Annotated in this window: 45 protein-coding genes (2 of these 45 cut by a window edge); 17 read left to right on the top strand and 28 right to left on the bottom strand. The window is 39.1% G+C overall.

The window, feature by feature from the left end:
- On the top strand, positions 1–1381 hold the 3' portion of the coding sequence (locus ACUR5C_RS07875; RefSeq protein ID WP_454467808.1) for an endonuclease. It extends 923 nt beyond the left edge of the window; only the last 1381 of its 2304 coding nucleotides appear in the window; its start codon lies off the left edge, out of view; its stop codon occupies positions 1379–1381.
- Between the two features lie 756 nt (positions 1382–2137).
- Complete coding sequence (locus tag ACUR5C_RS07870; RefSeq protein ID WP_454467807.1) at positions 2138–4447, top strand: endonuclease; 2310 nt, start codon at positions 2138–2140, stop codon at positions 4445–4447.
- A 192-nt stretch (positions 4448–4639) separates the two neighbouring features.
- Here the strand turns inward: ACUR5C_RS07870 and ACUR5C_RS07865 are convergent, their stop codons facing one another.
- The 3 genes from ACUR5C_RS07865 to ACUR5C_RS07855 all read right to left on the bottom strand — a co-directional run bounded on the left by ACUR5C_RS07865 (position 4640) and on the right by ACUR5C_RS07855 (position 7764).
- Complete coding sequence (locus tag ACUR5C_RS07865; protein ID WP_454467806.1) at positions 4640–5299, bottom strand: thymidine kinase; 660 nt, start codon at positions 5297–5299, stop codon at positions 4640–4642.
- Positions 5300–5407: 108 nt separating this feature from the next.
- The gene (locus tag ACUR5C_RS07860; protein WP_454467805.1) at positions 5408–5917 is read right to left on the bottom strand and encodes a nuclear transport factor 2 family protein; all 510 of its coding nucleotides are present in this window, start codon (positions 5915–5917) and stop codon (positions 5408–5410) included.
- 512 nt (positions 5918–6429) lie between these two features.
- Positions 6430–7764: an MFS transporter gene (locus tag ACUR5C_RS07855; protein ID WP_454467804.1), complete on the bottom strand. Its 1335-nt coding sequence runs from the start codon at positions 7762–7764 to the stop codon at positions 6430–6432.
- Positions 7765–8099: 335 nt separating this feature from the next.
- Between ACUR5C_RS07855 and ACUR5C_RS07850 the strand changes: the two genes are divergently transcribed.
- Positions 8100–8615, top strand: a complete 516-nt coding sequence (locus ACUR5C_RS07850; RefSeq protein ID WP_454467803.1) for a peroxiredoxin — start codon at positions 8100–8102, stop codon at positions 8613–8615.
- A gap of 68 nt (positions 8616–8683) precedes the next feature.
- On the opposite strand, the gene ACUR5C_RS07845 is transcribed toward ACUR5C_RS07850, so the two are convergent.
- Positions 8684–9169, bottom strand: a complete 486-nt coding sequence (locus ACUR5C_RS07845) for a MarR family winged helix-turn-helix transcriptional regulator (protein ID WP_454467802.1) — start codon at positions 9167–9169, stop codon at positions 8684–8686.
- 179 nt (positions 9170–9348) lie between these two features.
- Here ACUR5C_RS07845 and ACUR5C_RS07840 point away from each other — a divergent pair, with 179 nt between their 5' ends.
- On the top strand, positions 9349–10416 hold the full coding sequence (locus ACUR5C_RS07840; protein WP_454467801.1) for a S41 family peptidase: 1068 nt from the start codon (positions 9349–9351) through the stop codon (positions 10414–10416).
- Positions 10417–10828: 412 nt separating this feature from the next.
- On the opposite strand, the gene ACUR5C_RS07835 is transcribed toward ACUR5C_RS07840, so the two are convergent.
- Complete coding sequence (locus ACUR5C_RS07835; RefSeq protein WP_454467800.1) at positions 10829–11314, bottom strand: YcxB family protein; 486 nt, start codon at positions 11312–11314, stop codon at positions 10829–10831.
- A 447-nt stretch (positions 11315–11761) separates the two neighbouring features.
- On the opposite strand from ACUR5C_RS07835, the gene ACUR5C_RS07830 reads away from it, so the two are divergent.
- The 3 genes from ACUR5C_RS07830 to ACUR5C_RS07820 all read left to right on the top strand — a co-directional run bounded on the left by ACUR5C_RS07830 (position 11762) and on the right by ACUR5C_RS07820 (position 14832).
- A complete protein-coding gene (locus ACUR5C_RS07830) occupies positions 11762–12604 on the top strand; it encodes an AAA family ATPase (RefSeq protein WP_454467799.1) in 843 nt (280 codons plus the stop codon).
- Positions 12605–12697: 93 nt separating this feature from the next.
- On the top strand, positions 12698–13873 hold the full coding sequence (locus ACUR5C_RS07825) for a vWA domain-containing protein (RefSeq protein WP_454467798.1): 1176 nt from the start codon (positions 12698–12700) through the stop codon (positions 13871–13873).
- An 80-nt stretch (positions 13874–13953) separates the two neighbouring features.
- A complete protein-coding gene (locus ACUR5C_RS07820) occupies positions 13954–14832 on the top strand; it encodes an MBL fold metallo-hydrolase (RefSeq protein ID WP_454467797.1) in 879 nt (292 codons plus the stop codon).
- Between the two features lie 67 nt (positions 14833–14899).
- Here ACUR5C_RS07820 and mgtE read toward each other — a convergent pair whose 3' ends face one another.
- Positions 14900–16273 carry a magnesium transporter gene (gene mgtE, locus ACUR5C_RS07815; RefSeq protein ID WP_454467796.1) on the bottom strand — a complete coding sequence of 458 codons (1374 nt, stop codon included), beginning with the start codon at positions 16271–16273 and terminating at the stop codon, positions 14900–14902.
- Between the two features lie 429 nt (positions 16274–16702).
- Between mgtE and ACUR5C_RS07810 the strand changes: the two genes are divergently transcribed.
- The 4 genes from ACUR5C_RS07810 (at position 16703) to ACUR5C_RS07795 (ending at position 23462) form a co-directional block, all read left to right on the top strand.
- Positions 16703–17800, top strand: coding sequence for a membrane-bound lytic murein transglycosylase EmtA (locus tag ACUR5C_RS07810; RefSeq protein WP_454467795.1), 1098 nt, complete (start codon positions 16703–16705; stop codon positions 17798–17800).
- A 242-nt stretch (positions 17801–18042) separates the two neighbouring features.
- On the top strand, positions 18043–18819 hold the full coding sequence (imuA, locus tag ACUR5C_RS07805; protein ID WP_454467794.1) for a translesion DNA synthesis-associated protein ImuA: 777 nt from the start codon (positions 18043–18045) through the stop codon (positions 18817–18819).
- A 9-nt stretch (positions 18820–18828) separates the two neighbouring features.
- On the top strand, positions 18829–20343 hold the full coding sequence (locus ACUR5C_RS07800; RefSeq protein ID WP_454467793.1) for a Y-family DNA polymerase: 1515 nt from the start codon (positions 18829–18831) through the stop codon (positions 20341–20343).
- An 11-nt stretch (positions 20344–20354) separates the two neighbouring features.
- A complete protein-coding gene (locus ACUR5C_RS07795) occupies positions 20355–23462 on the top strand; it encodes an error-prone DNA polymerase (protein WP_454467792.1) in 3108 nt (1035 codons plus the stop codon).
- A gap of 268 nt (positions 23463–23730) precedes the next feature.
- On the opposite strand, the gene ACUR5C_RS07790 is transcribed toward ACUR5C_RS07795, so the two are convergent.
- The 3 genes from ACUR5C_RS07790 to ACUR5C_RS07780 all read right to left on the bottom strand — a co-directional run bounded on the left by ACUR5C_RS07790 (position 23731) and on the right by ACUR5C_RS07780 (position 26606).
- Complete coding sequence (locus ACUR5C_RS07790; RefSeq protein WP_454467791.1) at positions 23731–24681, bottom strand: DUF4382 domain-containing protein; 951 nt, start codon at positions 24679–24681, stop codon at positions 23731–23733.
- 366 nt (positions 24682–25047) lie between these two features.
- The gene (locus ACUR5C_RS07785; RefSeq protein WP_454467790.1) at positions 25048–26313 is read right to left on the bottom strand and encodes a Rossmann-fold NAD(P)-binding domain-containing protein; all 1266 of its coding nucleotides are present in this window, start codon (positions 26311–26313) and stop codon (positions 25048–25050) included.
- A gap of 2 nt (positions 26314–26315) precedes the next feature.
- On the bottom strand, positions 26316–26606 hold the full coding sequence (locus ACUR5C_RS07780) for a DUF1315 family protein (RefSeq protein WP_454467789.1): 291 nt from the start codon (positions 26604–26606) through the stop codon (positions 26316–26318).
- Positions 26607–27461: 855 nt separating this feature from the next.
- Here ACUR5C_RS07780 and rne point away from each other — a divergent pair.
- Entirely contained in the window at positions 27462–30278 is a 2817-nt protein-coding gene (rne, locus tag ACUR5C_RS07775) for a ribonuclease E (protein ID WP_454467788.1), read from the top strand.
- A 93-nt stretch (positions 30279–30371) separates the two neighbouring features.
- On the opposite strand, the gene ACUR5C_RS07770 is transcribed toward rne, so the two are convergent.
- The 8 genes from ACUR5C_RS07770 to ACUR5C_RS07735 form a co-directional block, all read right to left on the bottom strand.
- Complete coding sequence (locus tag ACUR5C_RS07770; RefSeq protein ID WP_454467787.1) at positions 30372–30845, bottom strand: low molecular weight protein-tyrosine-phosphatase; 474 nt, start codon at positions 30843–30845, stop codon at positions 30372–30374.
- Between the two features lie 8 nt (positions 30846–30853).
- Positions 30854–31618 (bottom strand): 3-deoxy-manno-octulosonate cytidylyltransferase, encoded by a 765-nt coding sequence (gene kdsB / locus ACUR5C_RS07765; protein ID WP_454467786.1) that lies wholly within the window; start codon positions 31616–31618, stop codon positions 30854–30856.
- Entirely contained in the window at positions 31611–31802 is a 192-nt protein-coding gene (locus ACUR5C_RS07760) for a Trm112 family protein (protein WP_454467785.1), read from the bottom strand. The genes kdsB and ACUR5C_RS07760 overlap by 8 nt, the downstream gene beginning before the upstream one ends.
- A gap of 82 nt (positions 31803–31884) precedes the next feature.
- Entirely contained in the window at positions 31885–32892 is a 1008-nt protein-coding gene (lpxK, locus tag ACUR5C_RS07755) for a tetraacyldisaccharide 4'-kinase (RefSeq protein ID WP_454467784.1), read from the bottom strand.
- A gap of 5 nt (positions 32893–32897) precedes the next feature.
- Positions 32898–34676, bottom strand: a complete 1779-nt coding sequence (gene msbA, locus ACUR5C_RS07750; RefSeq protein ID WP_454467783.1) for a lipid A export permease/ATP-binding protein MsbA — start codon at positions 34674–34676, stop codon at positions 32898–32900.
- The gene (locus tag ACUR5C_RS07745; protein ID WP_454467782.1) at positions 34673–35086 is read right to left on the bottom strand and encodes an ExbD/TolR family protein; all 414 of its coding nucleotides are present in this window, start codon (positions 35084–35086) and stop codon (positions 34673–34675) included. Before ACUR5C_RS07745 ends, msbA begins: the two co-directional genes overlap by 4 nt.
- Before the next feature lie 4 nt (positions 35087–35090).
- Entirely contained in the window at positions 35091–35711 is a 621-nt protein-coding gene (locus ACUR5C_RS07740) for a MotA/TolQ/ExbB proton channel family protein (RefSeq protein ID WP_454467781.1), read from the bottom strand.
- Between the two features lie 196 nt (positions 35712–35907).
- Entirely contained in the window at positions 35908–38325 is a 2418-nt protein-coding gene (locus ACUR5C_RS07735; protein WP_454467780.1) for a DNA internalization-related competence protein ComEC/Rec2, read from the bottom strand.
- A gap of 94 nt (positions 38326–38419) precedes the next feature.
- Between ACUR5C_RS07735 and ACUR5C_RS07730 the strand changes: the two genes are divergently transcribed.
- Positions 38420–38941 carry a DUF2062 domain-containing protein gene (locus ACUR5C_RS07730; protein ID WP_454467779.1) on the top strand — a complete coding sequence of 174 codons (522 nt, stop codon included), beginning with the start codon at positions 38420–38422 and terminating at the stop codon, positions 38939–38941.
- Positions 38942–39015: 74 nt separating this feature from the next.
- Positions 39016–39588, top strand: coding sequence for a class I SAM-dependent methyltransferase (locus ACUR5C_RS07725; RefSeq protein WP_454467778.1), 573 nt, complete (start codon positions 39016–39018; stop codon positions 39586–39588).
- A 27-nt stretch (positions 39589–39615) separates the two neighbouring features.
- On the opposite strand, the gene sthA is transcribed toward ACUR5C_RS07725, so the two are convergent.
- From sthA to ACUR5C_RS07700, 5 genes are all read right to left on the bottom strand, one after another.
- Positions 39616–41010, bottom strand: coding sequence for a Si-specific NAD(P)(+) transhydrogenase (gene sthA / locus ACUR5C_RS07720; RefSeq protein ID WP_454467777.1), 1395 nt, complete (start codon positions 41008–41010; stop codon positions 39616–39618).
- 147 nt (positions 41011–41157) lie between these two features.
- Positions 41158–42477: a DEAD/DEAH box helicase gene (locus ACUR5C_RS07715; protein WP_454467776.1), complete on the bottom strand. Its 1320-nt coding sequence runs from the start codon at positions 42475–42477 to the stop codon at positions 41158–41160.
- Positions 42478–42552: 75 nt separating this feature from the next.
- Complete coding sequence (locus ACUR5C_RS07710; protein WP_454467775.1) at positions 42553–43464, bottom strand: DMT family transporter; 912 nt, start codon at positions 43462–43464, stop codon at positions 42553–42555.
- A gap of 39 nt (positions 43465–43503) precedes the next feature.
- Positions 43504–44877: a M24 family metallopeptidase gene (locus ACUR5C_RS07705; RefSeq protein WP_454467774.1), complete on the bottom strand. Its 1374-nt coding sequence runs from the start codon at positions 44875–44877 to the stop codon at positions 43504–43506.
- A gap of 136 nt (positions 44878–45013) precedes the next feature.
- Positions 45014–45841 carry an SDR family oxidoreductase gene (locus tag ACUR5C_RS07700; RefSeq protein ID WP_454467773.1) on the bottom strand — a complete coding sequence of 276 codons (828 nt, stop codon included), beginning with the start codon at positions 45839–45841 and terminating at the stop codon, positions 45014–45016.
- Between the two features lie 255 nt (positions 45842–46096).
- On the opposite strand from ACUR5C_RS07700, the gene ACUR5C_RS07695 reads away from it, so the two are divergent.
- On the top strand, positions 46097–46471 hold the full coding sequence (locus tag ACUR5C_RS07695; RefSeq protein ID WP_454467772.1) for a response regulator transcription factor: 375 nt from the start codon (positions 46097–46099) through the stop codon (positions 46469–46471).
- 51 nt (positions 46472–46522) lie between these two features.
- Here ACUR5C_RS07695 and ACUR5C_RS07690 read toward each other — a convergent pair whose 3' ends face one another.
- Positions 46523–48883, bottom strand: a complete 2361-nt coding sequence (locus tag ACUR5C_RS07690; RefSeq protein ID WP_454467771.1) for a DNA polymerase II — start codon at positions 48881–48883, stop codon at positions 46523–46525.
- Between the two features lie 243 nt (positions 48884–49126).
- Between ACUR5C_RS07690 and ACUR5C_RS07685 the strand changes: the two genes are divergently transcribed.
- Positions 49127–51052, top strand: a complete 1926-nt coding sequence (locus ACUR5C_RS07685) for a GGDEF domain-containing protein (RefSeq protein WP_454467770.1) — start codon at positions 49127–49129, stop codon at positions 51050–51052.
- Positions 51053–51184: 132 nt separating this feature from the next.
- Here ACUR5C_RS07685 and ACUR5C_RS07680 read toward each other — a convergent pair whose 3' ends face one another.
- From ACUR5C_RS07680 to ACUR5C_RS07660, 5 genes are all read right to left on the bottom strand, one after another.
- Positions 51185–51547, bottom strand: coding sequence for a DUF1428 domain-containing protein (locus tag ACUR5C_RS07680; RefSeq protein ID WP_454467769.1), 363 nt, complete (start codon positions 51545–51547; stop codon positions 51185–51187).
- Positions 51548–51775: 228 nt separating this feature from the next.
- The gene (locus ACUR5C_RS07675) at positions 51776–52951 is read right to left on the bottom strand and encodes a hypothetical protein (RefSeq protein ID WP_454467768.1); all 1176 of its coding nucleotides are present in this window, start codon (positions 52949–52951) and stop codon (positions 51776–51778) included.
- A gap of 17 nt (positions 52952–52968) precedes the next feature.
- The gene (locus tag ACUR5C_RS07670) at positions 52969–54381 is read right to left on the bottom strand and encodes an MBOAT family O-acyltransferase (RefSeq protein ID WP_454467767.1); all 1413 of its coding nucleotides are present in this window, start codon (positions 54379–54381) and stop codon (positions 52969–52971) included.
- A 118-nt stretch (positions 54382–54499) separates the two neighbouring features.
- Positions 54500–56065, bottom strand: coding sequence for a M56 family metallopeptidase (locus tag ACUR5C_RS07665; protein ID WP_454467766.1), 1566 nt, complete (start codon positions 56063–56065; stop codon positions 54500–54502).
- Positions 56066–56102: 37 nt separating this feature from the next.
- Positions 56103–56483, bottom strand: a complete 381-nt coding sequence (locus ACUR5C_RS07660) for a BlaI/MecI/CopY family transcriptional regulator (RefSeq protein ID WP_454467765.1) — start codon at positions 56481–56483, stop codon at positions 56103–56105.
- 385 nt (positions 56484–56868) lie between these two features.
- Between ACUR5C_RS07660 and ACUR5C_RS07655 the strand changes: the two genes are divergently transcribed.
- Positions 56869–57671 carry the start of a diguanylate cyclase gene (locus tag ACUR5C_RS07655; protein WP_454467764.1) on the top strand. The gene runs 898 nt beyond the window's last position, so 803 of the gene's 1701 nt are visible here — the first part of the coding sequence; it begins with the start codon at positions 56869–56871; its stop codon lies beyond the right edge, outside the window.

Genomic DNA, 57671 nt, shown 5'->3' with positions numbered 1-57671 from the left:
TTCGGCACCGACAGCTTTAGTCGCAACAGGTGGAGTAGCAGAAGTTAGTTTAAATTGGACAGCCAATAATGAAGCTGACTTAGCAGGCTATCATGTCTATAGAAGTGATGCGGGTCAAAACAATTTTATGCGTTTAACGCCTTCAGCAGTCACTGTCACTTCTTACCTAGACACTGGTCTAGAAGCCAATACCAGTTATGACTATCAAATCACCGCGCTAGACACCAGTGCTAATCAGTCTACACCTAGTGATATTGCTTCAGCTACAACGAGTGACGCGCCTTCTGGCGGAGACTTTACTGTCTGGATTAACGAATTTCATTACGACAATGCCAGTAGCGATGTTGGTGAGTTCTTTGAAATAGCTGGCGAAGCAGGCACCGATTTAAGTGGCTGGAGTGTTGTTGGATATAACGGCAATGGCGGCTCAGCATACAAAACGGTAAATTTAGTTGGTGTAATCCCTGACCAGTCGAACGGTTTTGGAACCTTATCTTTTGCCTTTAGCGGAATGCAAAATGGCTCTCCAGATGGACTCGCTTTAGTCGATAACACTGGACTTGCAATTATGTTTATCAGCTACGAAGGCAGCTTTACTGCCAATGGCGGCCCAGCCGATGGGATGACCTCGCAAAATATTGGCGTTTCTGAAGCTTCATCTACACCAGTTGGCTTTTCACTCCAGTTAGGTGGACAAGGCAACCAATATAGCGATTTTACTTGGCAAGCAGCAGCGGCAGAAACCCCTGATGCGGTTAACAACGAACAAGTATTCACAGCGATAATTTCTCAACCAGTCGCAGCCTTTACTAGCTCTTGTGTAGATTTAACCTGTACTTTTGATGCAAGCGAAAGTAGTGCCGAGCCTTCTTCAATTGCGCAATATAATTGGGATTTTGGAGATTCAACAACATCAAACGGCGTTACTAGCAACCATCAATTTGAACAAGCTGGTAGCTATACAGTGACTTTAGAAGTGGTTGCAGAAGATGGCGGTATCGCCACGTTAGCACAAGTTGTGGAAGTGACAGAACCATTGCCGCCAGTAGGATACTTTGAAAACATTGAGCCGCTAGCGATACCCGATAAAAAGAAAGTTTCTAGTATCATTAACGTCGATTATGCTTCCGTAGAAACGACAGCAGTCGTTTCGGTCAATATTAGCCACGAATACCGAGGCGATATTAGTATCAAGCTAATTGCACCAGATGGCTCTAAATATAAACTTAAACGTAAAAACCGACGTGATGATGGTCAAAACATTATTGAAACCTACAGCGTTGACATAAACTGTGACACCGTTGGAGAGTGGAAACTGAAAATAAAAGATCATTTCCGCAAAGACACCGGCACGTTAAATAGTTGGTCCCTGCAACTTTAAGCAGTCAATTGAGTAACTCTTAGTTTCTCCCCTAAGCCACTAGTTTTCGCTAGTGGCTTTTTATTATGCTCGAATAATTTAGTCCAGAAAATTCTTCTATCTAGGCTACGTCTTTAACTATCAATTTAAAATGCAAAGGCTCGCCCAAAATAAACTAGGCGTTATTTTATCGTCTAGATTATTACTAAGTTAACAATATTATTAACAGACTCACCTCAATATGCTGCCTTGCAGCATTGCTAAAAAGATACCCCAAATAGGCAGAATTATTGCTGCCAACATCAATTACACTCAATCCAAAAGAATTAATAGCACAGCGACATCTAGACTCACTTAATGTCGTAATAACAACAAAAATAAAGACTTTGGTTAAAGCTTTAATCTGTGTACTGAAACTAAAACTCAAAATATCTCAATTGTGAGTTTTCACATGATCTTTTTGTAGCAATATCTCTGCTTGGTAATTTATACTGCCTATCACTTAACCGTTTGGTCAACATTTGAGCAGTTAAGGTTTTAGGATTTAAGACCGCACCATATAGGATTGCGCTATTTAGAATTATTTACCATATGCGATTATCTCGCTGAGCTAATCTCATTAAAGTAAACGAGCAACCATAGGTTTTAAATAACGACACCTGGCATAAACCACACAGTATTTGAAATGACGGCTTGTAACCTTGTAACCCAGCTTTTGGACAGCAGAATACAACGAGCAAAGTTTTCAAATAAACAATAAAAATAAAGGAAAACATTATGAACCAAAGTACGAGATTCAATGGATTTATAGTAAGCTTTTTCGCCCTCTTAGCTAGTCTTAGCTTATTGGTTAATGCCGCGCCTCCTGCGGGATATTACAGTACTGTAAACACTTCCAACCCACAGTCATTACGAGCCTCTTTACATGAAATTATTGACGATCATCAACGATTTCCCTACACCTCTAGTGCAACAGATACTTGGGATATATTAGAATCAGCCGATGAAGATCCCAATAACCCCAATAACGTATTAGATATATATAAAAATGCGAGCTACCCTAAACAAGGCGGCGGCAACACTTTCTATAACCGAGAGCACAGCTGGCCAAAGTCCTATGGGTTTCCTTCAGACGGCAGCACTAACTACCCTTACACTGATGCACACCATTTGTTTATTTCAGATAGTAGCTATAACTCAAGCCGTAGCAATAAGCCTTATGATAATTGCGCTAGTGCTTGTTCGGAAAAACCAACCGAATTTAACGATAACCGCGGTGGCACATCATCTCAATCTAACTGGACAACCGGTTCTTTTACTACCGGCAAATGGGAAACTTGGTCTGGACGTCGTGGCGAAGTCGCTCGTGCATTAATGTATTTGGCAGTTCGCTATGAAGGCGGTACTCACGGCATTACCGGCGTTGCAGAACCAGACTTAAAACTAACCGATGACTTAAATTTAATTGAGCAATCTAACGCAGGTAGTAATATTTCAGTCGCTTATATGGGGCTAAAGTCTGTGTTACTCCAGTGGCATTTAGACGACCCAGTAGATGCCATGGAACAACGTCGCAACGATGTTATTTATAGCCACCAAGGTAATAGAAATCCATTTATCGATCACCCCGAATATGCAGCATGTGTTTTTGCCAACGACTGCTCTGGTCTTGGTGGCGGCGGAGACACAGTAGCCCCCTCTGCACCAACTGGTTTAACCGTCACCAGTGGCGACAGCCAATTAACATTAAATTGGAGCCCGAATACTGAAAGCGATCTTGGCGGCTACCATGTTTATCGCAGTGACTTTGGAACCAACACATTTGCACGAATAACTTCTACCAGCATTACAACTAATGCCTATGTAGACTCAGGATTAGCAGCGAACACCAGTTACGACTATCAAGTCACAGCAATTGATACCAGTGCTAATGAGTCTCTCGCAAGCGTTTCTGCAAGTGGAACCACTAACCCAGGCAGTGGCGGTACTAACGAGACGGTTTGGATAAACGAGTTTCATTATGATAACAGCAGCACTGATACTAACGAGATGGTAGAAGTCGCTGGAAATGCAGGTATGAATCTAAGCGGCTGGAGCATTGTTGGTTATAATGGCAATGGTGGGATAACTTACAAAACCATCAACTTAAGTGGTTTAATTCCCGATCAATCGAACGGTTTTGGCACTTTACAATTTGCGTTTAGTGGTATGCAAAATGGCTCACCAGACGGACTCGCTTTAGTAGACTCTAGTGGAAGTGTGGTTCAATTTATAAGTTACGAAGGTAGTTTTTCAGCAACCAATGGCCCCGCAAACGGAATGGTATCGCAAGATATTGGTGTCGCTGAAACAACATCAACACCCGTAGGATATTCCTTACAACTTTCTGGAAGTGGTACTCAATACACTGACTTTACCTGGCAAGCACCTGCTTCAGCAACCGCAGGTAACATTAACAATGGCCAATCATTTACCTCTAGTGGTGGCGGAGTGTCCACTCCTGTCGCTAGCTTTAATGTAAATTGCGACAACCTAAGTTGTGCATTTGATGCCAATGCAAGTACCGCTTCGCCTTCAACAATTTCGCAATATAATTGGAACTTTGGCGATTCAAACACCACCACTGGTGTAACCACAACTCATACATTTAACACAGCCGGAACTTATGCTGTAACACTTGAAATTATCGCAGCAGATGGCGCAACGGATACCACCAGCCAAACAATAACCGTTACCGAAGCAAATGCTCAACCTACCTACTACGAAAACACTCAGGCAATTGCATTGCCAGATAAGACAACCGTTTATAGTGATATCGATGTAGCGATTAATTCAAGCCAAGCAACCGCCAGTGTTTCAGTTAATATTACCCACACTTATCGCGGAGATATTAGTTTAAGACTTTATGCTCCCGATGGCAGTTACTACGATTTAAAATCTAAAAACGGGCGCGATGGTGGCCAAAATATAATTGAAACCTATACCATTAACCTCGCCGGAAATACTAGCGGCATTTGGTCCTTAAGAATACGCGATCACTATAATGGAGACAGCGGAACGTTCAACCAGTGGTCTATTCAGTTTTAGACCTTACAAAAGTTAATACCATTAAAAAAGCCGTTTGAAAACAAACGGCTTTTTGATCTGTAAGTTTTAAATTAATAGCAGGTTTTAAATTAACTGTAGGTTAAATTAAGCTTAGGTTTTAAATAATCTAGAACCTTAATACTCTTAGTGAAACCACTCAAAGCACTCACCTAGTCTTAACCACTAGACTTACTATAAATTAACGCTTAACTCTAATTGATCTTCAGTTTTTTCCTTAAGCTTTACAGTATCTGTTTGCATTGAAGATTGCTCGGTACTAACGGGTTTAGTTAATTCTACATAATGAGAAAAGCACACCGGCTGATAGCTTTCTTCACAACCCAGCTCTACCTGGTTACCTGCTAATGTAGGTATACCGTCGACTAGTTTTAAATTAACTGTCGCTTTTTTGCCACAATGTAAACAAACGGTTTTTATTTCTTCAATTGAGTCGGCCACTTCAAATAAGCGACGTGCCCCTTCAAAAAGTTGAGTTCTAAAGTCTGTTCTCAAGCCATAGCAAATCACCGGTATTTTGTAGGCAATGGTTATTTTACGGAGATGATCGATACATTTGGCCGATAAAAACTGCGCTTCGTCAACTACTACGCAAGATTTGCCTAAAATTTGTTCACCCCACAACTCGTCGATACTATCATCGCATAAAAGAAAGTCGGCTTTTTGCTCTAACCCAGCACGCGACTTTACCGTATCTGCGCCAAACCGGTCGTCTAAGCGAGGTTTCACTAAAATAGCGCTTTGGTTCTTCTGCTCATAATTGTGAACTACAGCGAGCAAGTTTAAAGTTTTTGCTGAACTCACGGCACCGTATCTAAAGTACAGCTTAGCCATCTAGCATCTCCTAAATTGTATCGATTAAACCGCTATAATAACAAAAAATAGCGGTTTAAAGCGAGTTCATTCAAACGATAAAAGAAGTCTCGATGACAATTTCTCTATTTAATCGCTAGCAGGCTTATGGTCAAAGCTTAACACTCGCTTTAGTTTCCAAGCGTTATCACTTAGCACCCACAAATGGGTAAACTTCGCAATACCTGTTTTATAAATTGGCTTGCCCTGCTCCCTTATAAAAAACTCATGTACACCACTTTGAATCATGGCGTACAATTTTCCTTCATTATACATTGGAAAAAGCAGCATTGAGCCGCTAACTAATTGTCGAATCGGCTTATGCTTTAAATTACTACAAATATTTTTCTCAACGGCTTGAATAAACTCTGCTCTATCTTGAAACCCTGCAACATCATGATAAAACTCAAAATCTGTATCAATTAAGTCGTTTAAATGCGCTAGCTCACATTGATTAAAAACGTTTTTAAACAATAGGTCGTCAAACTGAGTAAATTGACTAACTAGTTTTGTGTCTAATTTCTCTACTGCAATGAGTTTACTTGGAAGAAAGCAAACAGCTAAAAGTAAACTAACAATAAAAATTGCTTTGTATTTCATTAAGATAATCCCATTTTTAAAATAGTAAAAGGCTTTAAACAGTTGTAATCTTTAAACAGTTGTAATCTTTATCGAATTTAAACCTGTAAATAATTATCTATTTAAAAGAACAACAGTTGATCACAGCTAAATTGAATACAGAATTCATGCCACATTGTTCACGCGCCTCAACTATCACTTAAAGTGATTTAAATTTTATTAGTCCTAATCAATTTGACCAACTTTTCATGAAATAAACCGCAAATTTAAGTAGTCATTAGTCAAAAATGACAAGTGATGAGCGTAAGTGAATTGAAATACAAATGAAACATTGAAGTTCGCTAAGATAGATCCAAAAATGTTGTAAAGTAGCTGTCCACAAGATTGTCCGCAGGACAAAAACTTGTCCGTTCTACTGTCCGAAAGTGAAATTGTCAGCACACAAAAGCAGGCGATAATTGCAGCATTAGAAAATGCTTAAATTAATTGGGTAACATAACGAGCACTAGGCTAATCATTCTAATATTTAATTTTTAATTTTTATCTTGTACTTCGTCTAATTTCAGCGCTAAACAGCCCGCGACAACGCACATAATAGCAAACAGCGAAATCACTGCGGTAACGCCTAAAGTCTGAGCAAGCCAACCAAAAACTGACCCAACTAACAATAGCAATCCAATAAAAGTATTAGAAACCGCTGTGTAATGGGCTCTATTTTGCGGCGTTCCCATATCCACCAAATGAACCGAACGCCCCAACCTAACGCCTTGATAAGCAATCATTAAGAATAATAATGCACAAGGTAAAGTGATTGGGTGGGCTAGTAAACTTGGAAAATAAATGCTAATAAAACTTAAGCTAGCTAGCGATAATCCAGCCAGTACACCAGCAATACAAAGAACCCTTCTACTAGAGTGATCAGCAAGTTTTCCCCAAACATAACTACTCAACAAACTTGCGGTTGCGCTAGCAATCAACAACAAACCTAACTGGTTGGTATTGGATGTAATATTTGTTGCAAAGTCTAAACTATTAGAAGCCCTCTGTTGACCCAATAAAATTAAAAATGGTGGTGCCAAAGCCGCAGCAGTAAGCAAACCTCTAATGCAAACAAAAAGAATGAATTGACCATCAGAAAAAGCCAGTTTAATGCGTTTAGTTAAATCAGCGATGCCATTTTCGCCGCCTTCTTTGCTACCCACTTTTTCGTTTAAGCGCAAAAGATTTAGCCCTGCCAACAACCATAGGCAGCCTGCAAAAGCTATAATGACGACAATGGCGTTAACCCTTAAGTCGATAAGGCCGCTTCCTAAAAGCACCGCAAACAACAACACACCGACAGCTGCAAGTGAGCTAGCTAGCCCCGTAGCCGTTCCACGAGTCGACTTTGCCAACGTTTTACCTAAAATGTCTTTATAGCTAACAGAGCAAAAGCTTCGAGCAATGGCTAAAATACAAAGACAAACTAATACAACAATAGCGGCCGAATCATTAGCCAATAATAGCACCGATAAAAATATACCAAGCGCAGCAACAGCTTGAACAAAACAACCCAAAGCCCACACTAATTTACGTTTACTTTGACGCCTTACCCACTCAGCAATTAATAGCTGCGGCAACAGAGCACCAGCTTCTCGAATTGGCACTAGCAATCCAATTAAAGTACTACTCGCACCAAGTTGCGCAAGTAACCAGCTAAGTATTAATTTAGGATCAATAAAGCCGTCCGCTAACTTGCTCAAAGAGAGCGAGTTTACATGAATCAAAAAATGTTTAGGTTGATCATTGCATGCTGACTCAGGAATGTCCTTACAAAGGCGCCCTTCGTCTTCTACAACTAATGCATGATATATTTTTTCGCTTACCATCCGTTTTCCGCCACAGATTAATCGCCTGCTGTTATTATTTAGATGATTAAAGTTAAATTTACGCTAATAAAAGCTAAATAGATTAAGTTACTTTCCTTTCTAAAATCTTCTGCTAAAGTAAAAGAGTCTTTTACGAAGTTCATCGATATAAAATATCATGCGTTTTAGATACACAAAAAGCAAAATCAGTGCATTCATTGTGGCTCATGCTAACAACTAGTGAGCAAACAGCAACAATAGACTTAAACTATTAAGACGATTCAACCCATATACTATACATATAAATGGTTATCGCTTATTCTAGCTTCACATTAACCCTTTAAGAGAGAATACTCATGATTCGCAAAGTCCCGCAAGTTACTTTTAAAACAAGAGTTCGAGATGAAAGTATTGATCACGAAAACCCCTTTCGTTGGCAAGATGTTACAAGCGACGATATATTTAAGGGAAAGAAAGTTGTCATTGTTGCGCTACCCGGCGCATTCACTCCAACATGTTCTAGCACTCACCTGCCCGGCTACGAGGCTAAGTACGATGAGTTAAAAGCGAAAGGCATCGACGAAGTATATTGTGTTAGCGTCAACGACGCCTTCAGTATGTTTCAATGGGCGAAACAACTAAAAATCGAGAAAGTAAAAATGCTTCCAGATGGTAATGGTGATTTTACTCGATTAATGGGAATGCTAGTTTGCAAAAACAACTTAGGTTTCGGTAATCGCTCATGGCGCTATAGCATGATGGTTGATGACGGAGAAATTAAGCTCCAATTTGTTGAGCCAGGCATGTCAGACAATTGTCCAGAAGACCCTTTTACGGTCAGCGACGTGGACACTATGCTTAAAGCATTATAAATCCTTGTATTTAAAGCTAGTTAGACATGCAAATTAACTTTATGACTAACTAGCTTTAACTTTTCTGGTTAGGTGTTGATGCTTAATAGCTTTTCAAGTAATCGACCTAAATCTTTTTCTTCGCTTTTTGACAGCCCTTGCGTCATGGTTTTTACTTTTGCAAACCACACGCCTATCGCCTCATCTATAAGTTTTATCCCTTTGTTAGTCAACATAACCAAGCGGCCACGCTTATCTTGAGGGTCAATGCTGCGTTTAATCAACTCACGCTTTTCAAGTCTGTCTAAACAAGCCGTCATAGAACCAGACGTTAACACAACAAATTCTAAAAGCTGCTTAGGAGTTAACTGGTAAGGTTTACCCACTCGCCTCAAACTGGCCAGTACGTTTAGTTCACTAAACCGCAAATCAAACGGCTTTAGCGATTGCGTAGCAGCAGAATCTAAAATTTTACTTAGAAACATAATCCGCCCCATGACTAGCATAGGCCGCACATCAAGGTCTGGACGTTGTTGAGCCCATTCATTATTAAACTGAGTCACTATGTCGTTCATGGGTAAACACCTTTTAGGTAAAATGTTTCAAAGAGTTTCAATCTAAAAATATATCTTGATATAAAGATAATATTTTATTAACCTAACCACAAGTTATCTTTACATAAAGATAATTATTTTGAAAGGCAAACTTATTAAATGTGAGCCAGCTTAGCCGTAAATCAACCTAAGGAATGCGCATGAAGCGATTAGATTATTTAAAGCAGTTAACAAACAAGCTAACATCAGTTCTATTATTAGTCGGTTTTAGTGGTGCCGTTGTCGCTAATTCGCAGCCGATAGACAGTCAAACTAAAATTGACACTGTCAACCGGATCATCGAGAAGCTAGAAAAAAATTATGTTAACCCTGAGTCGGCAAAGCGAGTCAGCGCAAAATTAACTCATTTTATTAAGTCTAACGAACTACAGCAAAGCGACAATATAGACGCTTTTACTAAGCAGCTTAATCAATTGCTTTATAGCGAAACAAAGGATAAACACCTTCATCTTGCCTATGAACCACAAAAAGCAGAGTTAACCCAACAACAAAAAGAACAAGAAGCTCAACACGAATTAGAAATGTGGAAAGCTCACAACTTTGGAGTCACCAAGGTTGAACGGCTCAAGTTTAATATCGGCTATTTAAATATTTCCGGTTTTGCTCCTACCCAAGCTGTTGGTCCCTTTTATGCTTCTGCAATGAACTTACTAGCGAATACCGATAGTCTAATTATTGACCTGCGCGACAACTTTGGCGGTCATGAGCATTCAGTAACTTTACTGGCAAGTTATTTCTTAGATAAGCGAACCCATTTGAATGATATGTATAACCGAACAACTGATAAGACAGAGCAAAACTGGAGTCATAGCTTTGTTTCAGGCTCTCACTATGGTGAATCTAGACCGCTCTATATTTTAGTGAACGAGAATAGTTTTTCAGCTGCTGAAGACTTTAGCTACACCCTTAAACATCTTGGGCGTGCGACTATAATAGGAGAAAATACCGGCGGTGGTGCCAATAGTGGCGACTTTGTAAGATTAAACGATCAGTTTACTATGTTTTTACCTACGGGACGTAGCATCAATCCATTCACTAAAACTAACTGGGAAGGCGTCGGCGTTAAACCACATATTGCGATTGAAAGTGATAAAGCGCTGGTTAAAGCTCAAACCGAAATCTTAAATAAAATAAAGCTCAACGAAAAAAACACTGGTCGTATTAAACGAATAGATGCAAGAATAAACGCTTTAAATTCTAGCATTTAACTTTCCCGCAAAAGATTGCCTAGACTCAATAGGCAATCTTTTTTCTGTTCAGTAATTCACTCTTAGTTTAAGCTTTCAACCCAACAGCTACCTCAAAGGCTTCCTTCATTACAAAGCAGCCGTTTACTGACACATAAGTTTAGATGTTAGTTTTGGTTAAAGTGGACGGTTAAAGTGGACAGCCAAATGCTGTTCATCGACCATAGTTATACAAAAAGTACTGCAGCAGTATTATGAGCAGTGAAGCGCGAGTAAAGTAGAAACTGCTTAAATTTTGCTCTGCCCTGTTTTGGCTTTCAAAAATTAGCGTCTAAAGAAGCTAATATCGGTATAGGCAAGTGTTGATATAGGCTGTCGATGTTGGCTGTCGATATAGGCTAGATACACCTTGATTTTCGCGCTAATGACATGACTAATCTGCCTTCTGCTGAGCTTTTGACACGATAAACTCAAACATTGCTGGACTAAGGTGAGCTTTCGACAAGTAGTTTTTGCCTTTCTTATGCTCTAATAAAAAGCCCTTCTCAGTTTTAATAATTTGACTTACGTCGGCCCACTTAATTTGAGAGTTAACATACTCTGAAGCAGTTTCTACCCCTTCCTCATTGATAGTTAACTCCACTTTGCCAAATGCGGCTTTGCTCATTAACTGGCGCCACACCCACCAGGTTTGTCTAAACTGAATGCTAAAAACTTCCACTATTGCAAGGCAGAATATAAAATAAGGAATATAGTAGTGCTCAGCCTCAATAAACATAAGTGCGACACTAATCACCGCAAAAGCAATAGCCTTACGATAGTCTTTTCGCTCAACCGGAGGCGCAGATTGTTCAAAACATTCTTGGAAATGTTTTTTGTCTAAAATAAAAGAAACTGACTCGCTAAATGTTTGACTCATAAATGACTAACTTAATAAAATTTTTTAATAGTCTAACCACTTTTGCTTAGCAAATCACTGAAAATTCAGTAGAACTCTTAAAATTTATCACTATTGGCTAGCTTAAAATATTAATGATTAAGGCTCGGCATACGCGGAGATATCCGCTTTTTACGCGCGTTGGTTGCTTTCGTATGAGTTTAAATATTAGCTTATCGAGTAGTATAAACTATAGAAAACAGGCTAAAATTGGTGCTAAATATCAGCGCCCTCACAAGCATAAACTAAGCTCGGTCAGCGCGTTTCATGCATTCTGTTTGATAAGCCTTTAGTTAGTTCTATACACTTTAACTCTAACCTCCAGAGATCTGTTTTTATGCTTTATTGTTTACTCTGTCTAGGTAAAGTGCACACGCTGTTAAATGTGTTAAAATATTGCCAGTGAATAACCTAAATATTGAGGATTCTATGAGTTTTACAGGTAGTAAAAACTACATTGCAACTTCCGAACTACAAATGGCGGTTAATGCCGCTAAAACTTTACAACGCCCACTATTGATTAAAGGCGAACCCGGCACGGGGAAAACTATGCTTGCTGAAGAAGTTGCGGCATCATTAGATATGCCGCTTTTTCAATGGCACATAAAGTCAACAACAAAAGCTCACCAAGGCCTTTACGAATATGACGCGGTATCTCGCTTAAGAGACTCTCAGCTGGGAGGAGATAAAGTTCACGACATTAAAAACTACATTAAAAAGGGTAAACTTTGGGAAGCTTTTGAATCAGAAAAGCAAGCGGTACTTTTAATTGATGAAATTGATAAAGCCGACATTGAATTTCCCAACGATCTTTTACAAGAGCTAGATAAAATGGAGTTTTTTGTTTATGAAACAGGAGAAACCATCAGCGCTAAGCAGAGACCGTTAATTATCATTACAAGCAACAACGAGAAAGAACTACCAGACGCTTTTTTACGACGTTGTTTTTTCCATTATATTAACTTCCCAGACAAAGAGACAATGCAAAAAATCATTAATGTGCATTTTCCGCAGTTAAAAGCAGAGCTCCTCAAAGAAGCAATGGAAATATTTTTTCAAGTGCGTGAAGTTAGAGGGTTAAAGAAAAAACCTTCAACCTCTGAGCTTATCGACTGGTTAAAATTATTAGTAGCCGACGACTTGTCTGCGCAGGCGCTAAAAGAACGTGATCCTAGCAAAGCTATACCACCACTTTATGGGGCTCTAATAAAAAACGAACAAGATGTGCATCTATTAGAAAAACTCGCATTTATGCTACGCAGAGAATCTTAACTCTCGTACTTTAAAAATGGCTAGCGTGTTCTTAATTAAGTAGCTGCACGCTAGGCTAATTTATTTATTCGTCATTTAATAGCGTAGGTTTGAATGTTAGTTGATTTTTTCTTTACTCTAAAAAAGCTGGGACTACCGGTTTCTATTAAAGAGCTGCTGCACCTGCTTGAAGCCCTGCAAAAACAGCTAGTGTTTTGCAGCATTGATGATTTCTATACGCTTTCTCGCTTATGTTTAGTTAAAGATGAAAAGCATTATGATCGATTTGACCTTGCATTTGGCACTTATTTTAACGAACTTTCTGATCTTGAATCACTTCTAGATGCCCTTATTCCTGAAGATTGGCTAAGGGCAGAATTTATGAAAAACCTTTCTGAAGAAGAAAAAGCAAAAATTAAAAGTTTAGGTGGATTAGACCAGTTACTTAAAACTTTTAAAGAGCGCTTACAAGAGCAACACTCTCGCCATGCGGGCGGCAACAAGTGGATTGGGACCGGCGGCACATCGCCTTTTGGGCATAGTGGATATCGCCCAGAAGGCATACGTGTCGGCGGTGAAAGTCGCAATAAAAGTGCCGCAAAGGTATGGGAAAAGCGAGAATTTAAAGACTTAGATGATAGCCTAGAACTAGGTACAAGAAACCTAAAGGTAGCCTTAAGAAAATTAAGAAAATTTGCAAGAAGTGGCGCTCAAGAAGAACTCGATTTGGACGAGACCATTAGCCACACCGCCAAAAATGCCGGGCTATTAGATATAAAGATGGTTGCAGAGCGACATAACTCAGTTAAAGTTTTACTTTTTTTAGACGTCGGCGGCTCGATGGATCCTTACGTACAAATTTGCGAAGAGTTATTTTCTGCCTGTAAAACAGAATTCAAGCATTTAGAATACTACTACTTTCACAACTTTATTTATGAAAATGTTTGGCAAAGCAATACAAGACGTTATACCGAAAACACTCCCTTAGACGAAGTTCTTCATACCTATGGAAGTGACTATAAAGTGATTTTTATTGGGGATGCCTCTATGTCTCCGTATGAAATATCACACCCAGGCGGAAGCGTGGAGCATATGAACAACGAAGCGGGTTATGTATGGATGCAACGTATAAAAGCCAAATTTGCTCATGTCGTTTGGCTTAATCCTGTCGAACAAGCCTATTGGCGCTTTACCCAAAGCATTGGTATGACTCAGCAGCTACTTGAAAATGAAATGTATCCGTTAACTCTTGAAGGATTAGAACAAGCAATAAAATCTTTAAGTGATTAATTAAAACTTGATAGCTTAAGTTTTTTTCTGGTATACAATAATGCAAGTGTTAATATTATAATAAGCGGGTCGGTTTGATTATGTCAGCAGTTAGAGTTAAAGAATTTTATCATCAAGAATCCGGCACTTTTTCTTATGTCATTTACGACTTAAACTCTCAAGATGCGGTTATTATTGACCCAGTGTACGACTTTCAGCAAGCGTCTAGCCAAATCACTAGTGAGTCAGTTGAAACAGTTTTAACCTTTATAAGCGACCATCAACTTAAGCTCCACTATACTTTAGAAACCCATGCTCATGCCGATCATATTAGTGCTGCTCATTTTATTAAGCAGCAGTTGGCCACTCCGATTGTAATTGGTCATGGCATCACTCAAGTACAAGCAAACTTTAAAACAGTTTTTAATCTTAAAGATGACTTTTTAACCGACGGCAGCGACTTTGATTTGCTTGTAAAAGAAGGCGACATTATTAATGCGGGCTCACTCAAAATTAAAGTGCTCGCGACTCCAGGCCACACCAACGACAGCGTTACCTATTTAATAGCAGATTGTGCATTTATAGGTGATACACTTTTTCATCCTGACACTGGCACTGCTAGGTGCGACTTTCCGGGCGGCAATGCGAAAGCTTTGTACCAATCGATTCAAAAAATACTTTCATTACCCAGTAATACGCGTTTGTTTTTATGCCACGACTACCCTTCCAACAACCGAAAGCCAACGGCTTGCACCAGCATTCAAGCACAACAGACTGAGAACAAGCATTTAGCAAATATTAGCTCTGTTGACGAATTTGTAAAAATTAGAACAGATCGAGATCGCTCTTTAGACCTACCCCAACTGATTATTCCGTCTATTCAAATTAACATTCGCGCTGGCAAATTGCCTCAAGCAGAGTCAAACCAAGTAAGCTATTTAAAGTATCCAATAAATTTATTGACTAACAAGAAGGACTAGTTAGCTAATTGACATTACCTGTAAAAATCTAAAACCTTCATTACAAAAAATTAATTAGGATTATTAGTTAAATTAATATAGCGGTAGCCAAACCTAAAAATACAAAGAAGCCAACCGCATCGGTAATAGTCGTTAATACAACACCGCCGGCAAGTGCAGGATCAATTCCCATACGCTTTAAAATTAACGGAATAAATACTCCTGATAAAGTACCCGTTAAAATAACAATTAATAGCGCGCCACCAAAAATTAAACCTAATACCCAGTCGCCATACCAAAGCACAGAGATTGCATACACAACCGCCGCCCAAATAATTCCATTAATCCCTGCGGTGCCAATTTCGTGCCACATTAAAGGTCGTAGGTTACTTTTGCCCACTTGCCCTAAAGCAATACCTCGAGTTACTAAAGTGAGCGTTTGAGTTCCTGTTACGCCTCCCATACTTGCAACTACCGGCATTAAAACGGCTAACGCAACGACTTGCTCAATAGAAGCTTCAAACAACCCAATAACCCAAGCGGCTAAGAAAGCGGTTACTAAGTTAATTCCTAACCAAATCGCTCGGGTCATAGAAGCTTTAATAACCGGCGAAAACATATCTGAGTTAGCATCTAAACCGGCTTTACTTAAGATTTCTTTTTCTGATTCGTCTCGCATTAATTCGACAATATCGTCAACAGTAATTCGCCCAAGCAAAACGCCTTCTTTATCGACAACTGGTGCAGATAAAAGCTCCCTATCAATGAACAGTTGCGCAACCTCTTTAGACGGTGTTAACGGCGTAATACTTGGTTTGTCTGTTTGCATTACATCGGCAGTTGTCATGCTAGTATCATGTGAAACTAAAGCACTTAGCGGTAGCGTTCCTAGTACTTTATTTTTTCTATCAACAATAACTAAACTGTCTAAATGCTCAGGTAAACTACCCTCTTTATTTCGTAAAAAGCGCATATAGCGAAGTACCGCTTTTAATGAAACATCAGAACGCACAGCGGTAGCGTCGGCATCCATTAACCCACCAGCGGTGTCATCTGGATATATTTTTACCGTGTCATAGCGCTGCCTACGCTGAGCATCCATTGCTTCTACCATTGCTGTAAGAATTGATATAGGTAGGTCATCATCAATATCAGCAAGTTCGTCCATCTGCATTTCCGAAAGTGAAGCGATAATTTCTTCTTCATCGGTATTCTTAATAATTGAACGACGTGTTTCTTTGTGAAGATCAAGCAAAACTTCCGCTTTGTCTTTCACATCAATTTGCTGCCAAACAACCGCTCGATTAGTTTTAGGCAGTGATTCAATAAGACGAGCAACTTCTGGTGGACTTAACTCGCTGGTATGCGCTGCAACTTTAGCTAACAGTGTATGATTGTCGCGACCACTTTCAGAGTTTAGCTCTGCTATCATTTCGACAATATGCTGATGATTTTTTGGCATTCTTATCTCTCTTAAGGTGAACTTTAAAGCGAACCAACTGGTTACTTTATAAACACTTTTACTTTATTGTTTAACCGACATAAAAATTACTTACGACTCAGTATAGAGTTATTATGGCAATTGAGCTAACTTGCTAGTAGCCATTTTCTCAATACGGCTTTCTAAACGCTTAATTATTCAGGCGGCCCAATACCGATTAATCCGTGTACAAAAATCACGCCTCATCAAACTCAGTTATCCCCATTTTCAGTGGATATACCTGTTAATAACTTTTTCAATATGAACAGGCATGGGTCATGCAGAGTTTTGATCTCTTTTTGTTCAGGTTAAATTTTGACAGCTTAAAAACTATTCAGTTAAATGCTTGCCTATCTTATTTGTGATTTTTAGTATACGCTTTAAACCCATTTTAACTCTTTTTGTGCCTTAATGTTGCGACCGCTTATCTTATTATATTTTAGTTTTTTACTCGCTGTTAGCTCCACGTCAATTAAGCTAAATGCCGAATCGAGCTGGACAGATATTATTCGTAAATTACCTTATGAACATAGTTTGCACCTGCACAGAAATTTAACTGATATTCGCCGCTGGGTTCTATTTCAAAAAAGCTACTGTGAAAATGCTGATAGGCATATTTTGTTTAATAGCCGAGGTCGATTTTTAGGCTATATTAATAACCTAGAAACCAGCCAAGCAACGCAAGCTAAACTTAACCAAACAAGAGAGTCGCTATTTAAACAAAATAAAGTCAAACACTGGGTCGCAGGTGATCAAAACCGCTTTGGCTACCCTTTTGCTTTAAACTGCAACCAACCTCATGTTGATATTAGCCGTGCCACTGCTCGCCTGTTAGGCGAAGACCAAGCCGATAGACTATGGGGAACATGGGATGGGATGCGTGCCGGTACAAGCGAACAACCTATTCCCCTATATCAACTTGTTGAACTGGTTTACAAAACCAAGTCAAAAATAATTGGAGAGCCCGTTATAGCAGACGAATACCGTTTATTTTTGGCACAAATAATTATTGAGAGTGGCGCTAGAAAAGATAGCTTATCAAAAGATAATGCAATTGGATTATTACAACTAAAGCCGAGTGTATTAAAAGACTGCAAGCTAGAGCAAAAATTTTACCGTCATCGCATGGCGCAAGTTGACTGTGCCGTTAGGCTTTATCAACAAAATCAGCGTAATTTACGCCCGGCTTTTGAGTCTATTTTTGGCCACCTTGAAAAGAGCAAGCAAAGCCGCCTTTTCTCATTATTACTCGTACAGAGCTACCACAGTGGTATAGGCCGTATTCAACGGCTTTTAACTGATCCAACAGTTAATCAAGCCAGTTTGTTTTTCGCTCAAAAACATCGGCTCTTTTCTGCGTCAGATATTGCTACCGGAATTATCTTTCATAATGCAGGCAGAGAAAACCTTGGCTTTGCATCCCTTTACTACCTAATTGATATCAGTATCACCGCAGCTCAGCTTTGCCAGACCCAAACTTTACAAAGCCAATGGTTTTGCAGCAAATAAGCGTTTAATAGCCTCTTTCTGAAAAAAATAAAATCACTATAAATTCAATTGCTTAACTTATTTGAGATAAATATTGCTGGATTAGCCTGCCTTTTAATGCTACTTATATAGGTAGTGCTTTCTTAGATAGTTCCATTAATTGTTAGTTTCAACCTCTCATCCCAAATGGTGGTTAACTAAAACGGAGTTTAAGCAAGTGTATTTTATTTTCAGTATTTATGTTGCAAAGTGTCCTAGTCAAGATGTCATCAAAAGTATTAACAAAACTGTTCAATAACCACCAGGTATGGCAAGCCAAATTACAGCCTAGGCAACGTCCAGCTGTAAGTACGGGCTATATCGCATTAGACAAAGCTTTACACTATGCTGGCTGGCCGCAAGCAGCAGTAAGCGAGTTACTGGTTCCTTATGCTGGCGTTGGAGAGTTACGTCTTATCATGCCTTTTTTGGCTCACTTATCGTTACAAAGCGGATATGTCACTTGGATAAACCCACCCTTTATACCTTATCCTGTTGCGTTAGCGCAGCATGGATTAAAACTAAAACGCCAAGTTTTAATTAAAACCAGTAATTGGACCGACACTATCTGGTCAGCACAGCAAGCACTTTGTTCAGGAGCTTGCGCCGCAGTAATAACTTGGCTTCCTAATCAAACAAGTCAACACGCTTTACGTAAACTCAGCTTGGCTGCTAAAACAGGTAATTGCTGGGGCTTTACTATACGCGCAAGTGAACAACAGCAACAAGCTTCTCCGGCCTCATTGCGTTTAAACCTCAGGGCGCATAAACAGCTCACCCAAATCAATGTAATAAAACAACCTGGCGGCTGGAGTGGTCAACAAGTATCACTTAACCTGTTTCCAGAGCGACGTCATTATACCGCTTTATCGGCAATTCACTGGCCAAGTTATCAAGCAAAGTGCAATCACCCACAGGCTGAAACTCAGTCTGCATTGAGTTTTCCTTCAGAAAAAACTTATTTAACTGAACCTAAAACTGATCTTCATCGATTTCACTAAGGTTATATTATGTGGCTTGCTATTACCCTACCTCACCTCGCTATAGAAAGCTGTTTAGTGGAAAGCGGCTTATTACAAGATAAGCAGCAGCCTGCTGCGGTTATAGAAAACAATCGGATTTTAAATATTAACTTGGCTGCAAAAAATGCAGGCATAAAAGTTTCTCAAACAGTCAGCAGTGCTTTAGCGCTATGCGATAAAGTACAGCTACTCCCAAGAAACCCTTCGCAAGAACAGCAACGCATTAACCAGTTAGCATTAATGCTTTATCAGTTTTCCTCGGCAATTGTGCTACAAACCCAAGGTATTGTTTTAATCGAAATAGCACGCAGCTTAAAGCTCTATAAAGGCTTAAACCCGTTACTTAACAAAATTACCTCGTGCTTAACAGATGAAAATCTCAGTTATAAAATGGCTATAGGACAAACCCCCAAAGCAGCATTATTGTTGACTCAACACTCACTTGAGTATTCTAAGCAACTTTGGCAAGAAGAGACTCAGTCGATTAACTTAGTACAGCAAAAAGCCATACTTGAAAAACAAGCCATTACAAGCTTGTGTTACGAGACCCATTTCAACCATAACCAAGCAGTCAAAAAAATACTCTCCGTAGGATTAAAGTCTATAGGTGACTTAAACCGACTGCCTTATGCTGAAATTAATCAACGTTTTGGAGTAGAAGTAACCCAGTATTTGCAACAGCTTTTTGGAAAGCTAAGTGATCCGCAAGTTTACTTTAAGCCCGCAGAGTTTTTTGATCAAAAATTAGACTTTATCGATGTTGTACATCATAAAGAAGGACTGAGCTTTCCCATTAAAAGGTTACTAAAATACTTATGCCGGTTTCTTATTTTAAAACAACGCAATGCTCAGTGTTTGCACTGGCAGTTAACCGACATTAGTAAAAACACGATTGGCTTCGATGTACTAATTAGTGACTCAAAAGTTAACCTCAATACTTATCTAGAACTTACTCGCCTCAATTTAGAACGCTATAGTTTACATGCTCCGGTTGAAAGCATTCGTCTTAGAGTAGAAAAGCTACATGAGTTAAATGTTATCCCTGACAGTTTATTTTCAGAGCACACTCAGTTTAATCAAAGCTTGCACTTTATTAATAAGATTCAAGCTAAACTGGGTAAAGAAAGCTGTTATCAACTATCCATTAAAAATGAGCACGTTCCAGAACTGAGTTATCAAACAGTATCAACCACTGAATACCAACCGTCAGCAAATAAGTTAGCCTCTAATAGTACAAACCAAATCAATGAAAAGTCTGAAAAATTTAAGTTTAGACCCAACTGGTTACTGGAAACACCTAGGCCAATTGGCTATAACCAAAGAAAGCTGCTTTGGCATGGTGAGTTGAACATTATTTCTTCTCAAGAAAAAATTACTCACTACTGGTGGAAACAAAAAGTGGCAAGAGATTATTACCTTGCAGAACACGAAAACGGCTCGCTTTACTGGGTTTTCTATGACCAAATAAAAAGCCAGTGGTTTTTACATGGCATTTATAGTTAAACCAATATGTTATGCAATACGTTGAATTAAACTGCCAAAGTAACTTTAGTTTTTTAAGTGGCGCATCACACCCACAAGAACTGGTTGAACGAGCTGCAGAGCTTAAATACTCAGGTATAGCAATTTGCGACGAGTGCAGTTTAGCCGGTATTGTACGCGCTCACGTTACCGCTAAACAACATAACATCAAACTTATTATTGGGTCTTTTTTAAAAGTTGATTTCAGCGCCCAAAAAGACCTGCAGGTTATTATTCTTTGCCCTTGTAGAGAGTCTTATGCAGAGCTTTCTTGCTTAATTACTAGCGCAAGACGACGCGCTAAAAAAGGCGACTATCAGTTAAGCTTAAAGGATTTAAAAAGTCATTTAAGTTTGTGCTTATGCATTTATTTGCCTAGTAGCAGTTATCAAAAATCCGTTATAGCACTAAACCAGTTAAAGCCGTTATTCCCTCAAAAGCTATGGATTGGTTACTCTAGATTGCTACAAAACAACGACTTCTTTAAGTACAGCCGAAGTTTAGACTTAGCACGCCACTTTAATTTAAACATAGTCGCTCAAAACCAAGTTGTTATGCATGTTAGACAAAGAATAAAACTTCAACATACACTTCAGGCAATTAAGCAATGTCGTAGCGTTCAAAGTTTAGGCGCAGACTCTTTAAGCAATGCAGAACAGAGCCTACGCCCCTTAAATCAACTTAAGCAGCTTTACCCCGAAGCCTTAATTAAAGAGACAGAAAAAATTGCCAAACGATGTACTTTCTCACTTGACCAGCTGCGTTACGAGTACCCAGATGAAGTTTTACCAAATAACTTAACGCCAACAAACTATTTAAAAGAAATTGTTTATCAAGGAAGTCAGCAGCGCTGGCCCAATGGAGTAAAAGCAAGCGTAAAAAAGCAAATTGACTATGAGCTTAAAGTCATTAAGGAATTAAACTACGAACACTATTTTTTAACTGTTTATGACATTGTACAGTTTGCTAGAAAGCAAAACATTCTTTGTCAAGGTCGCGGCTCGGCTGCCAACTCGGCGGTTTGTTATTGTTTGTTTATCACCGAAGTCGATCCTGCTCAAAGTGACTTACTCTTTGAACGCTTTATTTCTGCCGAACGCAATGAGCCACCAGATATTGATGTTGATTTTGAGCATCAACGACGAGAAGAAGTTATTCAGTATATTTATAAAAAATATTCTAGAGACCGCGCCGCCATTGCGGCAACGGTTATTACTTATCGCTTAAAAAGTGCCATTCGAGATGTGGGCAAAGCCCTAGACATTGATCAGCCTATTATAGAATATTTAAGCCACTCTTTAGCCTGGTGGGACAAACCAGACTCATTACAGCAACATTTTAAACAACTTAATTTTTCTGGCGACTCTCAAATGGTAGATTTATTTTACGAGTTAGTCATGAGTATTTTAGGTTTTCCCCGTCACCTTTCGCAACATGTGGGCGGTTTCATTATTACACAACGCCCTATTTCTACATTAGTCCCCGTTGAAAATGCCAACATGCCAGACCGCACTGTTATCCAGTGGGATAAATACGATATAGAAGCACTAGGCTTGCTAAAAATAGATGTGCTAGCTTTGGGCATGTTAACAATGCTAAGAAAATGTTTACAAATGACAGCAAGCTACTCAAAAATTACTCAGCTAAGTCATATTCCTAAAGAAGATCCGCTAACTTATCAAATGCTTTGCAATGCTGATAGCTTAGGTGTATTTCAAATTGAATCCCGCGCTCAAATGAGTATGCTACCGCGCTTAAAGCCTCAGTGTTTTTATGACTTAGTTATTCAAATTGCGATTGTCAGGCCTGGGCCCATACAAGGCAACATGGTGCATCCTTTTTTAAAACGCCGTAACGGTGAAGAAATAGAACAATATCCTAACCGTGCAATACAGCAAGTACTAGAACGTACTCTTGGAGTGCCTATTTTTCAAGAGCAAGTCATAAAGTTAGCCATGGTGGCAGCTGATTTTAGCGGCGGCGAAGCCGATCAACTAAGGCGAGCAATGGCTAGCTGGGGACGTAATGGTGATCTCTATCAATTTAGAGAAAAACTTCTGCAAGGTATGCGTGCCAAAGGTTATTCAGAAGAGTTTTCTGAGCGTGTATTTGAGCAAATGAAAGGCTTTGGTAGTTATGGCTTTCCAGAGTCTCACTCCGCAAGCTTTGCGATTTTGGCTTATTTTTCTTCGTGGCTTAAACGCCATCACACGGCAGCATTTTATTGTGCTCTGCTTAATAGCCAGCCAATGGGGTTTTATACGCCTTCACAGTTAATTCAAGACGCCGTTCGTCATAACATTTCAATTTTAAGTATTGATATTGACATAAGCGAATGGGAGTCTAAGATCATACTGCCCCCAGAAAAACAGACTAAAATTAATTCCATTCGGTTAGGATTTCATTTAGTAAAAGGTTTTAATCAAGCAGCAGCCATACGTATTATTAAAGCGAGAAATAATAAGAAATTTACCAATATAAAAGATCTCGTTTTTAGATCTCGGCTTAATGCTACAGAAAAAAACGCTTTAATACAGGCTAACGCTTTACCTCGCTTAGCTAAAAACCGTCATCAAGCACAATGGCAATCATTAGGTTTAGAAGATACAAAGCCCTTACTTCATTCTATTGATACACTCCCCCATCAAGCCTCTGTGGTAGAGAGAAAATTAACGCCTCCCAGTGAGGTGGAAGATATGTTAAGTGATTACCAAGCGACAGGTTTAACTTTAAATAAGCACCCATTGGCAATAATGAGAGCTAACCAGTGGCTTGAAAAATGTAAATTAGCTAACCAGTTAGCAAACTTACGCCAAGGGCAGTTTGTTAAAGTGGCGGGCATAGTAACTTGCAGGCAAAGACCAGCAACAGCCGCTGGCGTAATGTTTTTAACCTTAGAAGATGAAACAGGTAATATGAATATTATTATTTGGAAAAACACTTTAGAAAAATTTAGAAAGGAAATATTAGGCAGTCGCCTGTTATTAATTAAAGGAACAGTTGAAAGAGAAAAAAAGGTGGTTCATATTGTCGCCGGATATATCCGTGATATCAGCGATAAGCTGCCTGAATTTAGAAGAAAATCAAGAGATTTTCGATAAATCTTGCAGCATATAAAGACGCCATATTGAGCTATATAAATTTTTTTCTAAAACCCTAACTCATTGCTCACAAAAACTTAAAATAGCAATGCATTAACTAGAAGAAATTAAAATTAAATTAGACGAATAAAGACTAAAGAAATACTTGATATTTTAGGGAGTCTAAAAGAAACCACTTTAATTCACTGGTGCCGTAAATTTTTAGCATAAATACAAAAAGGCCATACAATATTAAATTGTATGGCCTTTATTTAAAAGCTCTTGGGCGCTATTCAAAATTTATTTGAACGGTTTGATTTACTTGCGAAGTGACATTAATACTTTGAATAAACTCTATATTATCGTCTACCTCAGGGTCATCATTTTCAGCATCACAAGTTAATGCCGCAGTATAATCTGCCGCTAGCAAAAAGCCGAGCGTAAATTCAAAATCACCCGACGATGGGTTAAGTTCAACTAAAGCACTAGAAATTGGCGAAGTCGCACTACCTTCATCGTCAGCTTGAATATCACTGCCCGAATACAAGTAAACCGAAGCACCGCCATCAACACAAGACTGATTGAGCATTAAGTCACTAGAAACTGTGCCAGCGATACTCCCAACTTCAGTGTTATCAACAATCCTTAAACTAGGCTTTAAAAAATAATCATTAGTCTGCCCCGTTGGATTAACTATCGACTTTCTTAAATCGAAATCGACAGTGAAATTCACACTCGCTCCTGCAGCGACAGTGAAGCCTTTATTCAACTTAAGTCCAGTCTGGCTACCACTAGGAATAGTTAATGAAAAAACACTACCGTCTTCAAAACTAATTGTTGAATCTAAAACGTTTGATTGTGCATTAACTTTCAAGCGCATCCACTGATAGTCACCAGGCTCGATTTGTAAATCAACTAAAAGCGGCTCTGAGTTTTCACCTTGCAAGGCTAGCAGATCAATTTGACGACTTTCTGTAAAATCAACGCTAAATGCAGGCCCGTTGCTGCCTTTAATTTCTACTCCAGTAAACTCGACGACTACGGCTGTTGCACCATCAACCGGCGCGTCGGTAACGCTCAGACTCAAACTTGCACTATCCTCACCAGAACCACCAGAGCCACAAGCCAGCAAGGTTAATAAGCAAGCTCCGCCAAGGAAATTGACTAAGGGCTTAAACGAAAAAAAGGATATTCTTTTTTGATCATGATTAACTTTAACGTGACCTATTTTAAAACTCATAAAACCCACCTTTAACCAATATAATTACGCTTTTCAAACAAACACAAAGATATTTGTTGATAGCTTTTTACTGTTACAGATATTTAATCGCTGCTTAAGCCAGTCCTTCGCAATCAATTAACAGCAAACAACAAGAAGTTTAGTTTAACATGTGAATATTTACATTCAATCATAAAGCAGCTAAGTCACTAAATTTAATGACAGAGTGCACATTTTTAGCGATTAATGTTGGAATTTAATGGGAAAAGCAGAATTCTTGCTGTTTAACTTAACCAGCAAGACACCAATATAAATGGAAATTCAGCAATAAAAGCGCTAATAAAGGCTTTTATTGCTGATTAGATAGAGTGATTTTAATTTCTTAAACTATAAGCATTCATCTAAATAAGTTTGTAAATAACCATATTCAGGGGTTAACTTCCCTTTATATACAATGACAGCCCCTGCGAGCTCATCACACAAACCCGCTTGTTCTAACGGTTTAGATAAATCCATATTGATAAGACTTGGCATATAGCCTTTTAAAATATTGGAAAAATGATTAGATGCGTCTTTCGATAACTCACATGGCAAGTTATCGATAGACATCACCGTAATTCCCTCAGCTAAAATACCATCAGTGGACATAGCTAAATCAACATTGTAGGTAAATGCAGGTGTATCAATATCAGAGGCCTTAGTGGTGCACTCTAAACTACCGTTAATATCACAGCTAATATCACCAACAACAAGAGGTAGCTTGTCTTTATTAGCTAGCATTCGAGCTTGGCTCAAATGCTTAGGATACTTTTCTGTCCAGTAAGGGGTTTGCAATAAAATATCAAACTTGCCTAAAAGCTGATCGAAAGTACTTTCATAGGCTTCTACGCCCTGCTCTATAAAATCATTCATATCAAACTGAGCGCCATCTTTACGCTGATTAATATGTCGACTACTTACTACTGCATAAAATGAACCTTTCGGTAAATCCCCCGCTAGAAAGTCTTGTGTTGCTAGTTTTGGTAAACCCAGCCACTGACAAACTTCTTCACTGCCTTTGCCTACATTACCAGTACCAACAATAAGTACTCTAATAGGATAACCCTGCTCAATATTTATTGTTGAAAAGTGCTGCTTTACATCGCATATAGATAAATACTGCCAAGTTTGCTTTATTTCTAATAAACAATTTGCCAATTTATTTACTTGAAGTTTCTTGCCTGCTATATGCAAGCTATCAATCGCGCCCGCAATACCCGCAAAACGACCAAACGCAATAGTACGCTTGCCAGATTGATCAACAATAGGCTCATAATCGATTAGTGTTGCCTGCTCATCAATGAACTTCTGCAACAACTTCATATTATAGTCTTGGCCTTTAATCGTGTGCGAAAATGCCAAGTGAACCTGACCGGACTGGATCGAACTTACCGGAGGCTCTTTAATGCCAATTACTAACTCTGCCTTTTCAGGACACCCATTGACGGGAACTTTCGCGTCACTATACTCAGAATCTTTATATATTCGAATATTGCTTGGCTCAACACTGATTGGGAAACCTTTTTCAACCAACTCAGCGGCGTCCGACGGAATAATCGCGGTACGCTTTTCCCAGTCATTTTTATGCTCTTTCCTAATGACTGTGTTTAACATATTTAGACCTTGTTTTTGACGATTATCGTATCCTCGTCATATTTAGAACTAGACGAAAGCTTATGACTTTCGCCTTTCCCTGTGTATAACCCACCGTCTTTGCCCACTTTAAAAGGTTCAGACTGCTCATTACCTATATTTTTAGCTTCCCAAAGCATGACCGCTTGCAGTGCTGACTCGACTTGTTCTGATGTCAGTTTGTCTCCATTTTCCCAACGACCTAGCTCAATAGCGGTCTTTAATTTGGTAATCATGTCTTGACTAAGTCCTGCAACGGCTTGTGTATAATCCACTGAATGCTCCGGAAGTTCTGGTAAAAACTAGATTGAGGTGAGATAACAAATGCGATTAAGAGAATTGTCTTCTATAAATCGAAGCGAAATTATAGAAAAATTCAAAATGACAAGCAATTGAAGAGTGCCTTTAAGAGGGAATATTTTAGTGGTTTGTTTAATATTACGTTGTTTTATCAAACACCTGTTTAAAAAAACACCAGGATTTGGGCTAAATACTTAAAATTACAAAGAAAAATTCGCTAAAAATTGATGCACACTTAATTTGTTGCTATAGTTCAGCGGTTAGAACTAATAAACCAAAGCTAGGCACTAAATAGCTAAAATTTAGTTTACTAACCTGTAACCTTTAATGGTTCTAAGACGAGTAATTTTTAAAATATAAATTACTCGCAATGAAGCTAGAACTTAGGTTACAAACAGTAAGTAAAACACTTACAACGAACGAATACGACAGCACTGTTTAATAAAACAATGCTTAAAACATAGAGTGATAGATACATTCTACACTCATTAGATAAGATGTTAGGCATAAGCCAAGAAGAAAGAATTTAAAGAAAAGACACTAATTTAGTACAGAGTAAACAATGGGCTACAGATATTGTAGCGATAGATTTAATTTCGGCCATATTGGCTCGCCTTGCATTTGATGCACTCATTCAAATTATATTAAGTACAGCAAAAGCAGATGACACGTGCCACCTATGCCACAGCTAACTAATTGATTTAAAAGATAACTTTTAAGCAAAGACAGCATAATAATAATTGATCTAGAACCACTCACTCACTGATTTAGCGCACTCACTCTTACCTTCTTACCTTATTGCCTCTCAAACCATGAGAGAAAACACAATTATGAAACGCATGTTAATCAATGCCACCCAGCCAGAAGAGGTTCGTGTTGCATTAGTTGATGGACAAAAACTCTTTGACTTAGACATTGAACTAATTGGAAGAGAACAGAAAAAAGCCAACATATATAAAGGTAAAATTACTCGCGTAGAACCTAGCCTAGAAGCAGCTTTCGTTGACTATGGCGCTGAAAGACACGGGTTTCTTCCTTTAAAAGAAATTTCAAGAGAATACTTTTCTGACAAAAATTCACGTGGTCGCCCGCAAATTAAAGATGCGATTAGTGAAGGACAAGAAATTATTGTTCAGATTGATAAAGAAGAACGTGGCAATAAAGGCGCGGCTTTAACCACATTTATTAGTTTGGCCGGCTGCTATTTAGTATTAATGCCTAACAACCCTAGAGCTGGTGGTATCTCACGCCGCATTGAAGGCGAAGAAAGAGAAGAGTTACGCAACGCCATGCGTAATATTCAAACACCTAAAGGAATGGGTTGTATTGTTAGAACCGCTGGTGTTGGCCGTAACGCAGAAGAGCTAGAATGGGATATGAGTGTTTTGTTAAACCTCTGGGATGCCATTAAAAATGCTGCTGAAACTCGCCCTGCTCCATTTTTAATCCACCAAGAAAGCGACGTTATCATTCGCGCTCTAAGAGACTACTTGCGCTCTGATATTGGTGAAATAATTGTAGATAAAAAAGAAGTTTTTGAAAAAGTTAAACAACAAATACGCTCTATTCGCCCTGCTTTTGAAAACCGCGTTAAATTGAATGAAGATCGTGAAATTCCCTTATTTACTCGTTATCAAATCGAGTCACAAATTGAAACCGCCTATCAACGTGAAGTTCGCTTACCGTCCGGTGGTTCAATCGTCATAGACCCAACCGAAGCTTTAGTTTCCATTGATATTAACTCGGCCCGCGCAACTAAAGGTGCCGATATAGAAGAAACTGCACTACAAACCAATAAAGAAGCAGCTCAAGAAATAGCACGTCAGTTACGACTACGTGATATGGGTGGACTCATCGTTATCGACTTTATCGATATGTCGCCAGCTAAAAACCAGCGTGAAGTAGAATCGGTACTAAAAGAAGCACTCACTCGAGATAGAGCCAGAGTTCAAGTGGGTAAAATTTCCCGTTTTGGTCTTCTAGAAATGTCTCGCCAAAGATTAAAACCAAGTTTAGGCGAATCTGCGCACAATGTTTGCCCGCGATGTAGCGGTACAGGCACCGTAAGAGGAGTTGAATCATTAGCTCTATCTGTCCTGAGATTATTAGAAGAAGAGTCGACTAAAGAGCTGACAACATCAGTACAAGCACAGCTTCCGGTTGAAGTAGCGACCTTCTTACTTAACGAAAAGCGAAAAATTATTTTAGCCATTGAAAAACGTCAAGACGTTAAAATAATCGTTATTCCCGATCCTTACATGGACACCCCTAACTATGAAATATTGCGCATGCGTGGTGATGAAAAGTTAGAAACCGCATCTTATGAAGTACCAGTTCAACCACAATTAGAAGTATTTACCGCAACCGATCACTCTAATATAAAACCAAGCGAGCAAGCTGCGGTTGTAACCGAAAACGTTCAATCTCCGCCTGCGCCCGTGCACGTAAGAAAAACCGCAAACGAGCAGCCCGGTTTATTAGTTAGAATTTGGCGTTCTTTATTTGGTGAAAGTAAACCGAAAAAGAAAACCAAACCAAAACCAAACCGCAACCGTCGAAATAAATACGATAAAAAGCCGCGCAACAACAACCGTCGTAGTCGCAACACTAAAAACACGGATGATACAGACGCAAAACAGTCAGAGTCGCGTCCACAAAACCGTAAGCAAAGCGACAAACGCAAACGACCGCAGCGCGGCAATGCGCAAAAAACCGATCGTAACCCAAACGATAGCACTAACAATGAGCAGCCGCCTAAACGCAAAAAAGAGCGTCAACCTCGCCAATCACGAGAAGAACGTCAAGCAAAGGCAAAAGAGCAATCCAGTCAACCGGCAAATAATGAGGTCAAGCCTCAACAGTCGGCTGAAAAAACTGCGCCAACAGAAAAGAAAGCTGAACGTAAACCTCGCCAGTCACGAGCAACGCGAAAGCCGAAAGGCAATGAAGAAACATCTATAAATAAAACTGACGAAGTAGCGTTTAACCAAGACACTGAACAGTCAGCAAAAAACCAAACAGAGTCTAGCCCAGTACAAGCAAAGACTGTCGCAGACTTTGTAACAAGTGAAACTCAACCAGGCGAAAAGCAGCCGGCTAAAGACGAAAAGAGCGAGTCAGCTGTTTCACAGCCAAACTCACTTGATAGTGCTAAAGAAGCTCAGTCTGAACAGGCAGAGTCGAAGCCAAAAGTGGACAAAGCGGCACATAAAAATACTCAACCCGCAACAAATCAGCAAACTGAACTGAATTTAACTTCTGATGCTACTAGTAATACCCCAGAAGAAAAATCAGCGCAGCACGCCGAACAGGAACCAGCAAAAATTGATCCAATAGCAACGGTAGACGCTGGAATTAAAGCTAGTGAAAATGAAGCTTCTCTAAGCGAAAGCTCCGCTACGGTTAGCACTACTAAAGAAGAGTCAGCTGAAATTGCTTCAACCGTAAAGGAAGTGCAAGCCAGCGCACCGATTAGTAAATCTTATGCACCAGCGACTAAGCCAACAGTTGCGGATGAAATTCCTAGCATAGGAAAAGACTTTAACTTTCCAACTTTCTCTGAAGGCGAGAAAGTCACTTCAGACACTCAAGAAAACCCAGAACAAAAGAAAAGTTATTCACCAATGGCTAAACCCAAGTCAGAATAACCGATAAAAAAAGCCTCAAATTATGAGGCTTTTTTTTTGCAATTAAAATTATATTCTAGCAATTTAATTTTGTAGATTCTGCTCTAAAAAATATTAAGTAATAGACTTTAACAGACCTCGACTGGCGTCTTCTATTAAATCGATAACAAGGTTAAATCCATTAGCGCCACCATAGTAAGGATCAGGGACTTCACTAAAATTCTTTTGATCTGCATAATCAAGAAACAGTTTTACTTTCTGCTGAGCATCAGCAACCGATGTACGCGCAGCTAAATCAATAAGCGCTTGATAATTATTTTTGTCCATTGCAATTAACAAATCAAATTCTTCAAAATCATTAAGCGTCACTTGGCGCGAGCGAATACCAGTTAAATCGTAACCGCGTTGCTTTGCAGCTTCGACCGAACGAGGATCTGGAGACTCGCCTTGATGGTGAGCACTAGTACCAGCCGAATCAATAAACAAGTCAAGGTTACTTTGCTCGCATGCAACTTTACGAAATATACCTTCGGCTGTGGGTGAACGACAAATGTTGCCTAAGCAAACAAATAAAATAGATTGACGCATTGTATTACCTAACTAACCATTGATTGGTTATAATAAAGATTAGCTGCTTTAAGATCTTGCTCGGTATCCACACCGGCAGGAGGCGCGCTATCCAAACAAGCCACGCCAATTTTAGCCCCGTTTTCTAATACTCTTAATTGCTCTAAACTCTCCATTGTTTCTAACTGCCCTTGCGGCCAATGAATGTATTGCTTTAAAAACACTTTGCGATAAGCGTATATGCCAATATGTCGATAATAATCATCGCTAAGCTGACTATCAATAGTTAAAGGTTTTTCTCTAGAGTAAGGAATTGGAGAGCGAGAGAAATAAAGTGCACTTTGGTTTTTATTAAAAATAACTTTTACTGAGTTTGGATCAAGGACTTCTTCAGCAGAATTTATTTTGCAGCACAAAGTCGCCATTGGGAAATCTTGTTTGCTGAGCAACGAAGCAACTAAAGCAATATTTTGTGGTGGTATAAATGGTTCATCACCTTGAACGTTAACTATAACGTCTTTATCTTCCAAACCAATTAGCTCTGCGGCTTCAAAAAGCCGATCACTGCCAGAAGGATGTTCTATTTTAGTCATCACAGCATTAAAGCCTGCTTGAATAACTTGGTCATAAATCAATTGATGATCGGTCGCTACAGTAACACTGGCTGCACCACTTTCGCTCGCTCTTAGGCATACATGCTCAACCATACTACGGGGCCCAATTTTGGCTAGTGCTTTAGCTGGAAGCCGAGTAGAATGGTAGCGCGCTGGAATTATTACGTGAAAGTCATTCATCTAACTTAGCTAGCTCCTCAGCTGTCATGGCACGACCACTTTCTGGTAGTAAAACGGGAATGTCTTCATTGAACTCAAAGCTCAAACGGTCAAACCGGCACACCAATTGTTTTGGTGAGGCGACATAATTGAGTTTACTATTACACAGTGGGCAAACCAAAATATCTAAAAGTTTTTTATCCATGATTCAAATCCTAAAATTCTCAAGGGGTTACTATAAACTGGTTAGCTTTTTTGCTCGTTAAGCCGCTAACACTTTCACCTTATTAACTAATTTTCGACAATAAATAAGCCATTAAAGCTTTTTCCGAATGTTCATCCATTTGCAAATCTATTTGCAAGTAATACCAATTATCTAAAGCGAAACTTTGGCATTTTACGGCATCTTTTTGCGTCATCACGACTAAATCATTTGCCTTTAAAAACTTAAAATCTGATTCTTTAAACTGGTGGTGATCGGGAAAGTCGTGAACCTTTAGCGCGTTACACAATGGACGTAAAGTAGACTCGAAACGCTTAGGGTTACCAATTCCACACACACCGATAACAGACTGAGCTTTTAATTTGTTTAATTCAACACGCTGGTTATTTTTAATGTTGACTAAATAAACCGGTGCTAAATTCACATAGCTTGCATTATTGGGGTAGTTATCAGGTGTGAAATCACCGCCAGTTTGCACTATCCAATCAACTGTTTTTAAACGGCTAACCGGCTCTCTTAAAGGCCCAAATGGTAAAACCAATTTATTACCAAATAAGCGTAGCCCATCTACCATTAAAATTTCAACATCTCTACCCATCGAATAATGCTGCATACCATCATCGCTTAAAATAACATCTAAGTCGAAACTCTTAATCAATAAGTTAGCTGCATCCAAACGATTTTTGCCGATAGCCATTGGTACTTTATATTGATGATATTGCATATAGGCCTCGTCCCCTACTTTAATAACATCATCTAACTCGTTAACAAGGTGAGGTTGAGTGGTCACTTGTGACTGATAGCCTCGGCTAATTACGCCAACTTTTAGCCCTTGCGAGGTCAGTTTTTTAATCAAAAAACCAATCATAGGGGTTTTACCGGTTCCACCTATTGAAATATTCCCAATAATTATCACTGGTTTGGCGGCTTTATTAGATTTCAATATTTTTTGTTGATAGGCAAAGCGCTTGAGCTTAACTAAAAACAAAAACGGCCACGACAAGGGCCAAAATATTTTGCTTAGCCATGACTGAGAATACCAAAATTTAGTCACTTTTTTCTCAAGCCACATAACGACTACTCTTCACTAAATTGCATAGAATACAGCTTAGCGTATTGGCCATTTTCAGCTAAAAGATCTAGGTGCGATCCTTGTTCTATTATTTTTCCAGCTTCCATTACAATAATTTCGTCTGCTTTTTCTATAGTAGACAAGCGATGCGCAATCACTAAGGTCGTTCTATTTTCAGTTAAAGCATCGAGTGCAGCCTGAATATGCCGCTCTGACTCAGTGTCTAAAGCCGAAGTCGCTTCATCCAATATTATAATTGGAGAATCTTTATAAATTGCGCGTGCAATCGCAATTCTCTGGCGTTGACCGCCGGATAGTTTAGAACCATTTTCACCAATTTGAGTATCAAACTTTTCGGGAAAGCCATCAATAAACTCAAGTGCGTGGGCTTTAGTCGCTGCATCAACTAATCTTTTTTGGTCAATTTCCGATTCAGCGTAGGCAATGTTAGCTTCAATAGTGTCATCAAATAACACAACGTTTTGAGAAACATAACCAATTTTCTGTCTAAATGACTGTAGATCGTAATCTGCTATATTCACTTGGTCAAACAGGATCTCTCCCGCATTAGGTGAATAAAACCTTAAAAATAAATTAGTAATCGTCGACTTGCCACTTCCAGAGCGACCAACCAACGCAATAGTTTTGCCTTGGCCAATTTCAAAGCTGATACCATCAATCACTTTGGTTGCTGAGTTAGGATAATTAAAGTCAACATTATTGAAGCTAATTTTTTGCGGCGAGTTCAATAACTTTTGGTTACCACTAGTCGCTTCTGGAGTCGCGTCAATTACTTCAAATACGCTTTCGGCCGCAGCAATGCCCTGTTGAATAACATTGTTTAAATTAGAAATAACTTTCAATGGTTTTAACAATCCCATCATCATCGAAAGCATAAAAATAAACTCACCAGGTGTAAGCTGATTAGTCGCTAATAATGAAGCGGCAAAGTAAATAACCGCAGCAATTGCAAAGGATGCAATAAACTGGATGAAAGGTGTACTAATTGATTTGGTCAGGTTCATTTTCATAGTTTGCTGACGATTTTTATTTGCTGCTTTTTCAAAACGCTGCGACTCGTAACTTTCACCGCCAAAAGTTTTGATCACTTTGTAACCTTCTACGACCTCTTGCGCTGTTTGAGTTACCCCGCCCATCGCGGATTGGATGTTGCGACTAATTTTTTTAAATCGCTTACTCGCAAAGACAACGACTACCCCGATAATAGGCGCAGACACAAAAAAGATAGAAGCTAACTGCCAGTTGGTATAAAACAACATGGAAATAGCACCAATAATAAAAATGCCTTCTCTAAACAATTTAGTTAATGCATCTGTACTTGCGGCTGAAACTTGCTGGGTGTTAAAAGTAACTTTAGAAATTAATTGGCCAGAATTAGTCGAGTCAAAGAATACCGTAGGTAAATGTATATATGCGTCAATTAATTGTTGACGCATTTTTTGAACAATGTGCTGGCCTATCCAAGCCATACAATAGGTAGAAATAAATCCAGAGACACCACGAATTAAAACAATAAGAATGATATAAAAAGGCACCATTTTCATAAACTCGGTATCGCCACCGACCAACCCTTTGTCGGTTAATGGCTCAAGTGCTTTAATAAATAAAAGCTCCATACCAGCATAAAAAACATTTCCGATAAAGGCTAAAAAAAACATTAGTTTATAATTTTTTAAATAACCTAACAGCCTTTTATATATAGCTAAATTAGTCGCTTTTTGTTGGCTTAAATTGGGTTCTTCGGTAGCGGCTGTCTGACTCATTTTTTGCTTCTCTGAGTCGCCATTTTTAAATTACTTATACCTAACTGTGAAGCAGCATCCATAGCTGTCACCACTGACTGGTAGGCAGCGTTAGAATCGGCACTAATAATCACTGGAATATTTTTATTTTGATTAAGCATTGGTGATAGCGCGCGTTTAATCGTATCAACGTCGGAATTGACTAAGCTTTTGCCATTCACAAACATGCGGCCTTCTTTATCAATACTAATTTCAATAACATCTGGTTCACTGTCTAGCTTTTCGACATCCGCTTTAGGTAATTCTAGTTTAATTTGAGTTTCGCGAGTAAAGGTTGTTGAAACCATAAAAAATATTAACAACAAAAACACCACATCAATAAGCGGAGTTAAGTTAATCGCAACTTCACCTCGTTTTTTACGTTCTAACACAAGCTTAGCCCTTTAATGTTTCACGTTCACCGTGGAGTACTTCAACCATTTTTAGTGCTTCTTGCTCCATTTCAGTGACAAGTTCATCAACTCGGCGCTCAAAATGGCGGTGAAAAATTAATGCGGGTATGGCAATAGTTAAACCAGTAGCAGTAGTAATTAAAGCCTCTGAAATACCATGAGCTAATGCATTAGCATCGCCTGTACCTTGGATAGTAATCACCGCAAACACTCTAATCATACCAATAACCGTTCCTAACAGCCCTAATAAGGGAGTTATTAACGCAATAGTTCCTAACGAATTAAGGTATTTTTCTAATGACAATACTGCGTGGTTGCCAGCTTCTCTAATACTCTCTTTCATGGTTTCTCTGCCATGAACATGATTGACCAAACCCGCGGCTAAAATTTCACCCAAAGGCGAGCTGGCTTTTAAAGTTTTTAACTTATTCTTATCAAGCTGGTTGTTTTTTATCCAATTCCAAACCTGTGCGACAAGGTGCTTAGGCGTTACTTGGCTTCTCCGAAGACTCCAGCTACGCTCAACACAAATGGCTAACGCGGCAACTGAACAGAGTACAATCGGATACATTAACCATCCACCGGCATTAAAAAGCTCTAACATATAAACTTCCTATCGATATTATTTTAAATAAGCGCCTGTTGGCCTTTTTAATTTAGGTTAAAAGGCAAAGCTAAATTATTGATGTTCCGTGGATTTTAACGAGGTGTGAGATTATATCAAGCATTCCGATTAGGAATTGGGAATTAAATCAGTTTTCTTGGGCGTAACCGTGTTTAAATTGAAAAAATTCAACGATTTAATACTGTTTATACCAAAACCATGGGCTTTCTTGGCGCAAACCGCTTAGTACTAGCCTATTATTGGACTTTAAACTCACTTTAATTGCGCCTTGCTCGTGCGTCACCCAGACTTGGCTTTTGACCGCTCTATAGCGGGCTAAAACTTCTTTTCGAGGGAAGTGCCACTGATTGGCAAACCCCGTAGAAAAAATTACATGCTTAGGCTGGTATGTTTGCACAAAGTCTAACGTTGAGCTTGTTTTACTGCCATGATGTGGCGCAATTAGAACATCAACTGGCTGCCTAAATTGCTGTAATAACCTTTTTTCACCTGACTTTTCTAAATCACCGGTTAGCAATATTAAAGTGTCATTTTTTTGTAGCTTTAAAACACACGACTGATTATTAGAAGATAACTTTTTATATCCGCTTGTTGGTAAATGGTTGATAAACTCAAAATGAGTATCGCCCCAACTCCACTCTGGAAGGGTATGACAGTTTTCCCATAAGTTAGCCTCAGTGTTAGCGCTTATATCCAAACTGGCACTTTGTTTAGGTTCAGTATAAGTTGTAACTTTAGAATGACTGAGTTTAAGACGATGCGCACCAGTAATAAATCGCTTAAATCTAACCGATTGGTTCAATTGTTCAAATCCCCCGCTATGATCTTTGTCTGCATGACTAATGACAAGGGTATCAATGATTAAACCTCGTTGTGACTTTAGAAAAGGCATTAAGCTTGTATTTGCTACGGCATACTGGCCACTTCCCCAGGCTGTATCAAACAATAGGGATTTATTTTCCGTTTGTAACCAAACAGCAAGCCCGTGTCCCACATCAAAAACCCACAGAGTTAACTCAGACTCAGCCGCGTTTTTGCTTTCATTTGATCCAAGCGTCAGCGTGGCGACACCGCCCACACAGCAATAAAAAAGCCAAGCTCTTGAAAATAACCTACGCGGAAATATCATTGCAGCTATCAATAAACAAACCCAAAGCATAACTGACAGGGTTATAAAATCTTGGTTTATTTGTTTATTAATATCAGAAAGTAGCGATTGCAACATGATGCCTAATTCAATAAAAAACTGACTGATCGAAAATAGCAGCTCACTAATCGCCGCGCTGACAAATGTCACTAGGCTCGCAATGTAAGTCAATGGTGTCACAATAAACGAGTAAAACGGGATCAAAATAACGTTAGTGATTAAAGCAACAAAGCTAATATTGTCGAAAACTAGCCACCCCACTGGTACCATCAATAAAAATAAGTAAAAATTAACCGCTAACCAGGCTTTTAATTTCGAAGTTTCGGCAATTTGTCGAGACACCACCAAACCAATTAAAAGTACAGCGCTAAAAGAAAGCCAAAAACTAGCAGAAAGCACCGATAAAGGCATGGTTATTAAGATAACTAACAATCCAACGCCAATCGTATTAAACAGCGTTAGGTTTCTGCCCGAACTCTTGGCGAGAAAATAGCAGCTCAACATAATAAGCGCCCTTACAGAGGGTACTCCGCAGCCACTGGCTAATGTGAGTACTAAAGCGCCTAAAACAGCGCCAACCTCGGCCAGTTTTTGAGCAGGAATTAGCTGACATAAATAGGTTGAGCGGCGACAAACTGCCAACACAAACCAATAGCTCCACATAGCTGCAATTCCTACATGCAATCCAGAAATGGCTAGCAGATGAGAGGTACCAGAATGCTGAAAAGCTTCCCATTGGTTGTCACTAATTTGTGCCCTTTCCCCCATAACCATGGCTAAAACTAAACCCTTAGTTTCAGAAAATGGGATTTGATTGGCTAATTTAAAATACAGCTTGCTACGTAATTGATGATATTGTTGCGAAATAGAATAAAGCTTTGTCCCCTTTTCAACTCGCTTAACTGATAAGTTTGCAAAATACCCTTGGCTTACTTGCCACCTTTCAAAGTTAAAAGCTTTAGGGTTTACTTTATCGTGTATTGGCTTAAGTTTAGCGCTTAAAGTCAGTGACTCACCAGACGATACGTTTAAATATGGCTTTCGATACTGACGCCAACTCGCTTGAACCTTTTTAGACAGTTTAAAGTGCGTAACAGCTTGGTTTGTATTGCTTAAGTTTTGTAACTTCACGACACAAAAATCGAAACGAATTAGTTGGTGGGATGGTCGCCGCTGGATTGTCGGTATACCGCAAACATATCCAGAAACTTGAGCTTTCACAGGGTCTTTAACTATAGTCTTCTGGGTGTAATTCCAACTAACAATTGTTACGCTGCCCCAAACAACGCCAAAAGTTAACCATGCAACGAGTCGCAATTTCTGTGTTCTAAATGCTAGCCAATAGCCACAAAGCGCAGCTAAAAGCAGGAGTAGCATCGTCTCAAATGAGCGACTAATAACGGCTAAAAGCAGCCCTCCTAAAAAAACAACGGCATTTTTAAACAATTCGCAGTCCTTGCGTACCTAGCCCTTACATTTAAATTAACTTGCAGATACAATGACGCTTTAATCTAACAAGCGTTAATTGGCCCTACTCCCTATGCCACGGAAACTGATAAAAAGGTATTTACCAAATCCAGACTCAATTAAGCAGAATCGTTACCTTAAAATATTTGGTAAGGTCATTCACGATCCACAGCTTTGGCATTTAACGCGATACTCGGTAAGCAATGCCTTTTTAGTAGGGCTTTTTTGTGCATTTATTCCAGTCCCATTTCAAATGCTGGTTGCTGCTGGCGGTGCGATTATATTTCGAGCAAACATTGCCATATCAGTCGCATTGGTTTGGATAACCAATCCAGTAACTATGCCCTTTTTATTTGGCTTATGTTACTTTGTTGGCGCTTGGGCACTCGCCTCTCCTACAAGCCAAGTCACATTTGAACTTAGTTGGGATTGGTTAGTCAATAACCTAAATGAGATTTGGGAGCCCTTTCTTCTCGGCTGCTTAATATGCGGAATTATCACTTCACTTCTAGGTTACGCTTTAGTTCGACTGTTTTGGCGTCTGCATATTGTGAGTGCGTGGCAAAAACGGCAGACCCATAGAAAGCATCAATAATTGAGTAAACTAAAAGCTAGACAAGGCTCCAACAATAGGTAAACTTAGGGCTTAATTAAAAATAAGAGCAAAATATGGGAATTAACCTAGGTAATAATAAATTTTTGCAAGCATTACTAAAAAGCCCGCGAGAAATGGGCTCAGTTACCCCCAGTAGTGATTATTTAGCAAGCGCAATGACCCGCCACGTCAACTCAAAAACAGACAAGGTTTTAGAATTAGGCCCTGGGACGGGCGTTATTTCCAAAAAGCTAATTGCCAATGGGCTTCCTCAAGAGCGTTTAATTTTACTTGAAAAAAGTCAGCAACTAGCCCTAGCGCTACATCAATCTTTTCCTAAAACTCAAATTATTAGCGGCGACGCCAGTCAGCTTGACCGTTTAATCGCAGCTGCTGATTATTCACAAATTGACTGCACAATTTCTAGCTTGCCACTTTTAAATTTTTCGTCCAATTTAAGAAGACAAATTATCGAGCAAATTTTTCTAGCAATGAAGCCCGGGGGTAGATTAGTTCAATTCACCTACTCTCCGTTTGCGCCAATATCACCAGAACTCGCAAAAGAACTTAATATTAAAGGCACGCGAACTGACTGGATAATAAGAAATATTCCACCAGCCACCGTGTGGCTCTATGAGTCTAGGTAACAATTGCTTAACTAACATAATTAAACCTTATAGCCGGTTTAACCCGTTTAAAGCTGCCACGCGATAAGCCTCTGCCATAGTAGGATAATTAAACGTGTGATTGGTAAAATACTCAATGCTGTTTCCCGCCCCACTTTGCGCCATAATGGCTTGCCCAATATGCAAAATCTCTGCTGCTTGATCGCCAAAACAATGTATTCCTAACAAGGCTAGCGTTTCGCGATGAAAGAGCAATTTTAGTACGCCGGTATCTTCACCCGTGATTTGAGCTCTAGCAGTATCTTTAAAATAAGCTTTACCTACTTCGTAAGGGATTTTAGCTTGGGTTAATTCTGACTCAGTTTGTCCAATACTGCTTATTTCAGGAATGGTATAAATGCCAATAGGCACATCTTCAATTTTGACTGGCGATTTTTCTGTTGCTATTTTAGTCGCGGTAAAACGTCCTTGATCATAAGAGGCACTCGCCAATGCCGGCGCACCAATAACATCGCCTACGGCAAAGACATTTGCACACTGTGTCTGATAATTCTCGTCAACTTCCAGCTGTCCTCGCGAATTAGCGAATAAATTAATAGCTGGCAAATTTAATGACTCAGTATTTCCTGCTCGGCCATTCGCCCATAAAAATATATCTGCTTTTATCGCTTTGCCGCTACTTAAATTTAACTGAACCTGTTTTTCTTGAGTAACTAAACTCTTAAAAGATTCTTTGTGTCTGATTAATACGCCTAAACTTCTCAAATGATAGCTTAGCGCGTCAGAAATTTCGTCATCCATATAATTTAAAAGCCGATCGCCGGGGTTAACTAAATCCACTTTACAACCCAAGCCATTAAATATCGATGCATATTCACAACCGATCACACCTGCGCCATAAATAATGACGCGCTTAGGTGTGAAATTGAGTTCAAGTATTTTATCTGAATCAAATACGAGTGGATGGTCAAAGTCGACACTGCTTGGACGATAAGGACGAGAACCAGTGGCGATAATAATTTGCTTAGCCGAAATCTTTAAATTAGTTTCACCTTGTCGCTCAACTAATAATTGCTGTGGCGAAACAAAGCTTGCTTTACCCAGAATAAGCGTCACATCATTACGAGCATAAAAGCGTCTTCGCATAGTAACTTGCTTATCAATTACACTATTTGCAGCTGCCAGTACCTGCGCAAAACTGAGTAACTTAGGTTCGTTGATTGCTCTAAATAAAGGATTACGATTAAACTTCATAATAGAGTGAACAGAATGACGTAGTGCTTTAGATGGAATAGTCCCCTGATGAGTACAGTTCCCGCCCAGCTGCTTTTTTTCGTCAACCAGTGCTACTTTCAGACCATTTTTACTGGCGCTCATCGCGGCGCTTTCGCCGCCAGGACCTGCCCCAATAATCACCAAATCAAAACTTTGACTCGCTTGCATAAAATTTAAAAATTCCTAGGTATAGCTTTTTAATTATTCTACTGATTTAAAATAAACCACAAGTAATACTTTTATTGCTATTGCTATTGTTATTGTTATTGTTACCGTTTACAAAATGTTACTTGATATAATAAGCCGAGCTTTTAATCAGCCCTTTTTAGGCCTTCTGCTACTTAATTTCTTGCTATTTGCAGCCCCAGTCGGTTTTGAGCTAGGCTTTTTTTTGTTAGTCGCGTTTTGTGCGCGGCCGCTTTTATTTTGCGCTAGTTTTGCTATTTTCTTTTTGTGTGGCTTTTTCTTTTTAACTGATTTTAAACGGGTTTCTGGAACGCTATGCTCAGGCTCAAAACCATCAACTAATATACGTTTAAGCTTCTGCTGAATTAAGTTTTCTATGCCGCTTAAGTGTTCAACTTCGTCTGCACTCACTAAAGAAACAGCCTCGCCAGTAGCACCCGCTCTGCCGGTGCGGCCAATACGGTGTACATAATCTTCAGCCACATTAGGTAAGTCAAAATTGACCACATGCGGTAGTTGTTGAATATCTAGCCCTCTGGCGGCAATATCTGTAGCAACTAATACTTGTAATTTATTTTCTTTAAACTCTTTTAATACTCGATTACGTGTTCCTTGGCTTTTATCACCATGTATAGCAGCAGATTTAATACCACTTTTATCGAGGTCAAATGCAAGTTTATTCGCGCCGCGTTTAGTTCTTACAAATACCAATACTTGTTGCCATTGACCATCGCCAATTAAAAATGCGAGGAGTTTTGATTTTCGTTTTTTATCAACTGGGTGGATCCATTGACGCACCGTATTAGCGGTAGTGTTCGCCGGAGAAACCGAAATTGAAACAGGATCATTTAAAAGCTGCAAACAAAGCTGAGTAATTTCTTTAGAGAAAGTTGCTGAAAATAAGAGCGTTTGACGCTGCTTACTCAGTTTATTCATTATGCGTTTGATATCGGGCAAAAAGCCCATATCAAGCATACGATCAGCTTCGTCTAAAACTAAAAATTCTAAATTAGGAAACTTCACCGCATTTTGATTCATTAAGTCAATCAAACGACCAGGTGTAGCCACCAAAATATCTACACCACGTCTTAAGCGTTGCATTTGAGGGTTAATTTTAACTCCACCACAGACCATGAAACTTGAAATATTAAGATACTTAGCATATTTATTTACGTTGTCGTTTACTTGCGCTGCAAGCTCACGAGTTGGAGCAAGAATCAGTACTTTTGCTTGGTTTGGTAAAACCGGTGAGCTGCCAATTAGTCTTTGCAAAATAGGTAAAGTAAACCCTGCAGTTTTACCGGTTCCGGTTTGTGCAGCGGCCATCACATCTTTACCAGCTAAAACAGAAGGAATTACCTTCGCTTGAATTGGCGAGGGTTCAGTGTAACCTGACTCCTGCAATGACTTAATGAGATCGGGATGTAGTTCAAGATGAGAAAAATTCATGGCGATTTAATTGTTAAATATATAAAACTTATTTTAACCAGAATGTGCAGCGACTACCACGCTTTGTTGCTTTATTTAACGCTCGGCCGCGTGTTTATGACTAATGAGCCGTTGAAACCACAACTTTCCCCAAAAAAAGCACGCTAAAGCAACTAGGATAATTGCCCCACCAAAAATAAGCCTCAGACTAATTAGCTCATTATTAAGCCAACTACCAAGCAATATAGCCACAACAGGCGTTAACAGAGTAATAATGGCTACACTAGAAACGGAGAGTTTTTGTAAAATATAATAATAAGCGACAAACCCGATGAGAGAACCAAATACGCCTAAGTAAACAATCGAGTAAATGGCTTTGTCTGACCATAATTGCGGGTTAGAAAAGTCTTCTAGGATAAGCCAAGTAACAAAAAACAACGGCAGCGTCAGTATAAGCGCGCCAACGGTTGTCGCTATTGGGTTAATTTGAATATTGATTCCCTTTACTAATACACTGCTTAAACTAAAAAAAGTTACACCACATAACGCAAAACCAACCCCAGGCAGCGCTTGTTGAGTGACCATTAAATTATCAGACACAACCACCGCTAAGCCTACAACGGCTAACAATAGTGATATTAGCTTTACCGCATCGAGTCCAGCTTCTTGCTTTCTATACTGAGCCATCAACCCAGAAATCAGCGGAGCGAGCCCCCAAATTAACGATAGTAACCCAGAAGTTAGGTAACTTGCCGCCAAATAAGCAAAGGTCATTCCAATAAAAATGCCAATGCCTGAGTAGCTATACAACAAAATCGCAGTGCTATTAAAAGGCACCTTTATACGCCGTATATAAATAACCATTAACCCTAAAATAGCCGCTATTACCATGCGCAATAACACTGCAAGTAACGGCCCAATGGTATCGCTACTCCACTGAATAGCTAATGGCGTGGTAGACCATACAGCAACAACTAATAAATAAGCGGCAGATACTTTAGGGTTCATATAAATTCTCTTTACGAATGTGTTGAGTTAAATCGCTTACTACTCAACCACATGCCACTGAGTTTGACGGCCGGCTGCATAAATCACTTTCTGTCCATCAAAGAATGCGGTTTGCTCTAGTTTTATCATTACCCATTGGTGTTGCCATTCTGCTAGTTTAGTTTTGATATTACCCTCAATTGCATAAGCAGTGTTTGCATAGAGCGGCCAATCGCCACGCACTGGTGTTGCACCTTGGTTATCCCACATTCCAATCGTTGGCCCAACCGAATGTCCAACAAATCCTATAGGGTGAGTGTAGGTAGTCGCATTAATTTTTGCTAATTTATTGGCTTTTAAGTTATTTGCTAGAATCTGATTGCCAGTTAGCCCCAGTTTAAATTCTGCAGTTAATAGATCTTGCCACTGGTTACCTTGAGCCAATGCTTCTTTAAGGCCCGTAGGAACCTCTGATTGCTCATTGGTGAGTACATATCCCATTTCTTGAGTGTCTGTACACAATGTTAAATAACATAAACCGACATCGGTATGCAGAATATCACCGCGCTTAATAACGCGCCCACTCTGCCCCATAAATGAGTCAGATGGTTGTGTTTTATCACCTTTGCGCTGCACATTTACGTGTGGCTGAAACCACGGCCTTAGGTTTAAATTTTCAAACTCTGTTCTAATATACCACTCAACTTGGTTGGTATTGGTTACGCCTGGAGTAATCACTTTGTTTGAAAAAGCCTTCGCAATAATTCCTCGGGCAATGGCAACAATGTGTGAATATAACTCAAGCTCTGCGGCAGTTCTTGTTTCCATCCAGCGCACCACTAAATTTTCTGCAGAAACAATACGATCTTGGTATTTTGAATTCAGCGCCTGCAGTAAGCGGTTATACAATGCGTGCGACAGTCCATCAGCTAGCGGCCAATCTTTGCTCGTATTAATTCCAATTCGTTGCGGATCGCGTTGTTCAATGAGCTTTGCTAATTGCTGCCATTGTTGATCTAACGTTCCACCATCCCACTTGGAATCGTAAAAACCTTTTATTGGATAACGACTCACCGTGATGCGCTCAACGCCTTTGCCTTGGCCGCGATCAAAAAAGACTAAAATTGTGGTTCTACGGGCCGCGAAAGTCGGCTGCGGCACCAAAGTATAAAATAATGCGTCTTCTTCATACTCTCGATGAATCACTAGCCACATATCCATGTTAGATTCACGCATTAGCTTTGGTAACAAGTTTTCAAGGCGATCTAAAGTGAGTTGATTAACAATCGCTGGCCGCTCATCAATGGGGATAACACTGCTTGGACTGGTAATGACTCTTCCCTGAGAAAAACTCGCTTGTGCCAACGCTGGACTTGCTGACAAAGCACCACAAAAAATACAGACTAATGCGCTCACGGTGTTTTTATTAATCATTGTATTAAGTTTTCCCCAGATTGACCGACTGAACCTAACTTTCAACTTAAACAAAACCTTAAACTCAAACATAACCTTCTTCCCCCATTGAATTTTTTTATTCTTAGAATTAGCTGATTTAATTATTAAACTATTTTTATCCTTTCGCTAACAAACGATCTAACCAACGAGCAGGCAAAACTCTTTTTAGTACACTAAACAGCTTAGTTGGAAAAGTCACAGCATAACGAAGCTTGGGCCGTTTGCTTTCTAGTGCGTGAATTAAACATTGAGTCACCGCCGCAGGCTCTAAAGTAAAGCCACTAGGAGAACTATTGCTTTCTAAGCGAGCTATCTGGCTTTGGTAGTTTTTTTGATGGTAGCTAGTGTCTACTTGTATATTTTTTTTAAACGCGCGAAGTGCATTAATTCTAAAGTGTGTATTAATCGGCCCTGGCTGTATTAAAGCAATTTTAATCGGTGAATTAATAAGCTCTAAGCGCAATGTATCAACTAAACCTTCAAGTGCAAATTTAGACGCGTTGTAAGCACCACGATAAGGCATACACACAAACCCGAGTACCGAACTATTAAAAACGATTCTTCCATAGCCTTGCTCGCGCATTACCTTTAAAGCTAACTGTGTTAAACGATGCCAACCAAAAAAATTTACTTCAAACTGCTCTCGCAACGCTTGAGTTGGCAAGTCTTCTACCGCGCCTGGTTGTCCGTAGGCAGCATTATTAAATAAGTAATTTAAGCTGCCTCCGCAAATGCTTAATGCTTGGTTAAACCCCTGCTCTATACTTTGCTCGTCTGCCAAGTCCATATAAACCACATTGAGTCCGCGCTCTTTCAATGCAGTTAGGCCCTGCTCTGTTCTGGCAGTAGCAATAACCTGATAACCTCGCTGTTGTAACGTCAAGGCGCTATCAAGCCCTATTCCGGTAGAGCATCCAGTAATTAATATTGTTTTAGAACTCATTGTTTTAGTTATCTTTATTCATAGGGATTTAGTCAAGCTGAGACATGCTACCACAATCTTTAGCCAGCTGATTAATTCAGGAGAAGCTTTGTTAAAATTATTTGCAACAAGCTATGACTTAACCTACCAGTAGCTTATTTCACGAGCCAAAAACCCCATAATTATCAAGCTATAAAGTGACAGCATAGCAAAAACTCAGCTCAATTAGATAAGCCTAGCTATACTTAATACAATGTGTAAAAACTAGGTGGAAAAATGAGTGCGCCAGTATTAATAATAGATGACGATAAAAACTTAGCTAAAGCCATTAGCCGTAGTCTCAAACAAGCGGGAATTGAGTCAAGTATCGCGCAATCAGGTTTCGAAGCGGGTCTACTCATGGGGATTAGTCGCCCCAAAGTCATTACCTTAGATCTGAATATGCCGCATATGAGTGGGAGCGCGGTATTAGAGTTAATTAGGCAAAGGCCCATTTTTAACTCAGTTAAAATTTTAATTATTTCTGCTGCAACTCAAACTTATATGAAGCAAATGCTAGATAAAGGCGCTGACGACTTTTTAAACAAACCTTTTGATAACGCAAAACTGGTTGAAAAAGTGACTCATTTAATCGCACAGTCAGAAAGCTAGTCTGTTCACTAGCGCGATAACCTTACAAGTTAATCGCTTGCAGTAAGAATCTTAAAATAATCCCAATTGCTGCGAAGTTATTTGCTCAAAACTGTACTCGGTAAACATTAATGCCGCTTCTGCTATCGGCTGTATTTGTTTGTCGATATAGTGTTGATAATCAATTGGCGCTTGACGATACTCAACCGGTTGCGGGCCCTCTAGTGTTATTACATATTCAATCCAGCCTTTATTTTGATATTGCGGCGCTCTGCCTTTAACAAGATTAACTTGATCAGCCAGTCGCGCAGCTTTTACATGCGGCGGAACATTCTTAGTGTAGTCATCGAGCCGGCGTCGTAATCGCTTTCGATAAACCAAGCGGTTATCATTTAGCCCCGCAATAGTTTGCGCTATTGTCGAAGTAATAAGTTCACTTGGGTCGCTCCCGCTAAAAATGATGAGATAAAGAGATTGTTGAAAATCTTTGGCCATTTGAGTCCAGTCAGTTCTAACTGATTCTAGCCCTTTAAATACAAGTTCGTGTTGATTATCGTGAGTTAACTTTAATCCTGCGTAGCGCTTTTTACTGCCTTTCTCGCTGCCACGAATGGTTGGCATCATAAATTGCGTAAAGACACATTCAAATTCCATTTCTAAATAGCTGTGCAAATTAAATGCTTGTTTTAACTCTTGCTGCCAACGATTATTTAAAGTTTCGCATAATTGATTACCGAGCTTAAATAGTTCATCGTTAGTAGATTTATTTTGTATATATATAAAGGTAGAATCGGTATCACCGTAAATCACTTGATAGCCCATTTGCGTAATCCACGCAGCGGTTTTTTGCATAATCCAATGACCACGCAAAGTAATCGAACTAGCCAGACGAGTATCATAAAAAGGACACCCACCAGAACCTAACACACCATAAAAAGAGTTCATTAAAATTTTTAAAGCCTGCGACTTTATGGGGTCTTGGGCTTTCTTAGCGGCATCCCGTTGTTGCCAAATCGTCTCTATAATCCCGGGCAAAATGTGCTCATCATAAGAAAAGCTTGCGTCTTTGAAACCTGGTATCGCTTGGCTCGGCTGCTGTAACCCTTTAACTAAGCCTAGCGGATCAATTTTAAAGGTACGTATAATTGAAGGATAGAGGCTTTTAAAATCGAGTAACAATACATTGGTATATAAGCCTGGAAGTGAGTCCATAACAAACCCACCGGGACTGGCGAGCCCTCCACCATTAGGCAAGTTGGGAGATACATAGCCTTTGCGGTGTAGTTTAGGTAAATATAGATTATTAAAGGCTGCCACTGAACCGCCTACTCGATCGAGCTCCAAACCGGTTAGATCGCAGCGATAAATGAGGAAGTCGAGAATTTTGGTTTTGTTAAAAATCGCTTCAACTAGCTGGCAATCTTTTAAATTATAAGCCGCTAGTTTTGTTTTATTATGCTTAAAATCATGCTCTATTTGCGCCAGCCTGTCATGTGGGTTTTCAATAAGCTTACTCTCCCCAAGCAAAATTTCAGCAACTGACTGGAGGCTAAAGCTTGGAAAACTATAAGTTGCACCGCGAAGCGCAGCAATTCCATCTATGACCACTCTTCCATGAATACTGACAAAACCTTGCTGCGAGTCTTGTGAGTTAACCCGCCACTTCACCTCACTATGATCTCTGCCTAGAGCGAGTTTTAGCTGATGCTTCTGCGCTCTTTGAATCAGTAACCTAAAGTCAAAATTGATTACATTCCAGCCAATAATCACGTCAGGATCAAGCTGATTAATGGTTTTAATCAGCGTATTTAATAAGTCTTTTTCGTTTTCAACCCATTTAATTGTTGCTAAAGCGTCTGGATAATCTTGTGCCTTTCCAATCATCAGTACGCATTGTTTTTGCTCGCTCGTTAACCCAATTGAAAATAACTCGCCTTGCCCACTGCACTCTATATCTAACGATACCAGCTTAAGTTTTGGTTTAAAGTGGGCCGGTTTAATTTTGTTAACAACATAAGAATGCGCACCAATCGATTTTCCTTGAAACGATATGCTGCCACGAATAAAGCGCTCCATTAAGAAACGCTCTTCTAGCCGCACATTACTTTCGTAAAGCGTAATTTGGTTCTGCTGTAGCTGTTTACGCGCATTGTAAAAATCGGCCATTGCAGTAAAGTAAAGCGCTGCTACCGGCTTATTTTGGAAGGTGTTCATGGTTAATAACCGAGACACATACCGAATATTAGCGCCATTGAGCAATGTTTTGGCTTTCGGCAAATCTTCGCGTGATAGAAAAAACACTGGAGATTCATTTTCAACAACTAGCTCAACAGCCGCATCGTCGGTTTTAACCCATAATCGAATGACGGCCTTACCATTAACGTCTTGACTAGTTCGACTAAAAATAAACCCTTTTAGTATCTCATTTGACATTTACTACTCTTTTATCAAGGGTACTTATATTAATTGCTAACATTGACAATCGGTGACTGTCACGAAGATAATTATTATCACATTATTTTGCTAAGAAAGTATTATCTCACTTACGCGATAAAATATCTAAAATACAACAAATTATTAATTTAACTAGATATTTTAGTCTTTTTTAACGGCTAAGATAACTATTCAAGTCTATAATACAAGCAAGGTCAATAAACGTTATCAGGGATTAAGCGAGTGAAGGAAAAGACGATTGGCGGTAGTAAATTATGGCATTTATTCGCAGTTATTAGCTTGCTAGTTCCATTCAACGTCGCTAGCCAAACCGAATGGTCTTCACAATTTAAACCATTTATTTCTGTACTTTTTGATCATCCGCTTCAACTTCAGCAGTCACTAGATAACAACAAAGATCAATGGCTGTCACCTCATGAACAGTCTCAATACCATTTACTCAAATCACTAGCTTATATTGAACTAGTTAGGCCAAAGTTGGCCTACGAACAAAGTTTGCTCGCATTAAGCACTATTACCCAAAGTGGTAATCCTTGGCTATATCATAAAATAAAGCTCGCCCAAGCCCAAGCGCTAGATTTAGGCGGAGAGTCGATAAAAGCACTGCCGCAAATAAATGAAGCATTAAACTTCGCTAAGACAAATCAATTAACGCCTTTACAAATTGAAGCGCTAATTGTTAGAGGTTTAACTTTAAACACGCTATTAAGGTCTGGCGAAGCACTTGAAGATTTGCAGCAGGCTTATCTACTTGCCCCTGTAGCTAAGGCACTATTCACTAAAGCCGTTGTGGCGGGCTACATTGCTTTGGTTTATGAATACCGCCGCGAGCCAATGGAGTCACTCCCTTATTTTAACGAAGCACTCACCTACTACCAATTAATTGGCGCAAAACAACAGCTAAGCGATATTTACTATGGTAAAGGGCGTGCGCTAATCGCGATTAACGAAAAGTCCGATGGCGTTGAGCTATTATTATTGTCTGCTCAGTTGTCAGAAAGCATTGGAGATCAACAGGGAGCGGCATACTCTTATAAAGAAATTGCGGCTAGTTTCGCCAGTGAAAAGCGCTACCCTGAAGCATTAGCAATGTATAAAAAGGCAGAGAAAATATTTATCAAAGCACAAAACCCTTTTATGCAGGCTTCAACTAAATTGGCTGAAGCTTCTATTCTTATTAGGCAAAACCAAGCATCTGAGGCAATAGAAATACTAAAGCAAACCAAGCAAGAAATAAAACCTGACTCAATGCAATCATATGAAGAGCGTATTGAAGAGTTACTTGCTAGCGCCTATGCGTCTAAAAATCAATTTGAAAAGGCATACCAAAGTTTGCTTAGCGCGAATAAGATTAGAAATAAATACCAATCACGCATGAACTCAAAAAACATTGAGAAACTAAAGGCAGAGTTTGAATTAAGTAAAAAAGAGGCTGAATTTTTATTACTTCAAAAAACTAACAAAATTCAGGCGTTAGAGCTAGCTGCTGAAATCAAAAAAAACCATAGTATGATTTTAGTTATGAGTTTAAGTATTATTATCGCATTGTTACTAGGGCTTATACTTCACCGGGCCAAAGCTAGCAAGAAAAAATTTGAGCTACTCGCGGAAAAGGATGACTTAACTGGTGCTTTTAATCGACGTAAAACGATGCAGTTACTCGACTACCACATGCAACTAGAGCACCGCCATACTTACGAGTTGTGTGTAGCTATGATAGATCTCGATTTCTTCAAAAATGTTAATGACAATTATGGCCACCACATTGGTGACCAAGTACTCGTTGAGTTTACCAAACTCTGTCATAAGCTGTTTAGAAAGACAGATATCATTGGCCGCATTGGCGGAGAAGAATTTATTATCGCATTACCTTACACCAACTTACCATGTGCAGAAAAGCTTCTCGAAAACTTGCGTTATCTGGTGACTCAAATTTCACAGCATGAAGAATTTGAAGGTATTCCTTTAAGTGTGTCAATTGGCTTAACCGAGTACAAACCTAAAGAAGATATTCAAACTCTACTGAATAAGGCAGATAAAGCTTTATATGTTGCAAAACAAAATGGGCGTAACCAGGTCGTAACCTTTAAACAAGACGATAAAGATTTTATGCCACCCAAACATACTGAAGAAGCTGCTCAGGCTTGAAAGCGCCACAGTAAACTTTAGCAATCCAGACTTCAGTTGGTGTTAAAGTTGGAGCTTGCGACAATAACACCAACCGATTGTTATTATCACTCTTGCAACGAGTTTTATATAATTAATTATGACCAACTAGGATTACGTAAGATTAGGATGGCGAAACCCACCGTAGAGCATTCTATTAGCGTCAAATTCAACATTGAATGTATCAATTAATTCAGCCATTTGCTTGTCACAAGCTACTTTCTTGTTTGCGATATCGCGAGCTTCACGAGAGGCAAATACCACCCAACCAAAAACAATGACTTCATCTGCTCGAGGTTTTATGGCGTCTGTAAAAGAGCGAGTCCCCTCTCGTTCCATGTCATCGCCGAGGTACTCTACATATTCAATTGCTCCATGCTTTTTCCAAACCTCAGCAACAGCTTCAGAAAGGCGCCAATACTCGTCCAGTTTATTTGCAGCGATGGGAAATACGAACCCATCTATATACTTTGACATATTTATTTGCCCTTTAAAATGAATGGAGGACTGCTACATAACAACTTATCCTGTACAGTAAACCTCAATTGGAAATACGACTTCTGCTACAAAACCAATAATTTTGTTTAAAATAGTTTACAACCCATTTGCTTTTTTTCAAGCGTTTTTATGTGCAGCCGCTTGATTTAAGCAACTTAAGCCTCGAAATATTTAAACTAACATAGTTTAGTAGCTATGTTTTAAACTCTAAAGTGACTCAGCGTACTCTTCCACTAAAAAATCAGTATAAGCGACATCACCACGATATCTTGCCAAGTGGGTGGTGTCGCTAAACATGTTTGGATTGATCACATTTAAGTCTTGATGATCTCTCACTTTAATGCCAGTGGCCTCCTCTATCTGTTTAATTACCTTGGCCAAACGTTTTTTACCTTCTGGGGTATTAGTTATCCACTTGGTATTTCGCGGTAACATTATTACTTCTACTTGGTCAGAAAATAGTTGAAAATTCTTAACCATTTGAATAAAACTGTCGACTAACAAAGGTTCAAAATTTAACTCTTCAATATCAGCGTTTCTTATTCGACTTAATCGATCATTTTTCATTTGCGCATCGGTCTGACTTAAATCATAATACTCTTCAAAAGCGGTTAGGGTTTCCTGCGAACGTTCCTCTGGTATAGTGCCTGCCCCTTGCCATTCATACATCCAATTTTGATAGTTTAGATTGGGATAATCTTTATCAAACAGTTCTCCTAGCTTGCGGCCTATGTTTCGGCGAGCCTGCTGAATTTCTTGAGTATCTTTAAACTGCTGCCATTGATAGGGAGGAAACAGCTCCCTTCCAAATGAACTAGTAATAATTTCAGAAGATATATTATTTCGAATATAACGAATATTAAAAAGCAATATACCACGTGTAATATCTTGCTTAGCAATTTCTAGCAATTCTTCATCACTCGCTAACATAGATAAAAACGAATCAACCACTGGCTTTGCGCCTTGCCAGCGTCGCTGGGTTGTTTGGAAAGGGTTAAACTCAATCATTGCGAGCCTTAACTTTCTATTATTGGCAATAAACTGTTCCTTGATACGACGCGATAAGTAGTCCTGGAAAAATGGGTTTAAACCGCCAAAACCATAGTTAAACGACTTAACGTTCTTTCCCATCGCATTAAGCTTTCTATCAAACTGACGAGGTGAAAAACCAGCTTGAGTCATTGATGAACCATAGAACATTACCAAGTCACTTGGCTCTTCAATTATTTTCGGAAGTGCCTTCAGTGACAAATTGGTACGAGAGAAAACCCCTTGATTCTTAGCATCGGTAAGCTTAATAATACCCTGCAAAATAGCCACAGTTGTTCCGGCGCAAAGTGTAATTGCTAAAATGATTTTTAAGTAAACTTTTCGTTCATTCATTGTCTTTGCCCCTGTGATTAAAATTGGAAGTAGATAAATTGGTTACTCGGCTCGCCAATCAAAATGCAAATAGACTGTCCAACAATGATAAGTAGCCAAAACAACCATGATTTTCGTTCAAGTTTATCAGCGCCCTTAATTACATAAAAATCCATGACATGTACCAATAGCATCCAAATGCTCGTCATTAAAAAGATGACGACTGCATGACGTCCAATTTCTATATCGTTACCGAAATCATGAATAGACTGAATGATCTGTAATGCACTAGACAAATCTTCAGCTCTAAAAAACACCCAACCAAGTAGTACTAAGTAAAAAGTAATTGCCCATTTAAAAATGTTAATTAATAAGCTAGGTTGGTGATTAAACAAAGCAAATGCCTTCAAACCAGAAAAATAATGCGTCAGGGTAATAATGGCTCCATGAAACGCCCCCCAAGCCACAAAAGTCCACGCAGCTCCATGCCATAAACCGCCTAACAACATTGTAATAAAAACGTTTCTAGTACGATGTCCGGTACGGTTGCCTCCTAATGGAATATATAAATAATCTCTTAACCAGCTCGACAACGAAATGTGCCAACGCCGCCAAAAATCAATTGGAGATACCGCAAAATAAGGCACTCTAAAATTTAGCGGAATACTAAAACCGAGTAATAAGGCCAATCCAATAGCCATATCGGTATAGCCAGAAAAATCACCATAGATTTGTCCAGCAAATGCCAATACTCCAGTCCAAACTTCTAGGGTACTTAAGGTTTCGTGCGCAGCAAATGCTTTATCAGCTGGAATAGCTAATAAATCTGCACCGGTTTTTTTGATTAGACCAACGGTAATTAAAAGAAAACCATGTTTCACAGCATCCCAAGTAGGCAATGCAATACTATGCATTTGCGGAAGTATATTTTTTGCTCTTAATATTGGGCCAGCGACTAGCTGCGGAAAGAATGACAATGCAGCCACAAACTCCATTAAACCTTTTCTCGGCTTCATGTCTCCACGATAAACATCAATGGTGTAACTTAAACTTTGAAAAGTGTAAAAAGAAATACCGACGGGTAATAACCAGCCTAACGTTTCGATCGACGCACTATAACCTAGCGCAGCAAGTAACTCCGAGACTGATTGCAAAACAAAATCGGCGTACTTAAATGATGCCAAAATTCCTAGATTTATGAGCAACGACAATGTTACCCATCGTTTCTTAATTTTTTGATCTTTGCTATTACCTATGGCTTGTGCGATGAAATAATCAGCAACGGCACTCCCTACGAGAAGGGGAATAAAAGCATAATTGCATGCGCCATAGAAAATTAAGCTTCCAACTATTATTAAGTAAATACGGGGCTTTTGTTTGATGAAAACCAATCCATAGAAAATAATAAAAGCGAGAAAAAACCAAAAGAAAATTGGCGTATTAAAGATCATGCTGGGCTCTCCCTAATTCAAGCTGGCAATAATTTGTTAATATTTAAATTAGTTGAGAGTTAATCGATCTCAACGTCAGAGGCGCTTCTTTAACCGTGCTTCGTTTATCGACAAACATCTATTGGGCTGCACCCTTGGCAATTAAAAACTGTCGTATTTCTGCCGATTTTGCCATATTAAGTGGGCTTCTAATTCTAGAGCCATCAAGGAATCCAGTATTCACTGCTAGATTAACATCTGCGCCCTGGTTAACGAGCAACTTAGTCATTTCCAAATAGCCGCCCCTAGTCGCGTTGATAAGAGGCGTTTCGTCATAAGTTACAATGGCATTTACATTTGCGCCATTCTCGATTAACAATTGCGCTAACTCAATATTATTTCTCATCGCCGCAACAATTAAAGGATTACCATCATATAGCGATGCCTGATTAACATTAGCACCAAGTTGTATCAATGCTTCAACCATTTCTCGATTGTCTTCTTTAACAGCGATCATCAGTGCGGTTCCTTCGCGATCTACGGGCATATTTATGTCGACGCCTGTCGTTTGTAATGAGCGGATAGTTTCTATGTCATTGGCCAAAACCGCTTCAATCAATTGTTGGCCTGTTTGTTTAGTAAGAGACGAATATTGTCTAGATTCCTCTTTGGCCTTCACAAGACTGACTTTTGGCAAAATTGACTGAGTTGCCCCAACTGTTATTAGCGAAAGTGTCAAACAAACTCCAAGGACTAACCATGCGCTTGGTTGAATAATTTTTCTACTCATCAAAACTTGCTCTACGCGTTGTAATAACTCTTTCTTTTGACTAAAAAGCCCCATCGCTAAAATGCTCTTTTTCTTAGTTACCATAATACGAGCGCAGTCGACTAAAGACTGTGCATATAACTTACTACTAATTTTTTTAGCAGCTCTAAGATCACAAGCCAACTCTCTGTCTATATGAATTCGCTTGTTTAAAATCCTTATAATTGGACTCCACCAAAATATAACAGCGATTAACTCTTGCAACATACTCGCCCAAGTATCACGACGTTGAATGTGCGCTACTTCATGTAGCACAATGGGGATCAACTGCTGTAACGAAAATTGCTTAATGATATGACTAGGAATAATTACTTTAGGCTCGAACAAGCCTATTACTGATGGGCTGCTAATTTTGTCTGACTCTAAAATTTTAATCTGATGTTGTTTTGCTAAGGGTTCTAATACATCAGATGTTTGACTTTCAACGGCAAGCTCACTGGTTTGGCGATGCGACTGGTATAATTGATAACATCGCCATAAGCTTCCCAAAATCCATAAAATACAAAAAAGCTTTAATAAGCGATTAGAGTGGAAAATAACCTCAGTAGGAGCTATCCAAAAACTGTCTGAGCTATCCAAAGCTGGTTGCTTTTTACCGTTAAGCTGTTTACCTAAATTAGCAAGCGAGCCTTCTACAGAAGTTGATTGCTCTGCTTTACTCGCAAATAATGATTGATTAACTTGGTTGTTACCTTTTTCTATGAGAGTAACCGGAACAATAGTTGCCATAATAAAAGCGGTTAACCAAAGCCAACTTCTTAATTCTGGAGAGACTTTAATTAGTGCCAAAAACAATCGCAATAAAATTAAAAGTGCGGCGCCAATCATTATATGATAAGTCGCCAAAGAGACAAAAATGGTGAATTCAGCAATCATAATTAGTTTAGTTTCCGCGAATATAGTTTCATTGAAATTAATCTTCTGCTTTGTCGATTTTATTCTGTAGCTCTTCCAGATCTTTTATATCGATATCTGTTTCTTCTAATAAATGCTGTGCTAACACTTTTGGAGAGCCTCCAAAGAATTTATTCAGCATACTGGTTAACGCGCCTCGGCGCGCTTGTTGCTGAGTGATCTTGGCGGTATAAATAAATGCTTTACCTTCTTTATGAAACTCGGCATAGCCTTTGTCCGCTAGAATTTTGCACATAGTTTGTACGGTGGTATATGCAGTCTTCCTATCTTGAGACAAAATATCGGTAATTTCTCTAACTGAGGCTTCTCCTTTGTCCCACAAAATACGCATTATATTTTGCTCGCTATCGGTTAATTGTGACGAAGCTTTTCTGGCCATGGTGTTCATCCTATAAATGCTATTTTTTTATGTTGCTTTGTAATAATATTTTTTAACAACACTTTTCTACTAATTAATTAGTTTTTTGAGTGTATAAGATGCTAAAACAACAATCAACTAATAAATTAGTTTTTAACTGTAGTAGTAATCTTATTACCAGGTAGGCTATTGATTTTAAACAGATACTTATAGGTAACAATTTGTTAAACAACTCACTATGTTGCTTGTTTATTAGTGGTAGCTAAGCGGGAATTTAGAAGTTTGCTAGATTCAAACTAAAGGCAAGAGTGTCATTTTGTTACTTTGTGAGTTTGCTTCTATAGCTTTTCAGAGGTATTTTGACTAATCTCTAATTAAAACCAAAACATTCCGAGTTTTAAATTAAATGCACCATATTTGTCGACGGCGATTTACACTATGGCTCGGTATCGCACTGTCGATTTTCTCAACTTCAATCAATGCTATCACGCTTACCCAAGAAATAGAGCCCATAATTGTAAATTCAGAATTGTTTTTGTATGAAGATACTAACAATGCTGAAAGTGTTGAAACTATCTTATCAAAATTCAATACCCAGCAACTGTCTAAAAATACAGCCAGCAAAGTCAGCTTCGGTTTTACCACAAGTACTATTTGGGCTGTTTTACCGGTAACAAACAACACCGCAGATATCCAGTCACGGATAGTTCAAATTGATAATGCTTGGTTAGACGAAATAGCGATCTACTTTTATCGGGGAGAACGGCTATTAAACCAGGTCGCGCTGGGCGATACCGTTACTTTCAGCTCTCGTGAAAGACAAAAACGTCTACCCTCTATTGCCTATAACTTTGAACCAGGCATCACCAGTGTCATCTTTCGATTTAAGTCTGAAGATCCAATGACATTTCCTATCTACCTTGCAAGTACTAAAGCTGCAGAAAAATTTGAGACCCAGAACGCCTATTTTTATGGTGCACTGTATGCATCGTTGATCATTTTACTCCTTTATAACCTAGTCCTGTTTATCTATTTAAAAGAGTTCAAATTCCTAGCTTACTCGTTATATTTATCTGCCTTTAGTTCATTTAATTTTACCTATACTGGCCATGGCTTTTGGCTAGTTTGGCCTGAAGATATTTTTTTACAGCAGTGGCTTATGCCAACACTGATGTATGGGTATTTAATCTCGAGTATTTTGTTCACACT

Source organism: Aliikangiella aequoris, from assembly GCF_053709105.1.
Note: the sequence above shows the minus strand (reverse complement) of the source record. Positions and strands in the feature narration are given on the sequence as shown.

What these genes read in the sequence shown, in the direction of transcription:
- ACUR5C_RS07790 (WP_454467791.1), bottom strand. Translation starts at nt 24,681, where the DNA reads ATGAGTTTTAAAATAGGTCACGTTAAAGTTAATCATGATCAAAAAAGA.
- ACUR5C_RS07830 (WP_454467799.1), top strand. Translation starts at nt 11,762, where the DNA reads ATGAGTTTTACAGGTAGTAAAAACTACATTGCAACTTCCGAACTACAA.
- ACUR5C_RS07860 (WP_454467805.1), bottom strand. Translation starts at nt 5,917, where the DNA reads ATGAAATACAAAGCAATTTTTATTGTTAGTTTACTTTTAGCTGTTTGC.
- ACUR5C_RS07690 (WP_454467771.1), bottom strand. Translation starts at nt 48,883, where the DNA reads ATGTCAAATGAGATACTAAAAGGGTTTATTTTTAGTCGAACTAGTCAA.
- ACUR5C_RS07730 (WP_454467779.1), top strand. Translation starts at nt 38,420, where the DNA reads ATGCCACGGAAACTGATAAAAAGGTATTTACCAAATCCAGACTCAATT.
- kdsB (WP_454467786.1), bottom strand. Translation starts at nt 31,618, where the DNA reads ATGAATGACTTTCACGTAATAATTCCAGCGCGCTACCATTCTACTCGG.
- ACUR5C_RS07680 (WP_454467769.1), bottom strand. Translation starts at nt 51,547, where the DNA reads ATGTCAAAGTATATAGATGGGTTCGTATTTCCCATCGCTGCAAATAAA.
- ACUR5C_RS07825 (WP_454467798.1), top strand. Translation starts at nt 12,698, where the DNA reads ATGTTAGTTGATTTTTTCTTTACTCTAAAAAAGCTGGGACTACCGGTT.
- ACUR5C_RS07760 (WP_454467785.1), bottom strand. Translation starts at nt 31,802, where the DNA reads ATGGATAAAAAACTTTTAGATATTTTGGTTTGCCCACTGTGTAATAGT.
- ACUR5C_RS07695 (WP_454467772.1), top strand. Translation starts at nt 46,097, where the DNA reads ATGAGTGCGCCAGTATTAATAATAGATGACGATAAAAACTTAGCTAAA.
- ACUR5C_RS07710 (WP_454467775.1), bottom strand. Translation starts at nt 43,464, where the DNA reads ATGAACCCTAAAGTATCTGCCGCTTATTTATTAGTTGTTGCTGTATGG.
- ACUR5C_RS07770 (WP_454467787.1), bottom strand. Translation starts at nt 30,845, where the DNA reads ATGCGTCAATCTATTTTATTTGTTTGCTTAGGCAACATTTGTCGTTCA.
- ACUR5C_RS07705 (WP_454467774.1), bottom strand. Translation starts at nt 44,877, where the DNA reads ATGATTAATAAAAACACCGTGAGCGCATTAGTCTGTATTTTTTGTGGT.
- ACUR5C_RS07675 (WP_454467768.1), bottom strand. Translation starts at nt 52,951, where the DNA reads ATGAATGAACGAAAAGTTTACTTAAAAATCATTTTAGCAATTACACTT.
- ACUR5C_RS07870 (WP_454467807.1), top strand. Translation starts at nt 2,138, where the DNA reads ATGAACCAAAGTACGAGATTCAATGGATTTATAGTAAGCTTTTTCGCC.
- ACUR5C_RS07660 (WP_454467765.1), bottom strand. Translation starts at nt 56,483, where the DNA reads ATGGCCAGAAAAGCTTCGTCACAATTAACCGATAGCGAGCAAAATATA.
- ACUR5C_RS07700 (WP_454467773.1), bottom strand. Translation starts at nt 45,841, where the DNA reads ATGAGTTCTAAAACAATATTAATTACTGGATGCTCTACCGGAATAGGG.
- ACUR5C_RS07840 (WP_454467801.1), top strand. Translation starts at nt 9,349, where the DNA reads ATGAAGCGATTAGATTATTTAAAGCAGTTAACAAACAAGCTAACATCA.
- ACUR5C_RS07820 (WP_454467797.1), top strand. Translation starts at nt 13,954, where the DNA reads ATGTCAGCAGTTAGAGTTAAAGAATTTTATCATCAAGAATCCGGCACT.
- imuA (WP_454467794.1), top strand. Translation starts at nt 18,043, where the DNA reads ATGTCATCAAAAGTATTAACAAAACTGTTCAATAACCACCAGGTATGG.
- ACUR5C_RS07785 (WP_454467790.1), bottom strand. Translation starts at nt 26,313, where the DNA reads ATGTTAAACACAGTCATTAGGAAAGAGCATAAAAATGACTGGGAAAAG.
- msbA (WP_454467783.1), bottom strand. Translation starts at nt 34,676, where the DNA reads ATGAGTCAGACAGCCGCTACCGAAGAACCCAATTTAAGCCAACAAAAA.
- ACUR5C_RS07850 (WP_454467803.1), top strand. Translation starts at nt 8,100, where the DNA reads ATGATTCGCAAAGTCCCGCAAGTTACTTTTAAAACAAGAGTTCGAGAT.
- ACUR5C_RS07665 (WP_454467766.1), bottom strand. Translation starts at nt 56,065, where the DNA reads ATGATTGCTGAATTCACCATTTTTGTCTCTTTGGCGACTTATCATATA.
- ACUR5C_RS07810 (WP_454467795.1), top strand. Translation starts at nt 16,703, where the DNA reads ATGTTGCGACCGCTTATCTTATTATATTTTAGTTTTTTACTCGCTGTT.
- ACUR5C_RS07865 (WP_454467806.1), bottom strand. Translation starts at nt 5,299, where the DNA reads ATGGCTAAGCTGTACTTTAGATACGGTGCCGTGAGTTCAGCAAAAACT.
- ACUR5C_RS07855 (WP_454467804.1), bottom strand. Translation starts at nt 7,764, where the DNA reads ATGGTAAGCGAAAAAATATATCATGCATTAGTTGTAGAAGACGAAGGG.
- ACUR5C_RS07670 (WP_454467767.1), bottom strand. Translation starts at nt 54,381, where the DNA reads ATGATCTTTAATACGCCAATTTTCTTTTGGTTTTTTCTCGCTTTTATT.
- ACUR5C_RS07795 (WP_454467792.1), top strand. Translation starts at nt 20,355, where the DNA reads ATGCAATACGTTGAATTAAACTGCCAAAGTAACTTTAGTTTTTTAAGT.
- lpxK (WP_454467784.1), bottom strand. Translation starts at nt 32,892, where the DNA reads ATGTGGCTTGAGAAAAAAGTGACTAAATTTTGGTATTCTCAGTCATGG.
- ACUR5C_RS07740 (WP_454467781.1), bottom strand. Translation starts at nt 35,711, where the DNA reads ATGTTAGAGCTTTTTAATGCCGGTGGATGGTTAATGTATCCGATTGTA.
- rne (WP_454467788.1), top strand. Translation starts at nt 27,462, where the DNA reads ATGAAACGCATGTTAATCAATGCCACCCAGCCAGAAGAGGTTCGTGTT.
- ACUR5C_RS07715 (WP_454467776.1), bottom strand. Translation starts at nt 42,477, where the DNA reads ATGAATTTTTCTCATCTTGAACTACATCCCGATCTCATTAAGTCATTG.
- sthA (WP_454467777.1), bottom strand. Translation starts at nt 41,010, where the DNA reads ATGCAAGCGAGTCAAAGTTTTGATTTGGTGATTATTGGGGCAGGTCCT.
- mgtE (WP_454467796.1), bottom strand. Translation starts at nt 16,273, where the DNA reads ATGCCAAAAAATCATCAGCATATTGTCGAAATGATAGCAGAGCTAAAC.
- ACUR5C_RS07835 (WP_454467800.1), bottom strand. Translation starts at nt 11,314, where the DNA reads ATGAGTCAAACATTTAGCGAGTCAGTTTCTTTTATTTTAGACAAAAAA.
- ACUR5C_RS07845 (WP_454467802.1), bottom strand. Translation starts at nt 9,169, where the DNA reads ATGAACGACATAGTGACTCAGTTTAATAATGAATGGGCTCAACAACGT.
- ACUR5C_RS07800 (WP_454467793.1), top strand. Translation starts at nt 18,829, where the DNA reads ATGTGGCTTGCTATTACCCTACCTCACCTCGCTATAGAAAGCTGTTTA.
- ACUR5C_RS07725 (WP_454467778.1), top strand. Translation starts at nt 39,016, where the DNA reads ATGGGAATTAACCTAGGTAATAATAAATTTTTGCAAGCATTACTAAAA.